A 56385-nucleotide genomic window follows, 5' to 3' on the forward strand; every position below is an offset into this window, starting at 1 on the left:
CGGGCAGGGGCAGGCGACGGAAGTCCGCCTCTGTCATCACAGGCAGCAGGTCGATGCCGCAGCCGCCCGTGTCGATGTCGTCCCACGGCTCCCACGCCGAGGTTGGTGTGGCGCGTGTCCGCATCCACATCGGCATCACGAGCGTGTCGCCGTCCTCGCACTGCACGGACGTCCGAGCGAGATTCGCGCCGTCGGGGCACGTGCCGTCGGCGTTCCCCATGACCCACATCCCGGGCGCGTCGCGGCAGTACGGGGCGCGCTGGTACTCGGCGAGACGGAGCTCGGGGGGCGTGGGTGCGTTCTTCTTGGCGAGCTCCTCGCTGCGCGCGACGGTCATCTCGGCGTGGCTTCCCTGCATGACGCCCTTGAACCGGTCGTCCAGCGCCGTCGCACCGGTGCCGGCCGAGGCAGTGAGCGCCCCAGCCATGCACACGCACGCGAGGGCGCGGCCCGCACTCTGCCGCCGCATCAACTCTCCGGCGACTCGACGATGCCGGCCGAGTCGATGATCCAGCGCTCGGCCCACGTCATCGCGAAGTTGAGGTCGTAGGTTCCGCCGTCGTTGCTCCCGACGACCGCGCCGTTCGCATCGATATCGCTCGAGGGAGCGATCCGCACCGTCAGGTCGGCCGCGTACCAGTTGTTCGCTCCGAGGTCCTTTCCTGTCGCGGACAGCACCTCGATCGCGCCGAGGCTTCTTATCCCTGCGCCGTGCAGCCGCTCGACCTCGCTCCGCGTGTTGGCGCAGAAGTCACAGGTCTCGGCCGACATCGAGTTCCACTCCGCGAGATCGCCGGATGCCAGCACGTACGGGTACAGCGACATGAAGTAGGTCGCCGCTGCTGCGGCGCCCTCTGAACCCGGCGCAGCCATGGCCTCGGGGCGCTCGGGTGGGGTCGCGGGCTCCTGAAGTGGCGCAACCGTCGTCGTCGGCGTTGCGCTCGGGCGCGGTGACGTCGTGGCCGGGGGAGTGGTTGTCGGGGCCGCCTCTCCACTCCCCGTGCACGCTGCCAGGGCGAGGCTCAGAGCGACGGCCGTCGCCGGTGCCGTGAGCATGCGTCGTCCCGATCCACGTATGGGCATGTCGGGAAAGTACCGGTTGTCGGGGCCGTTCGGGCGGGGTCGATCCGGCTTGTGGACAACGCCGCGGCGGAACCCGACCCGGACGGGTCAGCGCGTCGCCCTTGGCGCGAACCGCCCGAGCGCTTCGGTGGGAGGCGGCGCGGGTCCGGATGCGGGACGCGTGGCCGTGGGAGGTCCCTCGCTCGGCGACGCTGTCGCACCGAGCGCACTCGCGGCGGCAACGTATCTTTCCTTTTCCGAATGGCAGCGCTCGTTGACATTGGTCGATGGAAGCGTACGTTGTCATCCATGGCTGGTATCCGTGATGCACGACAGCTCGGCGCGCACCTGCGCGCTGCCCGGCAGAAGGCCGGTCTGACCCAGCAGCAGCTGGCGGCCGAGGCCGGCATCTCCCGCCCCACGCTTCGCCAGCTCGAGGCGGGGCACCCGACCGGTGAGCTCGGCAAGGCTCTGGCGGTCGTCGGAGCCCTGGGCCTGGAGCTGCACCTGGGTCCGGCGTCCGCCGCGACGTTCGACCTGGACGCTCTGGACAGCCAGACGGCTCCGCTGTGAGCGACCGGCACCTGGACGTCGTGCTCTACGAGCGCGTCATCGGTCAGGTCACCCAGTCGCACTCGGGTCGGCACACGTTCACGTACGACCCGCAGTACGTCAGCGACGTCAACGCCACGGCGTTGTCGTTGTCGATGCCCGTGGCCGACGCCACGTACCCCGGCCGCCGCATCGACCCGTACCTGCAAGGGCTGCTGCCGGACGGTGACGAGGTGCGTGAACGCTGGGCGCAGCGGTTCGGCGTCAGCGCGCAGAACCCGTTCGCGCTGCTCGAGCACATGGGTCTGGACTGCGCGGGCGCCGTCCAGCTCGTGCCAGGCGGCGCCCCGGGCGGGCCGCACGCGCTGGAGGGATCTCTCGAGCGCGTCACCGACGCGGACATCGGCGCACGCCTGCGTGCGCTGCGCGCCGATGACACGGCGTGGACGGTCGCCGGCGAGCGCTGGTCGCTGGCGGGAGCGCAGGGCAAGTTCGCACTGACCCGTGACGTGAACGGCGCCTGGCACGAGCCGCTGGGCGCAGCCGCCTCGACGCACATCATCAAGCCCGGCGTCGTGGGCTACCGCGACCAGGCGTTGAACGAGCACGTGTGCATGCGAGCTCTCGCGCTGTGCGGACTGCGCGTGGCCAGCACCGAGTACGTCGAGTTCGACGGGCAGCCTGCCCTGGTCGTGGCACGGTACGACCGGCGCCGGCGGGCGGACGGGACCGTGATGCGTGTGCACCAGGAAGACATGTGCCAGGCGCTGTCGGTGTACCCGCGGCGCAAGTACGAAGCGTCGAAGGGTCCGACGGCGGCCGACATCGCGAACCTGCTGCGGCGCAGCGCGAGTGATCCCGGGCATGACGTCCACGAGTTCGTCCGTGCGGTGATCGCGAACTACCTCATCGGGGCACCGGACGCGCACGCGAAGAACTACTCGGTGCTGCTCGCCGGCCCGCAGGTGCGTCTGGCGCCGCTGTACGACGTCGCCTCAGCGTTGCCGTACGACCCGCGCCAGGCGGACAGCGAGCTGCGGGACTCCGCGATGTCGATCGGTGGGCGGCGCACGTTCGGGACCGTCGAGGGCCGGCACTGGGACAGGTTCGCGGCCCTGTGCCGGGTCTCGCCGGACGCTGTGCGCACCGAGGTCGCCGCGCTTGCCGGCGCGCTGCCCGGCGCGCTCGAAGCTGCGTTCGACCCGTTCGCGCGCAGCGCCCTGCGCGACCGGCTCCTGACCCGGGTGCGGGACCTGTCAGAGGTGACGCTGCGCACCCTGTGAAGTCGCCGTCACCCCGTGAGCAGCGCGCGCACGTCGTCCGCCGTGATCGCGCGGGCGAACGCCTGCTCGTCGTCGCCCAGGACGGCGTCGAACACCGCACGCTTGCGTGCGGCCAGCGCCATGACCTTCTCCTCGATGGTGCCGCGGGCGACGAGCCGGTTGACCATCACCTTGCGGTCCTGCCCGATGCGGTGGGTGCGGTCGATGGCCTGCTGCTCGACCGCCGGGTTCCACCACGGGTCCAGCAGGTACACGTAGTCGGCCTCGGTGAGGTTCAGGCCGAACCCGCCGGCGCGCAGGCTGACGAGGAACAGCGGGGCAGAGCCCGTCCGGAACCGCTCGACGACCTCGGCGCGTCGCCGGGTCCGCCCGTCGAGGTACTCGAAGGCCAGGCCCTCGGTGCGGCACCGGTCGGCCACCAGCCGCAGGTAGCCGGTGAACTGCGAGAACACCAGGGCGCGGTGCCCCTCGTCGGCGACGGGGTGCAGCTGGTCGAGCAGGGCGTCGAGCTTGCTGGACGGCACGGCCGCGTACCGGTCGGGGTCGACGAGCGAGGCGTCCAGGGCCAGGCGGCGCAGCGTGGTCAGGGAGCGGAAGATCGCGAGGCGGTTCGCGTCGAAGTCGTCGAGCAGGCCCAGCAGGCGGGAGCGCTCGCGGTGCAGGTGCGTGTCGTACGTGCGGCGGTGCGCAGGTGCCAGGTCGACCAGGTGGATCTGCTCCTGCCGGTCGGGCAGCTCGGGAGCGACCTGCTCCTTGGTGCGCCGCAGCAGCACCGGACGCATCCGACGGCGCAGGTGCGTCAGGGCGCGGGCACCCTCCGCGCGGGTCGCGTCGTCCGCCGTCGGACGGGACGCGGCCTCCACGGGCCGGGCGACGTCCTCGCGGAACTTCGACGCCGACGCGAACAGCCCGGGCGCGACGATCGCGAGCAGCGCCCACAGCTCCATGACGTCGTTCTCCAGCGGGGTGCCCGTGATCGCGAGCTTGAACGGCACCCGCAGGGCCCGCGCGTGCGCGTTCGCCTTGGTCGCGTGGTTCTTGACGAACTGCGCCTCGTCGAGCACCAGCCCTGCCCAGTCCAGCGCGCGCACGTCGTCGTGCTCGATGCGGAACAGGGCGTACGACGTGACGACGACGTCCGCCCCGGCGACCGCGTCGGCCAGGGGGACGCCGGAGCGGCGCGCGGTCTCGCCGAGCGTCACGACCCGCAGCGTCGGGGTGAAGCGCGCCGCCTCCGCGGCCCAGTTGCCCACGACCGACGCGGGCGCGACGACGAGGAACGGCGGTGCGTCGGGCTGCTGCTCGCGCGCGTGCGCGACCAGCGCGAGGGTCTGCAGCGTCTTGCCCAGGCCCATGTCGTCGGCCAGCACCCCGCCGAGCCCGTGCTCCCAGCACATGGTCAACCAGGCGAAGCCCTCCCGCTGATAGGGGCGCAGGTCGGCCTGCACGGCCGCTGGCACGGGGCGGTCGGTCGCCGGGCCGGGCCCGTCGCGCAGCAGCCGGACGAAACCTTCGGCCCGGTGCTGCCACGTCGAGGACTGCTCGACCTCGTCGGCCACGTCCGTCAGGTCCGCCCACAGGCTGGTGCGGTACGGGTTGAGGCGCAGGCGGCCGGGACGGTCGTCGAGGCGCGCGGCCTCCTCGATGAGGCGCCGCAGCTCGTCCAGCGCGGGGTGGTTCAGGCGCAGCCACGCGCCGTCCGCGAGGAGCAGGCGGTCGTCCCCGACGGCCAGCGCGCGGAACAGGTCGGCGAACGGCACGTCGCGTCCCTCGACGGTGACGGTGACGGACAGGTCGAACCAGTCGGGGTCGTCGGTGTCGCGGACGGCGACGGTGACGTGCGGCGCGTCCCGGAGGGCGACGTACTCCGGCACGTCGCCGGTCTCGGTGCGGACGCCGTCGATCGTGGTCAGCAGGGGGAGCAGTGTCTCGGCGACGTCGAGCGCCGCGAGGCCCGCGAACTCGTGCTGCGCGACGACGCGGAACGCGCCCAGACGCGGCAGGGTGCGCACCGCCTCCTCCACCCGGCGCACGGTCGCCGCCTCGGTCTCGACGTCCCGGACGGCCCGGTCCTGCGCGGTGACGGCCAGCGGGCGGCGGGCGCGCGTCCCGCCCAACGCGTACTCCCACTCCCACCGCAGCCGCACAGCCGTCGGCGCGGTGAAGTCGCAGGTCACGACGAGCACGGGCCGCTCGGGCTCCGGCAGGGTGACGCTGCCGTCGCTGCTGGTCACCGTGACCGCGCGCCGCAGCCGCGGGTACTCGTCGGCCATCAGCGCGGGCACGTCGGAGGCGGGGACGACGACCGTCGGCAGGTCCAGCAGCGCGAGCGACTGCTCGGTCAGGGGCTCGGACACCGGGGCCAGGGTCAGGACGCGAGGGTCACCGTCGTGCCAGGTGAACAGGCCCGACGTACCGACGGCGCCGCGCACCGGCGTCGTGACGACCTCACCCCCGAGCTCCAGGCGCGGTCCGACGCGTACCGCGTCCCCGTCCGCGACGACGTCCAGGTGCAGGGCGGCGTGCTCGCGCAGGCGCACGACGTCGGACCTGCCCGGGCCGACCAGCTCGATGCCCCGCGCCGCCGCCGACGCCAGGTGCGGCCACAGGTACCGGGTGCACTCACCGAGGTCCAGCCACGCGCCGGACATGTACCGGCTCTCGAGGTGCATCGCGGACAGCTCACGGAACCAGGTGCGCGCCGCCGGGTCGATCGGTGTCCGCGACCAGCCGTAGGAGTACTGCAGGGCCGTCCAGGCGATGTCGGACGAGGCCGTCCACGTGCCCTTCGTCGTGCGGCGCACCGGGCGGGCCGACAGTGACAGGGAGCTGGGCGACCACGGGTCGGCCGGGTGCTTCGGCAGGCCGTTGACGCGGAGCTGCAGGCCGAGGGCGGGGGCGTCCTGGGCGGCGGGCGCAGGCGCTACGGGAGCCGTCAGCATGCCGAGGGCGTGGCGCCACGGGGCCGGGGCCGCGCGGCGCGTCGTGGAGTCCGGACGCGCACCGGCACCGGTGTGCAGGAGCGTCGCCGCGACGTGCTTGCACGCGACCCGCATGGGGCACGAGCAGTGGTCGTCGACGACGTCGAGCCGCGCGTCGAGCGTCACGACGCACCGGTAGGCGCGCGTCCCGCTGCCGCGGACCAGGGAGCTCAGGACCCGGGCGTCCGCCGACCAGTCGAGCGTGACGACCCGGCCTTCGCGCTGGTAGCCGACCCCGCGCTCGAACGTCGGGCCGTCGACCGCGGCGCGGACCGCGCGCAGAGGGACGGTGGGGATGCCGTCGGAGGCGATGGGCACGCGGTGCATGGTGTCATGAGGCCGTGGGAGCCGACCACGACGCGAACGTCACGGTGCGCGGGTCGGGACGGGCGCCGGTGTCTCTTCGGGCGGTCGAGCGGGACCTGGAACCGGTCCTGGGGAAGGGGTGGTGGCGATGACCTACACCGTGCGGGTGACGCGTGAGGGTGCGGACTGGTTGGGCGAGGTCGACGGTCTGGCCGGTGCGCACAGCTATGCCCGGAACCTGCGCACGCTGGACGAGCGGATGCGTGAGGTCATCGCCCTGGTCGAGGACCTTCCGGAGGGCGCCGAGGCTGGTCTTGCGCTGACCTGGGACTACGCGCAGGTCGCGCCGGAGGCCGTCGAGGCAGCGCGCCTTGTCGAGGAGCGGGTCCGTGTGGAGCGGGAGCGGGAGCAGATTGCCGCCCACACCCGCGAGCTGGTGGCGCAGTTCCTGACCAAGGGCTGGTTCTCGCGGGACATCGCCGCCGTGCTCGGGCTGTCCCCGGGCCGGATCTCCCAGCTCGCCCACCAGCTGGCTACCGACGCCGCTTGACCGCCCGGTCCAGGTCGGTCGCCACCTGGCGAACAGATGTCCCGGTCTCGCGGAGAGCGCGACGACGCAGAGGTCTGCCCTGAGCGACGCCGCGAGAGCTCGCAGTGCAGCTCTCACTGTGCCTGCCTGATCTCGACACCGTCGACGACCCACTCACCGGCGGCGATGCTCAGAGCGATGGTGACCTCGTGGCGTCCGCCGGGCGTCTCGTCGATGACGGCGCCTTGGGAGTCGTACTCCACGGACGCGGACTCCAGGCCGATGATCGTCGCTGAGTACCACCTCCCAGCATCGAGCTCGATGCCCTCGGCGGACTCGATCGTGAACGCGCCCCCCTCGATCCTGCGCCCCTCGCTGTGAACCTCGGCCGCTCCGTCGCGGGTGCTGCTGCAGAAGGTGCACGTAGGACCGGAGAGACTGTTCCACTCGGTGAGGTCGCCTGTCGCGTACACGTACGGGTACAGCGAGATAAGGTAGCTCGCCGCCGCGGCTGCTCCGTCGGCGCTCGGCGTCGCCATCGCCTCGGGGCGCGCCGGTGGCACGGTGACGTCCACGGTCGGCGAAGGAGTGGGCGTCGGCGTGGGTGTCGCCGTCTTGGTGGCCGTCGCGGTCGGGGTGGGCTCACTCGGTGCTGCGTCAGCCGTGCACCCGGAAGCCATCAACCCGGCGACGATCGCGACGACGACGACCTGTCCACGTGTCCGCATGCCCGGAACGTACTGATCCGAAGCGGTTCGGCGGCGGGCTCGTCTCGCATCTGGGGACAACTCCGGGGGTCCTCGGGTTCCGCGAACAGTTGCGGTGCACGTGCCCATGTGGATGAGGCCAGCGGTCCGACTCCCCGGGTCGGTACGGTGTGCCCGGTTCGTCCGGCTGTCGCAGGGGGTGCGCGTGGATCTCGGGGTGCTGGAGCGCTCACCGGAAGCGGGTGACGCGGAGGCTGTCGACGGTCTCGTCGCGGGGTACGTGGCGCGAGCGGAGCGGTTCGGGGAGCATGCGGTGAGCGTCCGGTCGGCGGGGGCGGCGCTGGGCGAGGCGATGATCGGTGACTGGGCGGGCGCGCTCGTCGAACGCACGTCGCGGTTGGCCGTGGGGCTGGACGACGCGGCGGGCGGGTGCCGTCAGGTGGTGGATGTCCTGGCGGGTTACGGCACGGCCCTGCGAGCGTTGCGTCGCAAGGTGCTGGAGTGCCGCGAGGTCGTTGCCGCTGCGCGGGCCCAGGCCATGGCGGCGCAGGAGCGGTACGCGGTGGCGGCGCTCGCCGCCGGTGGTGTTCCGGCGTGGTCGTGGACGGATGTGCCGTCGTTCCCCGCGGTCCCCGCGGCTGCCGACGAGTTGAGGGTGTGGAGCGAGGCGGTGGACGCGGTTGCTGTCGGTGTGCAGGCCTTCGAGCGGTGCTGCCGCGAGCGGGAGGACCTCGACCGCACGACGGCCGAGCGGTTGGCGGGGGTGGACGTGATGACGGCGTACGCGCCAGGGACCGGTGTGGACGCGGTCGTCGACGTCCCACTCGTTCAGGCGCTGGCCGCGAACGCGAGCGGATCGCTCGATGATGCCCAGCGGCGCCTGTTGGTCGGGTGGTTCGTCGACCTCACCGACCGGCTCGTCGAGGGTCCCTCGGACCCGGCCTCACGGGAGCTTCTCGCGGGGTTCCTTGAGGCGTGGGGTGAGGATCCCGCGATGACCGGTGGGTTGTTCGCCGCGGTCGGCGGTCACGGGACCCTTCAGTTGCTGGCGGCGCTCAGCCGCACCGTCACACCGGGGCGCGCCGTCGACAACCGTGCGACCGCGGACCTCGCGGCCCAGGTGCGTCGCGGTGTCGCCTCGGCCTCCACGGCGTGGTCCGTCGCCGAGGCCTCCGAGTTCGCCGCAGGGATGGTAGAGGAGATGGGCGTCGGCGACGGGTCGGTCAGCCTGGTCGGCTACCTGTTCGCCGACCGGGAGAACGCACGGATGAGCAAGGCGCTGACGGTGGCCACTGCCGACCTGCTCGACCGGATCGAGCAGGAGAGCGGGGTACTCCTTGACGTCGGCCCGCTGGGTTACCCGCTGGCCGAGATCGGTTCGCGCGGGGCGGGTGATGGCGTCCGGGACGCGGCCGGGCCGGTCTTCGCGACCCTCGGGACCTATCCGCAGGCCGCGCGGGACTGGTTCACGGGGAGTGCGGAGGAGTGGCCGAGCGGCCGAGCGGCCGTCGAACTCGGCCGCATCATCTACTGGTTCGAGGTGAGGGACTGGTCCACTCTGCGTTCCGACGGCTTTGCTGGGATCGGGGCAGCCTGGGCAGGAGTGAACCGCCCCGGCTTCCATGGAGGCTCTGGTGTGCCCAGCGGCGAGCTCGAGAGCGACCCATGGGTGCAAGCCGTACGTGCCGGCGAGATGGCGTATGCGACGGCCACCAACGTGGCCGACTTCTCCGACCCGTCGATGACGAGTACCTGGAGCCGGAACGCCATCGCGTGGTACGCGAACCTCGCCCGCGGTCGGCTGGCGCACGGCACGGCGCGGGTCGTGCTGGGTCCGATGACCTTCACCCCCCTTGCGGTCGACATCGAGGACGACGGATCACGTACGAGAGTCCTGGGGTGCGCCGACGGCCTGGCGACCGACCCTGACGAGAGCTCGGACCTCGAGCGCTCGCAGTGGCCGCAGGCGTACTCCTACCTGCTCGAGCTCTTCGACCCCGCGCCGAGCCTGGCGGACCTGCTGAAGCTGGACAGCGACGACGTCATCTTCGCCGGGCCGGCCGCCACGAGCTGACGCGGAGCCGGTCCGCGCTCGAGCGCCTACTGGCCGAGCACCCCGAAGACGTGGGGAGCCAACGTCTCACCTGTCAGCGTCGTCGACTCGTCGTGCTCGCTGTCGGGCAGCTCGAAGAGCTCTCCGGCTCGGAGGATCTTCAGGTGGATGCCGTCGACTGCAGCAACGCCGGAGTCGACCGTGGCGTTCGTGACGCGCAGGTACCGGTGCGCGGTGGGCAGGTCCCCGAACTCGCCCACGGCCACCCACTGCTGAGCGCGCTCGAGCACCCGGTAGAGACCTTCCGGACCGTTGCCGGCCGTCGCCCGCACGAGCCCGGAGACGTAGTCGTTGCGCAGCACCGTGGGGACGATGATGCGGTGCATGTCGTGCGGCACGAGCTCGGCGTTCATCGCCACGCGGGCCGAGCGTCCGTTCCCGTCGAGGAACGGGTGGACCTCGCTGACGAGGAACATCATGAAGACCGCGCGCTTGAACGGGTCGGTGAGCGCGGCGGCCACCTCCCACCCGGCGCGCAGGGGTCCCTGGAACCCGGTCGGGATGGACGAAGACGGTCGCGCCGGCGGAGACCTCCTCGGTCTTCCAGCGGCCCGGCCCCGTGTGCGGGTGCGGGGCCATCATCGTGGCGTGGCGTCCGCGGAGCATCTCCATGAAGTCGTCCGGGTCCCTGGCGACCTGCGACATCTCCTCGACGTCGGAGACGTTCTCCCAGGTCGCCGAGACGTCATGGGCGTCGTCGGGCTTGCCGACGTCTGCCTTCTCGAAGACGACGCGCTCGACCTCGCTGACCGTGAGCGTCGAGCCCTCGATGTCGTTCGAGAAGTAGGCCTCGTAGAACGGCACATACGTGGCGCGAGGCGCGTCGGTGACGTAGCGCTGCACCAGATGGAGACGTGAGAGAGCCTCGACCACCTGCCGGAACAGAGCGACCCGAGCGTGGTCGTAGTGCTCACCGCGCTGCGCGGCCGCCCAGGCGTGGGAGTCCGTCGCCGGCGCCGGCCCGATCCCGCGAGCGACGTCGACGATCGCGCGGATGGACGAGGCCGCCTGATGGTTCGCGTGCCTCTCGATGTACCTGGCAGACGCGAGGGCTGAGGTCGATCGGGGAGGGCGGTACGGTCACCCCACCCCCGCGAACCCTTCCCACCGCTCCGCCAGCAGCTCCCGATCAGGCCGGTCCTTCACCCGCCCGGGCAGCGTCAGTGGCCTCCCCGACATCTCCTGCAGCCCGTGCTTGAGCATCGGCCCGTCGACCTCCTCCATCAGGTCCCGGTCGATGTGCACGACGTAGTCGGGGGAGATCCCGAGCATGTTCTGGTCGAACGCCGCGTGGTGGATCTTGCACAGCGCGAGCCCGTTGGGTGTCGTCGGGACGCCGCGGGCGGAGGAGTCGGGGGCGATGTGGGCGGCGTCGAGCAGGGACCCGTGCCGCAGGGTGCACACGGCGCACCGCGTCTCGTAGGCCAGCAGCACCCGCGTGCGGAAGGCCGGCTGGTGCAGCCGCTGCTTCGCCAGCCGCAGGGCGTACGCACGCTGCGGCTCGTTGAGCGACCGCACGTCGCCCATGTACCGGAACGACTCGTCGAGCGCGATGAGGAACGCGTTCTCCTCCGGGACGTCGTCGACGACGTACACCGGCGCGATCGGCGTGTAGTAGTTCGGCGTCTCCTTGCGGAACAGGATCAGCGGCATGCCCGTCTCGATGGCGACGCGCATCTTGCGGTTGTCACCGCCGAACGGGTCACCTGCGCGGTACGCGTAGTGCAGCAGCCCGTCGTCGGGGTCCTCGATGTCGTCGTACGGGCCGTGCGCCGACTGGACGATCGCGAGGGTCGAGGAGAAGCCCGCCGGGTTGCGGATGCCGCGCGAGAAGTCGATCAGCGGGAGGTCGCGGTCGCCGGTGCGGTAGCCGAGCAGCTCCTGGCGGTGGAGGAACCCGCCGTTGCGCTCGGCGCGCTCGTGCACCCACGCGATGATCCGCAGGCGGAGGGCTGACTCGACGGCGGTGTCCACGGAGCCGAGCTCACCAGAGGATCGACGTGAGGTGGGAACACCACGCCGGCCCAAGTCGATGCGCTCAGTGGCTCGGCACGCGACGCACGACCTCGGGGACCCACGCCGTGCGTCCTGGGGCCGGCGCGGGTGGCGTCACAGGTCCTCGTCGCCCCCCGCCCCGGTGATGCGGTTCGGGTCGAGTCCCAGGCGCTTGTCCTCGCGGACGAGGTCGGCGGCCTCGCGCGACCACAGGATCATGATCACGATGTCGGCGAGCCGCTGGAAGCCGACCCATCCTCCGTTGTCGAGCTCCCAGAACTTCCGCGGGTTCGAGCCGCGCTCCACGTGGACCGGTGCGCCGAGCGTTGTCTCCACGAGGGCGCAGAGGTCGGTGTAGGCCTTCTTGAGCGCGGCGGGTGCCGACTCCTCGGCGTCCGAGACGTTGACGGTGATCTTGTCGAGGAGGTCCCCGGTCGCCTCGTTCGACAGCACGAGCGCGTGTGCGCTGTCGTCGTTCGTGCCGAGGTTGGTGAGGAAGTCGAGCGAGTTCTCGGTCTCGAGCTCCACCGACCATCCGCGCGCGGCGGCGAGGTCGAGCGCTGTCTGTCGCCCGGTCGGCCACCTGACGGCGCCGAAGGCGCGCAGGAGGTCGCTGATCTGGTCAGAAGATGCTGTTCGCACCGTGAGTTCTCCTCTTGAGCAGGGTCAGGTGATGGCCTTGAGGATGAGCGCGGGATCGATCGTGAGCTCGAAGATCCGCACCGTACCCTTCGCCGTCGCGTGGACGAGCTGGTAGCGCGGGCGGACCGTGCCGTCCACGAGTGCTTGGACGATGTCGGGATTGTCGCGTAGCCACTGCTGGAGGGCCTTGTCCACGCGGACGACGTCGGCCAGGTACGCGGGCGATCCTTGTGGGGCCCTGGTGCCGTCGGGCAGGAGGCGGCCGGACGTGCTCAGACGGCTGCCTCCGCCCTTGGCCTCGATGAAGAGCAGCTGGTCCCGCTCGCGCGTGAGTCCGACGATGTCGATCGTGTCCCGCCCGGCGCCGACGCCGTCGACGACGATGTCGGCGTTCTGCGACCGGAGTGCATCCCTGCCCGCGGCCTCGCCCATGTCCGCAGAGGCACGGTTCAGCGCGGTCGAGCTGGCGTGCTCGTTGCGCGCAGCTGCTTCCAGCTCGGCGACGTGCCGTCGCAGCGCGGTCGACCGCCCGGGACTGAGCGACGTGTCCGTCCGGATGGCGTTCCGGAGGCGACGCACCGTGCCGTCGATCTCCCGGTTGACGAGATCCGACCTCGAGACGGAGAAGCCGGCGTCCGTCAGGACCTCCAGCTTCTGGGCGACCGCCGCTCGGTTCGCTGTGTGTGCCGCAGCCGCCGCCTGCCGCTGCGTCAGCGCCTGCGTGTGCTCGTTCGCCTGGAAGCTCACCTGGTCCGTGATGTTCTTCTTCGACACCAGGTGGGACGCGCCCGCCTGCACCGGGTTCTGGACGGGCGCGTTCTGCACGGCGCCGCGCTTGTTGGTCAGCCACAGCACGGGGTCCTCGGCGACGTCGTCCACCGCCCCGCGCACGGCGGCGGCACCCCGCGACCGGAGGAAGTTGCCGGGCGCGAACGTCGTGGCGATCGCGAGGCCGTCCATCGCCATCTGGAACGGCGTCGCGGTGCGGAAGTAGTCGCGGGTCGCCTGGCGCGGGTCACGCATCCACGTGGCGATGCCGTGGCTCTTGTCGAGGCCCCACGTGAGCACCCCCGAGACGCCGAGCGCCACCCCGAGCGAGCCTCCGGACAGCGCGACGAGTGCGACGATGCCTGCACCCACGAGCAGCTGCGTGGCGAGCGACTGGTTGTGCCACCAGCGTCCGATGGCGTCCATGACGCCGGCGAGCCAGTTTGGGTCGTCGTACAGGGTGTCGAGCCCGGAGGCGGTGACGGGGGCGAGGACGAGAGCGCCGAGCAGCAGGACGACCAGCGCCCCCGCCACCACCGTGCGGCGCGCCGTGACATCGACGGGTCCCGCGAGGCGCTCGTAGCCGAGTTCGCGCGCGGCGCGCTGAGCGCTCACCGCCATCAGACCGCGCTGGGCCGCGACGCGCCGGGACTCGCCCGGCTCGGCCACGAACGCCGTCACGGCCGTCGTCCAGTCGCGCACCACCACCCACACGGTGCCCAGGACCGCCAGCGCGACGGCGGCGGGCACGTGGCGCAGCGCGGCGGGCCACGTCGCGGTGGCGATGTTGCAGCGGACGATCGCCTGGTCGACCCAGACCGGGCGCGGGACCTCGACGAGCGCCGCGCTCGGCACTCGGGCGAGACGCGCACCGTCGACGAGCAGCACGACGACCGCGAGCAGCACGAAGAACGCGGGCCGGTGGTGACCGTGGCCGAACGCCGACCACGTGACGCGGATCCACCACGGCACGTTGGTCGTCGCGGGGTCCAGCCAGTACGGCGTGGAGGCGCCCGTCCCGGCGCCACCGCCGTTGGACGTGCCGTTGTACGCGGCATGGTCGGCGATCGCGACGACCAGCGCCATCACGGGCACGACGACTGCGCCGACGCGCACGAGGAGCGCGGTGCGGTCGACCCGGCCGCGGACGTGCCGCGCGAGGACGAGCGCGACGCCGACGAGCCCGGTGACGATGGCGGTGACGACGCCGTGCCCGCCGAACCCGGCGCCGGTCTGGTCCCAGTCCGTGGGGACCGGCCAGGTGCTGAACCGGATCCAGTCCTCGGGCAGCCGCCCGCCGTGGATCAGCCGCTCCAGCAGGCCGATCAGCCCGCCGCCGCCCGACAGGAGCAGGCGGCGCAGCGTCTCCTCCGCCAGCAGGAACGCGGTGCCCGAGGCGAGCCCGAGCAGCAGCCAGTCGGTCGCGGCGAACCGGGATGCGCGCCGCGGCGCGAGCAGCGCGACGAGCGCGACGGGCACGAGCTTGAGGGTCTCCTCGGTGACCGATGCGATCCCCACCATCGGCCCGGTGCTGCCCACGCGCGCGTCGAGCACCGTGGCCGCGAGCCACGTCGAGAGGATGCCGATGCCGATCGACCACGGGATGCACGCGGTGAAGAACCGCAGGTAGGCGCTCCACGTGAGGGTCTTGGTCCGCGCGAGGAAGAACCACGCGATGACGACCCACGCGCAACCGAGCCACGCCCGCACCGACAGGCGCACGTCGGGCACGAGGACGAGCATGCCGAGCACGCAGGTCAGGCCCACCCAGAGCCCGATCGCGCGGACCTTGGCCCAGCGGGCGGCGAGGACGGGACGAGCGGCCCACCACTCGGCGCGACGCTGCGCCCAGACCTGCCACCACTCGCGCGGCGGCGCGTCGGGGGTCGGGCGGACGTCGGGGGAGCTGGTGGTCACCGCAGCACTCCTCGAACCAGGCGAGATCGGGCGTCACGCACCCTAGTGGGCCGCTTTCGGAGGGGTCCGCCGTCCACGGGCCGTGACGTCGGCCGTCGCTGCGAGCTCAGCGCGCCGGTGGTACCGAAGTTCCGGAGCCCTGCCGGGCCTCCCGCAGCGTCCCGACGAGCGCATCCACCTGCGCGCCTGTCGCCGGGAGCATGCCGCCGTCCGGGCGCCGTGCGGGCACGACGACGAACCGCGCCGACTCGCGTGTCACGAGCTCGACGGCGGGGTTGCCGGTGGACGCCGCTTGGCCGACCGTCCGCGTGATGGTCCAGACCTGCTCCCAGGGCAGGGTGAGGACGACGGTCTGCCCCCGCCAGAGCTGCAGCTCGGTTGCCGACCACGCCAGCGTCATGCGTGTCCCGCCGCGGACCTTGCCGGGCGTGGCACCGAGCGTGCGCAGGGAGTCGCCGAGTGTCGCGTCGGCCCAGACGGCCCGCGTCGTCCACCCCGGCCGTGCGGCGACGGCCGCGCGGCGTGTCCCGTCGTCCCGTCGCGTCCACCACCAGACCCCGAGCACGATGGCGCCGATGACAGCGAGCGCGCCGAGCCACGACGGCCACCACGGCTCGTCCGACGTGACGGTCTTGCGCCACGCGACGACCGCGAACGCCGCGACCCCCACGATCCGCAGTGCCAGGCTCGTCGACTGCCGGTTCACGTGTCCTCCTCGGTGGTGGCGCGCGTTGCGCCGGGGTGGCTGGGGTCGAGCACGCGGACGGACGCGACGACGGTGTCGAACAGCTCGACGAGCTGGTCGCGCAGGTCGACCAGCGGGCTGGAGAAGACGAGGTACACGAGCTGCACGCCGGGAGCCGGCTCGACCCAGTAGTCCGCGACGAGGGCCGGGAGGGTGTGGTCGCCCGTCAGCTCGGTCGAAGCAGACCCAGGCCGGACACGGCGGAGCACGGTGCCCGCCGGGCCCTCGCCGATGTCGAGGGTGTGCCCGGGCTCGTCGGTCGCGAGCACGTCGGTCATCGCCGCCCGCCCGCGCGCGTCGAGGCTTCCGGGGACCCGGTAGACGGTGAGCGACGCAGGCACAGCGGGCGCACCACCCGCGCCGACGGCGAGCGCCATGAGGACGCCGCCCGCGCGAGCGGCGCGCTCGGTGCTCGTCAGCAGCTCGTGTCGGATGGCAGTGCGCAGCCGGGTGAGCTCGGGCGAGCCGCTGAGCTGTTGGTCGACCAGCGACTCGACCGCGGCCAATCGGTCGTCGTCCTCGAGGTCGATGACCGCCCAGTCGTCGGGCAGGAGGGCGGCGACCGTGCCGGGCGTGGGCCTGGTCACGCGGGCTCCAGGGTGACCGTGACCGAGTTCGCGATGTCCGTCGACATGTCGGCGAGCTCGTCGAAGTGGGCCACGGCCGACGACTCGACGTGCACGAGCACCAGGTCATGGGTGCCGGGCGGCAGGATGAACCACGACCACTCGCGGCAGATCCGACGACGGAACCGGCGCGCCGTGTCGACGATCTGCAGGACCGCCTCACCGGCGGTGAGCGAGCCGGGTAATGCCACGACGTCGACCAGCCGGACCCCCGCAGGCAGCGGGATCTCGGTTCGCGCACGCTCGAGAACCGCCTCGACGCGGGATCCCTGAACCGGGGCCGAGGCGAAGACCCGGAGAACGGCCGAGGCGATGGGAACTCCAGCCGACCCGGGCGGGACCCACACCCCTGCGCACGACGTCCCCGGGAGCTCGTCATCGATCAGCCGCTCGAACTTGCGGACCGTCGCGTCGAGGCGAGCGCGTGCGGCCTTGTCAGCAAGCGGTAGCGCGCTTGGTGCAATGTCCTGGGTGCTGCCGTGCACCCAACCATGCCACTGGTCCGGGAGGGACCAGCCGATCTTCGCGACCTCTCTCATCCTCGGCCTCTCGTCGTCGTGTCGGGGACCGGTCACAGGTCGAGCCTCGCGGCGGCCTCCGGGACCGGGGCGGTCGCGAGTTCAGCCGTCGTGCGCGCAGCCGAGGTGAGAACGAGGGTGGCGTCACCGACGTACTGGACGGTCGCGACGCCTTCCAGGATCGCTCCCTTTGTTGTCGGTCCGAGCAGGGTGAGGAATGCTCGCGGTCGGAACGGGAACGCCTCCCACAGCTGCGTCCGCAGCAGGTTGTTCTGTCGCACGAGGCCTCCGTGGCCGCTAAGTGCCAGAACACGGTCCCAACCGTTGACGGACTGGACGTCCTGCGCAGCAGCGACCAGCCGGTCCATGCGTCCGCCGCCGCGTGCGAACGCCTGCACATCTCCGGCGGCGCGCGCGGCGAACGTCTCGATGCCAGGTGTCAGCCGAGTCCACAAGCGACCAAGCGCTCCTCGCGGCACCTGCCTGACAGCGTGGGCGGAGGCAGAACGGGCGGAGACCTCGAACGACTTGACCATGCTCCCGAGGAGACGGCTCGCACCGAAGGACACGAGGCCTAGCACGCCCATGGCCACGTTGAACCAGTCCTGCCCGTCTCCTCGCTTCACGGCGAGCGCGATGTCCGCCGCCAGCGCCGCTGCTCCGGCGATCAGCGAGGTCGCGATGAGGATCTGGCCGAGGACCGGGACCCATCCCAGGAACAGCGAGAGCAGCCCGGCGCCGGTCGCGATCCGCCCGCCCCATGTCGACACGACCTGTGCGACGTCCGCGCCCCAGTCCTCCCACCAGCCGTCGTCCAGCCCGTCGTCGGTCCCGGTGTCGAACCCGTGGATCGCGACTCTGGCGGCGTTGTCGCGGCGATCGATCGCCTCGTCGAGGCGCAGGCGTGCCTGGGCCAGCGCGTCCTCGCAGTCGGCGCGCTCCTGTCGTGCCGCCGTCAACGCGCGTCGTTGGGTCGTGGTGTCCTCGTCGCCGTCCTCGGCATGGTGGAGCAGGGTCGTCCAGCGCCGCACGGCGTCGTCGGCGACGTCGAGGGTGCGTTGCGCGGTCTGCGCGGTTCGCAGCGCGTCGAGCGACTCGCTCTGGGCGAGGTCGAGCTGGACCGCGTAGCCGACGAGCGCGTCGCCCGCGGCGTCGTACCGCTGCCGCGCGCTGAGGATCCGGTCGGCGACGGCGTGCGTGCGGTCGCGGATCGCGTCCACGGCCTGCGACACCGCGTCCTGCGCCTCGACGAGCGTGCGCAGGACGCGCTCGGCATCGCCGATGGCCGCCGCGACCTGCCGGTAGTGCTCCCCGCCGGCGCGGACGGCGGCGGGGTCGCCGGGGACGGGGTCGCTCGACGCGAGCGGGTACCAGGAGTAGGGCCTGGTCACACGTCGTCCCGCAGCGCTGCGGCGAACTGGGTGTCGAGCCGCTCGAAGCTCTCGCCGATCCCGGTGCACGCGTCGGCCAGGCGTGCGACTTCCTCGAGCATCTCGGCGCGCCGCCCGTCCCACCCGTGGGCGAAGTCGCGGACCCTCTCCGCAAGCGCGGGGTGCCCGACGGCGTCGGCGATCACCGTGCTCGTGAGGTTCGCGTCGTGCAGCTCCGCCGCGACCGTCCGCAGGTCCGTCCCGACGGTGATCAGCTCGTCGGTGCTCAGTCGAAGGCGCCCCATGACGCGCAACATATCGGCACGATCCGGACGTCTGCCTGCGTCGTCCACAGGGTCTCGGGCGTCCGACGATCACCTCTCGCTCCCACCGACGGAGGGCAGGGGTCTGTCCGTGCGACGACCGTGCCGTCCTCGGCCCTCTGCCATCCCGGCGCCTGACGACACCGAGGCGTGTCGGTGCCCGGCGCTAGCGTCGCGCACCATCGGAGGAGGGTGGAGCACGTGGTCGAGAGCGGTGCCGCAGAAGCGGTCGAGGGACCACCGGTGCCGGGAGGTGCCGCCGCGGTCGCGACGGTGGTCCTGCCGGGTGACGGAGCTGCGCTGGTGGACGTGACGGGCCCGGCCGACGCGGTCACGGGTGTCCCGGCGACCCCGTGCACGCCCTTTCACCTGTGCTCCATGGCCAAGACGATGGCCGCGGTCGTGGTGCTGCGGCTCGCCGCGCGTGGCGTGCTCGGCCTCCACGACGACGTGCGGACGCTCGTGCCCGTCGAGGTCCGGGGCCGGACCGGGCCGACGCTCTGGCAGCTGCTCGCGCACCGCGGAGGCGTCGTCGACCCGCCCGGGTCCTTCGAGCCGACCGCCGGGCCCGTTGCCGCCACGCGCGACGTCGTCGACGGGCTCACCGACGCGCACCCCGCGCGCGTGCGCGTCACGCACGAGCCCGGCTCGGCGTTCTCGTACTCCGACGCGGGGTACTGCCTCGTCGAGCGCGCGGTCGAGGTCGCGACGGGCGAGGCGTTCGCCGACGTGGCGCACCGCGAGGTCGTGGTGCCGCTCGGACTTGCGGCGACGGGCTACTGGGGCGGGGAGCCGGCCGTCGACGGGCCCCGGCACACCGTCGTCGACCTCCTCGCGCGCGACGCCGCGAGCGGCCACCACGCCGACGGCACACGCGTCGCCGGCGGGCGTGCGCACTACGCCGGCCTGGCGGCCTCGAGCCTGTGGTCGTCGCCCGCCGACGTCGCAGTCCTGCTGGCCGACCTCGGGCGTGCGCTCGCGGGCGACGACGGCGTGCTCCTCGACGCTGCGCAAGGCGCCGTCCTGCGGCACGACCCCGACGACGTCGGAGCAGGCCCGGGCACCTTCCTGCTGGGCACCGACGAGCGCCCGTGCGTCATGACGCAGGGCTGGGGACTCGGGTTCCAGGGGCAGGTGCGCTGGTACCCGCGTGAGCAGGGCGCGGTTGCGGTGCTCGTCAACTGCGAGCCGGGGGTCCCGCAGGTCGAGTCGCTGGTGGGGATGCGTCCGTCGCAGATCGCGGTCGCGCACGGCTGGGCCTGACACCTCCCGGCCGCGGTGCGCTGGACAGACAGCGACGGAGGTGACCGTGAGCAGGCACGTCACGGCCGACCCAGCCCTCGCCTCCCCGCCCGCGCGGCGAACTCTGTTCCCTGGGGCTCCGGAGTCATGCACACGCATCGAACTCATCCATCCCTGCGACCCGAAAGATGGATAAGGAACGAGTGCATGCCTGGCTCTCCCGGAGAGAGGCCTCTCGGACGAGGCGTTGCGACTCGCACAGCGGCATGTGCACCGAGCGCCCCACGCCGCCGGACTGCTGACGTACCCGAGCAGACCTGCCGCGTCGAAGCAGCCGCCCGGCGCGTCGCTGAGCCCATCGTGCGAGCGACGTCCCGAGGCGGGTTGCCACGCTTCGTTTCGTGACGCGTGAACGCTGCAAACCCCTGGTTGCGGTGCTTTCATTCGGAGGGCCACATCGTTGCAACCTAGGAGCGTCCATGCCCGCCCGCAGCGGCGGCCCTGGCCGGATGAGTCGCGAGGCCGTGTGCCGCTCGCTCGACGACGCGATCGCCGAGGTCCGCGACCGCCTCGGTGGCCTGCCGTCGCCTGCCGAGGCGCGTGCTATCTGGGACGAGCTGTGGGTGCACGATGCGCACAACTCCACAGCGATCGAAGGCAACACGCTGGTGCTGCGCGAGGTGGAGCAGCTGCTGCATGAGGGCCGCGCCGTGGGTGACCGGCAGCTCGCGGAGTACATGGAGGTCAGGGGCTACGCGGACGCCGCGCGGTGGGTCTACGGCCAGGCCGTCGCACCGGACCGGCTGGGTGCCGGTGAGCTGCTGACGATCACCGAGGTGCGTCATGTGCACCGGATGGCGATGACACCCGTCTGGGACGTTGCACCGCACCCCGATGCAGGGCCGCAGGAGGGGCCGGGCAGCTTCCGACGCCACGACATTCACGCGTTCCCCGGCGGGATGAAGCCGCCGTCGCACGCCTTGGTGGAACCGCGGCTGCGCGACTGGCTCGACAGCGTCGAGGCGGTACGAGCGTCTGCCAGGCACCCGATGGAAGCGATAGCGGCTGCTCATGTCGGCTTCGAGCAGGTCCACCCGTTCATCGACGGCAACGGGCGCACCGGCCGGCTGCTGATGAACCTGATCCTGTGCCGTCTCGGGTGCGCCCCGGCGATCATCCAGAAGCGCGAGCGCGACCGGTACCTACGAGCACTGCGGCAGGCGGACGCCGGCAACCACGGCCCGCTCGCCGAGCAGATCGCGCGCGCCGTGCTCGACAACATCCTGCGGTTCGTCGTGCCCGCGCTCGCCGGTCCCGCGCGTCTCTTGCCACTCACGTCCCTCGCGACGCCGGAGGTCAGTCACCTGGCGCTGCGGACCGCCGCACAGCGGGGGCGGCTCACGGCGCAGCGGACCGAGAGCGGGCAGTGGCGCAGCAGCCGCGTGTGGGTGGACGAGTACATCGCGTCCCGCTACCGCATCGGATGACCACCGGGCGTGTGCACGTCTCCCGTGCACCTACCGCAGCCGCGCCAGGTGGTCCCACACCGCCGGTGGCGCGCCCGTGGCCGGGCGCTGGACGTCCATCCGATTACCTCGTGCGCGGAGCGGCTCCCAGGGCTGCCGTCCCAGATTCGTGCCCGGGCCGACCACCTACGCTTGCCGGGTGGAGACGAGGGCACTGAGCAAGGACGGCAGCGTCCACGTCACCGATGAGCGGATCAACACCGTCTCCCACCTGGCCGCCACCTGCTTCGCGCTGGTCGGGTCGGCCCTGCTGATCGCGCAGGCCGGCGCCCAGGGGGACCCGTGGAAGATCGTGGGCTTCAGCGTCTACGGCTTCTCGGTGCTCATGCTCTTCGCGTCGAGCACCCTGCACCACGGCCTGGACCGCAGCCCGCGGGTCAACGAGGTGCTGCGCACGCTCGACTACGACTCGGTTTTCCTGCTGATCGCCGGGTCCGTGACGCCGCTGGTGCTCGTGCTGTTCCGGAACACCTACGGGTGGACGGTGCTGGGGGCGGTGTGGCTCGTCGCGGCCGCGGGCATCGTCCTGCGCTCGCTGCGCCGTGACCTGCCCAAGTACGTCACCAACACCCTGTACATCGTGCTGGGGTGGATGCCGGTGCTGCTCGTGGGCGCCGGGGTCTCCCTGCCGTGGGGCGCCTACGCGCTGATGGCCGCCGGTGGGCTGGTGTACAGCGCCGGCTTTGTGGTCTTCGTCGTCGAGCGGCCCAACCCGGTGCCCGGGGTCTTCGGGTTCCACGAGATCTGGCACCTGATGGTCGTGGTCGCCGCGACCCTGCACTACCTGCTCATGTACGCGTACGTCCTGCCGGCCTGACCGCGGACGAGGTCACCGCCGCTGTCCACAGGCGGGACGAGACCGGGCCGTGGCCTGTCCGGTTCGGGCTAGGTTGTCCGCCATGCAGACGAAGGGGTGGAGCCGGCGGCGCGTGGCCGCGGTGATGGCGGTCGTGTCGCTGGTGGTGGTCGCGGGGTGCGGTACCGGCGGTCCGGCGGACGGGCCGACGACGGGGCCGACGACCGTCGAGTCGTCGCCGACCCCGACTCCGGCACCCACGAGTGATCTGACCCGTCTGCCCGAACCGCCTGCGGCGATGTCGGAGCCCACCACCGACGGAGCGATCGCTGCGGCGACCTACGTGCTTGACCTGTACGGCTACACCTTCGCCACGGGGGACACCGGGCCCTGGCGTCAGATGACGCGCGAGTCCTGCGAGCTCTGCGTCGGCCTGGCGCGCGACGTCGAGCAGATGGTGGAGGTCGATGACAGCAGCACGGGTGCTCTCATCACCGTCGACACCGCCGAGGCGCGGGAGATCTCCGACGATCGGTGGTTCGGCGTCGACATGGAGATCACCCAGAGCTCGTCCACCAGGTTCGATGCTGACGGAGAGGTCGTCGGCTCCGACCCGGGGGGTCGCTACAAGGCGGCGTTCGCACTGAGCTGGGACGAGGGTTGGCACGTCGACGATCTCGGCTTCGAGGCCCTCGAGAGCGACGCCGGGAACGAGGGCTGACTGTGGGCCTTCGAGCGGTGTCTGCCGTGGGCGCCCTGATCGTCCTGTCCATGAGCGTGCAGCCGACGCCGGTTGCGCAGGAGAAGCCGTCGGGTGGGATCCCGGGGCTCACGGGGGTCGCCAACAGCCGGGACCGGACGATCGACCTCCGGACCGGGTGGAGCCGCAGCGGCGCGACACGCGCGCCCGTCCCGCAGTCCGACTCGTCTCCGGGTTCACAGCCCCAGCCGGAGCTTCGGCACTCGTTCATCTGCTTCGGCGTGGGGGGTGGTGAGCTGCCCGCTCCGCCTGGCGGGTGGTGCGAGTCGGGTGTGCCGCAGGCCGGGACCTTCGACTGCGAGATGGAGCTCGTGCCGCCGACGTGGCGGCGGCTGGTGTACCCCGACGGCACAGCCACCGCATGGGAACGTCTCGACGAGGGCTCGTGCGGTCCCGTTCTCCCCGTCCTGACGGTCGAGGACTTCCGTTCCCTGCCGATCCCGGCGCCCGTGCTGCAGCTGCAGCCGGACCGCGGGTGGGTGCTGATCAACATCGAGACGATCGTGATGACCGACCCGACGCCGGTGCAGTTGCGCACGACGTTGGGCGGGTTCGGGGTCGACGTCGAGGCGATCCCGCGGTCGTTCACGTACGACTTCGGTGATGGGCACAGCCTGGTGACGCGGTCGCCGGGGCGGGCGCACCCGGACCACGACACGTTCCACGAGTACGAGGTGCCGGGGACGTACGCGATCACGTTGACGACGCAGTGGGCGGGTCGCTACCGGGTCGACGGTGACCCGACGTGGCGTGAGGTCACCGGCACGGCGGCGACCTCGACGACGTCGGCGCCGTTCACCGCGGAGGAGCGCACGTCACGGCTCGTCGGCGGCCTGTGCACCGAGCGCCCCACGCCGCCGGACTGCTAACTCGTCGCCCAGCACTGCCGACCTGACGCGGCCGGCATCTACGCCGGCGCCCGGTGCACCGATGGTCAGTCGGTTGATGACGTCGCCCCACGAGGTTGCGACGTTGCGTTTCATCGACCACAAACGCTGCAGGCTCCGCGCTGCGGTGCGCTCCTGCGGCGAGCGACCTCGTCGCAACCGACGAGTTCTCGTTCCCGCGTGCGGCGGTGGCTCCAGGAGCCCCGGCCGGCGTCCTCGACGCTCAGCCGCCGATGCTGCTCGTGTACGCACGCAGCATGTGCATCGCGATCTGGTAGATCGCAAAGATCCCCACCATCGAGAGCACGAACTCGATCACGGCAGCGCGACGCTTCGACATTCCTCTGCGGCGCGTCGTCCGCCCCGCGCGTTGTTTGCTGCGCGCCGTGACGTCTGTCCGGGCTGTCGACGCCGTCGGACGTCGACGCGAGCGACCGTTCGGTGTCGGCACCATCGGCTTGCGCAGCTCGTCCTCCAGATACCGCGCGATGTCCGCGACGTCGAAGACCGACAACCGAGGCGGCATGCCCAACAGGTACCCCGCCAGCTGCCACCGGCCGAGGACGTCGACGCCCTGCACGGGCGTCGGTGGCTGGTCCTGCGCGGCCAGGCACAGCACCGCCCGCACGGCGGTGCGGTGCTGCGGTGCGAGGAGCGCGGTGACGGCCGCTGCCGCCTGCGACACCCCGTCGGCAGACGACTCGCGACGGTACCCGTTCTGCCGCAAGGACCCGTCAGCCACTGCGACGCGACCCGACCAGTTCTTCGCGTCGACGACGACGATGCCACCCGGGCCGACGGCGATGTGGTCGATGTTCGCCCGCTGTCGGCCCGGCCACCGCAGGTCGTGGAGCGCGATCCAGCCGTACCGCTCGAGGTGCGCGAGATTGGCCGCGACGAGACGTTCACCCTCCGCGCCGACGGACCAGCTGCGTTGCGCGGCCTGCGCCCGTCGGAGGAGGTCCGCGTCGATCGCCTCGCCGCGGGCCGACTCCTCGCGCAACCGTGCGACCCTGCGCGCGCGACGGCTTGCCTCCTGCTCGGCGCCGCGGCCTGCCTCGCTCATCGTGACCCCATGGAAGGGAGTTCGGCATCAGAGCGGCATCCCTCAAGCGCACGTCCGCCTCGTGTCCCGTCCACCCCAGCCCCCAGCAACTCCCTACCGCAGCAACCCCCGCCGATACCCCTCACCCACGGCCGCGGCCCGGTCCCGCACGTCGAGCTTGTCGTACACGTGCTGCAGGTGGGTCTTGATGCTGGCCTCGCTGATGAACAGCTGCCGGGCGACCTCCCGGTTGGACGCGCCGTCGGCGACGAGCTGCAGCACCTCGAGCTCGCGCGCGGTCAGCGCGAGCCCGGTGGGCCGGCGCACCCGACCCATGAGCTGCCCGGCGGCCGACGGGGCGAGCACGGACTCCCCGCGGTGGGCGGCGCGCACGGCGCGGATGAGGTCCTCCGGTGGGGTGTCCTTGAGCAGGTAGCCGGTGGCGCCGGCCTGCACGGCGGGCAGCACGTCGGACTCGCTGTCGAACGTCGTGAGCACCAGCACGCGCACGTCGGGCGCCGCCCGCGCCAGCTCGACGATGGCCCGGACCCCGTCCATGCGCGGCATCCGCAGGTCCATGAGCACCACGTCGACGCCCAGCCGCACCGCCTCGCTGACGCCCTCGCGGCCGTCGCCGGCCTCCCCGGCGACCTCGATGTCCGGCACGTCCGCGAACGCCCCGCGCAGCCCGTTGCGGACGATCGGGTGGTCGTCGACGATGAGGACGCGGATCACGGGGCGGCCACCGGGGCCGCAGGCACCCGCGCGCTGACGGCCGTGCCCTCGCCGGGTGCGCTCTCGATCTGCAGGGCCCCGCCTACGCTGCGGACCCGCTGCGTCATGCCCCGCAGGCCGAACCCCTGGCCCTGGTACCCGTCGGCGTCCATGTCGATACCCTGCCCGTCGTCACGCACGTCCAGCAGCACCTCGTCGCTCAGGTAGGACAGCGCGAGGCCGACGCGTGCGGCGTGCGCGTGCCGGGCGACGTTGTGCAGCGCCTCCTGCGCGACGCGGAACAGCGCCACCTCGACGGCCGGGTTCAGGGGCACGGGGTCGCCGCTGACGTCGAACCGCACGGGCACCCCGCGGTCGTCCGCCCACCGCTGCACCAGCTCGCCCAGGGCCTCCGGCAGGTGCGCCGCCTCCAGCTGGTGCGGGCGCAGCGCCTGCACCGAGCGCCGGGCCTCCGTCAGGCTCTCCCGCGCGAGGTCCAGCGCCCGGTCGACGTGCTCGCGCGCCTGGTCGGGGGAGTGCCAGACCCGTTGCGCGGCCTGGACCTGCGTGATGATGCCGGTGAGGCCCTGCGCGAGGGTGTCGTGGATCTCCCCGGCCATCCGCTGCCGCTCGTCGACGACGCCCGCCTCCCGCGCCTGGGTGAGCAGCTGGGCGTGCAGGCCGGCGTTCTCCTCCAGCGTCGCCTCCAGCCGGGCGATCATCTCCGTGCGCCGCCGCTGCTGCTCGATGGACCGCTCCACCAGGGCCACCCCGAGCCCGACGCTGGCCGTCTGCACCGCGATCACCCCCACGTACGTCCCCAGCGACGGCAGCGTGAGCAGCGGCAGGCCGGCGGTCATGGTGTGCAGGACGACGGAGGTCCCCAGGACGCCGACGACGCCCACCTGCCAGGGCCGCAGCTCGAACGCGTGCAGGAACCCGGTGATCGTGAACAGCAGGAACACCTGGTCGCGGGACATCAGCGCGACGCACAGGGCCAGCAGCCCGACGAAGTACCCGACCAGCGGCGCGCTCCGCCGGCGGCGCTCCTGCGGCACCCGCGTGTACGTGGCGTACACCCAGGCCGCGGCCAGCCCGGCCAGGGCGAGGGTGACCGCACGGTCGGACCCTGCCTGGCCGGGCCGGGCGACGGCGATGACCGTCGCGACGGGCAGCGTGACCCACGGGAACACGGCGAGCAGCGCGAAGAAGTACCGCTCCGGGTCCCGCCCCGCGTCCTCGCTCATCGTGGTGGCCACCTCCCGGCTCACTCCCAGCGGAACAGCTTGGCCGCCGCTCCACCGACGGCGACGGCGAGCACGGCCATTATCGCGACCTGCAGCATCACCGGGAGGCCACCGGCGGCCGCGGGAGCCCCCGACCACGTGTCCAGCAGAGTCGGCACCCCGGGCGGCACGTACGCGCTGAGGCGCACCAGGGCGTCGGGCAGCAGGAACTGCGGCAGGAACACCCCGCCGGCGAACATCGCCACGACGTACGCGAGGGTGGCCAGGCCCGTGGCGAGCCGCAGGGTCGCGGCGACGGCGGCGATGAGCGTGCCGACGGCGAGCAGGGCACCGAACCCGACGACGAACACCGCCGCGAACAGCAGCGGTTGCTGCGGCAGCGGCACGCCGAGCACGGCCCAGGCCGAGAGGACCACGAGCAGGCCGGCGACGACCGCGGCGCCCAGCGCCACGAGGAGCTGGGAGGCGAGCATCGCGCCCGGGTGCACGGGGGTCGTAGACATCCGGCGCAGGACGCCGCGCTCCCGGTAGGTGGCCATCGCCACGGGGATCTGCTGCAGGGCGATGATGCCGAGCCCCAGCGCCAGCGCAGCGGGCGCCCACGCCTCGACGAACGACACGCCGCCGAACTCGTCGGCCGGCTCCCGCAGCGCGGGGATCGCGCCGAGCCCGAGCAGGAGGGCGGTGGGGAACAGGACCCCGAAGATCACGGAGACCGGGTCGCGCAGGAACAGGCGCGTCTCGGCGACGGTCAGGCGGTGCAGGGCGGTCATCAGGCGGACCTCCGTCCGGTGAGGGTGACGAACGCGTCGTCGAGGCTCGTCTGCTCGACCCGCAGGTCGTGCGCGACGACGTGGTGCCGGGCGAGCGCCGACGTGACCGCCTGCAGCAGGTCGCCCGTGCCGGTCACGACGACGCGCGGGCCGTGGTGCTGCACGTCGGCGACCTCCGGCAGGTCGGTGAGGAGCGCGTCGGCCACGGGGGCCGACGGGCGGAAGTGCACGCGCTGCTGCGTGCCGACCTGCGCGACGAGCCCGGCGGGGGTGTCGAGCGCGACGACCCGGCCGGAGTCGACGAGCGCGATGCGGTCGCACAGCCGCTCCGCCTCGTCCATGAAGTGCGTGACCAGCACGATCGTCACGCCGGAGTCGCGCACGTGCTCGACGAGGTCCCAGGTGTCCCGCCGGGCCTGCGGGTCCAGGCCGGTGGTCAGCTCGTCGAGCACGGCGACGGCCGGGCTGCCGACCAGCGCCAGCGCGATCGCGAGCCGCTGCTTCTGCCCGCCGGAGAGCTTGCGGTACTGGGTGTGGCGCTTGTCGGCCAGCCCCAGCATCTCCAGCAGCTGCTCCCCGTCGGCGGGCCGCCGGTAGAACGAGCGGTACAGCTCCATGGCCTCGGCGACGGTCTGCCGGTCCGGCAGCCGGCTCTCCTGCAGCTGCACCCCGACGCGCTGCCGCAGCTCGCCGCGGTCACGCCGGGGGTCCAGGCCCAGCACGCGCAGCTCGCCGCGGTCGGGGGTGCGCAGCCCGGTGAGGCACTCGACGGTGGTCGTCTTGCCTGCCCCGTTGGGGCCGAGGATCCCGAAGATCTCCCCGGCCCCGACCGTGAAGGAGACGTCGTCGACGGCGGTCGTCGTCCCGTACGTCTTGTGGAGGTGCGTGACCTCGATGATGTCCATGCCTCGAGCCTGGGCGGTGCGGCGCGCTCGCGGACCACCCGGTCGGGTCGGGGGTCGGTGGATCCCGGCATCGACCGATCGGTGGATGCCGCGGGCGCCGTCGGGCCGTGGGCGAGGGGCCCGGGCTCAGACGGGCAGGCGCTCCGCGGCGACCGCCGCCGCCCGCGCGTCGCCGGGCGTCCCCAGCACGGTCCGGATCTGCAGCTTGCCGAGCATCCGCACCATGCCGTCGCCCATGTGGCCGACGAGGACGACGTCGACGCCGTGCTCGCGCAGGAACCGCGCGATCCGCGCGTGGTGCGCACCGGGCGTGCCCGCGTCGTGCAGCGCGTCCCACCCGACCTCGTGCTCCTGCCAGTCGAGGACCTCACCGTCCTCGACGCGGGCGACCGCGACGCGGTGCGCCCGCCCCCAGCTCTCGCCGACCTGCCCGTCGGCGCCGAGCGAGATGCACGCGATCATGAGGTTCCTCCGTGGGTGGGGGGCCGGGCCGTGGCCACCATCCTGCGGGCCGCCGCGCGCCGCGGCGTGGGACCTCCCGCCCTGCCCTCAGGCCCCCGCCCTCACGCCCGTGCCCTCACGCTCCCGGCGCCGCGCCCACCCGTGCGGCCAGTGCGTCGAGGACCAGCTCCAGGCCGTGCTCGAACTCGTCGCCGTAGGCGTAGTCCTGCCCGACGACGACGTGCGTGACCATCTCAACCAGGTGCGGGTACTGCTCGGCGGGCAGGGCCAGCTCGGCGGCGTAGTCCTCGACGCGCTCGCCGGCCTCGAACGGCAGGCGCTGCTCGGTGAGGACGAACCCGTAGACGTACGCGTCGAGCACGGAGAACGCGTGGGCGGCGAGCCGCACGTCGAACCCGCCGCGGCGCAGGCAGCCGAGCACCGCGTCGTGGTGCGTGAGCACGGCCGGCCCGGGGGTGCGCCGCGACTCGACGAGGGCCAGGCCCCACGGGTGCGCGGACAGGGTCCGCCGGGCGGAGCGGGCGCGCTCGCGCATCTCCTCGCGCCAGTCGGCGCCGGGGGTGGCCAGGCGGATGCGGGCGAACACCCAGTCGGCGAGCTCGTCGAGCAGCTGCTCCTTGCCGGCGAGGTGGTGGTAGAGCGACATCGCCTCGACGCCGAGCTGCTTGCCGACGCTGCGCATGCTCACCCCGGCCAGTCCGTGGGCGTCGGCGACGGCCGCGGCGGCGTCGACGATGCGCTCGCGGGTCAGCGGGGTGCGGGTGGTCATGGGGCCTCCTTGCGCTCTTACGCCCGTAAGGCTACCGTCGCCGCTCAGGGACTTACGGGCGTAAGGGAGATGTTGGTGCGCGCAGTCGTGGTGGACAGGTACGGCCCGCCGGAGGTGGCCCGGGTGCGTGACGTCCCGGACCCCGCCCCGCGCGCGGGCGAGGTGCTCGTGCGCGTCGCGGCCGCGGCCGTGACCAGCGGCGACGCCCGCATGCGCGCCGGCCGGTTCCCGCGCGGGTTCGCGGTGCCGGCGCGCGTCGCCCTGGGCCTGCGCGGGCCGCGCCGGCGCGTGCTCGGGGCCGTCTTCTCCGGCGACGTGGTCGCGCTGGGTGCGGGCGTCACCGGCGTGGCCGTCGGCGACCGGGTGGCGACGATGACGGGCGGGAGCCTCGGCGGGCACGCCGAGCTCGCCGTCGTGCGGGCCGACAGGATCACCCCGCTGCCCGCGGGCTTGCCGCACGACGCCGCCGCCGCCGTGCTGTTCGGCGGCGCCACCGCGCTGGACTACCTGCGCACCAAGGCGCACCTGGCCGCCGGCGCGACCGTCCTGGTCAACGGCGCCTCGGGAGCCGTCGGGTCCAGCGCCGTGCAGGTCGCCCGGCACCTGGGTGCCGAGGTGACCGGCGTGACCAGCGCCGCCAACGCCGACCTGGTGACCCGCCTGGGCGCCACGCGGGTCGTCGACCACCGCACCACGACGCTCGCCGACGTGCAGGCCCGCGGCGAGAGGTTCGACGTCGTCCTCGACACGGTCGGCAACGTCAGCCCGGCCGCCGGGCGCCGGCTGCTCACCCGGGACGGTGTGGTGCTGCTGGCCGTCGCGGGCCTCGGCGAGCTGCTCGCCGCCCGCGGCCCGGTCAAGGCCGGCCCGGCGTCCGAGAGCCCCGCGCTCCTCGCGGAGGTCCTGCGGCTGACGGCCGACGGCGTCCTCGACCCCCTCGTCGAGTCCACCCACCCCCTGGACGGCATCGCCGACGCGTACCGGCGCGTCGACTCCGGCCGCAAGGTCGGCAACGTCCTCGTGCGCCCGCAGGGCGCGCCCTGACGTCCCGGGCGCGCCCTGCTCCCCTCCTGGTGGGGCCGTGCGTCAGCAGGTCGCGCGGAACTCCTCGATCGCCGAGCTCGGCGGCGGCGGCGGGCAGAGGAACTGGCTGTACCGCAGGTCGTCGTCCACGTACCGCTTGAGCCACGCGACCGTGTACCGGCCGATGGTCGAGTTGGTGGTGTTGGGGGCGAAGTGGCTGGCGTTGTTGAGCTCGAGGTACGCCTTGGGCAGCGCCGCCGGCAGGCTCTCGTAGAACGGCTCGGCGTGCGTGCGGACCGACGCGACGGAGTCGTTCTCCGCGCCGACGATGAACGTGGGCACCTGCAGGCTGGACCACCGCTTGGTGAGGTTCCACGGCGTCAGTGGCACCGCGGCCTGCAGCGCCGGCCGGCTCGAGGCGGCCTCGAGGGCGCCACCGCCGCCCATCGAGTGGCCGACGACGGCCTGGCGGCTCGCGTCGACGCGGTCCCGCACGCCGCTGGACGAGGTGACGTGGTCCAGCGCGGCGAGCAGCTGGCGGCCCCGGCTCGCGGGCTGGTCGGAGCGGGTGAGGGTGTCGATGTTGATGACGACGAACCCGTGCGACGCGATCCGGGACGCCAGCCACGCCATGCTCGAGCGCCCCGCGGTGTACCCGGGCGCGACCGCGACCACGCCGAACGTGCCCTCCGACGTCGTCGTCGGGTAGTAGATGTCCCCACCGCCGAAGCCCGAGGCGCGCCAGGAGTACACGCGCTCCTCGGCGACGGCGAACGGCCCGCGCGCGGCGTCGAGCGTGGACGTCGACGGGTCCGGGCCGCGCTCGAAGCCTGCGGCGAGCGCGGGGGCGGCGGCGGGGGCGAGCGTGGCGGCCCAGGTGAGCAGGGCGGTCGCCAGCACGAGCGCGCGCCTGCGGCGGGTCGGTGCGGTGAGCTGTGCGGTGAGCGGTGGAGCGGCGGGGGTCGGGGTCGTCCGGGACATGCGTCATCACCTCCGGTCGGGCGCGACTGGGCGGCGTCGCGCGTCACCAGGTGCTGGCACGCAGTCACACGCGTCTGATACACCTGGTTCACCGGAATCATCACCACGGCGCCACCACGGGGGGAAGGTGCGGTGAGGATCGTGAGACGGCCGTCGCAGGTCATGCAGCACGGGCGGTCGCCGTGACCACCGTCCGGGTCCTCAGCCACGCGAGCGCCGTGCACGGCGGCGCCCGGCACTTCCTGCACCACGGCGCCCTCGACATGGACGCCCTCGCGCGCGAGCTCGCCGTCAGCCGCGCGACGCTGTACCGCACGGTCGGCAGCCGGGACGCGCTGCTCGGGGACGTGCTGACGGACCTCGGCCGCCGCGTCGTCGACCTCGCGCTGGCCGAGCGGTACCCGCCCGGCGTCGACGGCGTCATCGAGGTCTCGCGCCGCTTCACCGCGCTCCTGCAGGACGCCGCACCGCTGCGGCGGTTCGCCCGGGACGAGCCCGAGGTCGCGCACCGCGTGCTGCTGGCGCCCACCGGGCAGGTGCACGCCCGCGCGGTCGACGTGCAGCGCGACCTGTTCCGGCGCATCGGCGGCCCCGAGATCGGCGGGGGCGCGACGGCCCGGCGCCACGACCCGGCGCTGCCGCGGCTGCCGACGTCCCTCGAGGTGCCCGTGCCGCGGGTCGTCGTCGCCGGCGGCGACCCGCTCGCCGAGCGGGCCTTCCTCTACATCCGCGTCCTGGAGTCGGTGCTCTACGGCCCGATGCTCACCGGCCGGCGCGCGGACTTCGCCCTCGCCGAACCGGCGCTGCGGGCCCTGCTGCGGTGACAGCCCGCCCGCGGGACGTCGACGCGGCGCCTCACCCCGGGTTGAGCTGGGCGAACAGCGCCTCCAGGTCGGCCCGCACGGCGGCGACCCGCTCCTCCTCCGCGGCGACCTCCGCCGCACCGGTCTGCAGCGCGGCCCCGCGGGCGGCCAGCTCGGCCTCGTCGCGGGCCAGCAGCGCCCGCGCGTCGGCGAGCAGCTCCGCGGCCGGGGCCTCGGGCAGCGCCGTGCCGTCACGCCACGTCCAGGACAGCAGCGAGCGCGCCCGCTCCGCCGCGGGCAGGCCCGCGAGCCGCGCCTCCTCCTGCTCGATGGTGCCCCGGTACTGCGCGAGGTTGGCGGTGTCGGCCTCGAGCTGCGCCACGCCGAGCGCCTGGTCGTACTGCCGCTGGCTCAGCGCCTGCTGCGCGCTGGTGACCTCGGCCGTCATCGCGTCGATCTGCCCCTGGAACGCCGTGTGCACGCCGACCAGGGCCTCGCGGTCCGCGACGTACCGGCCGTACAGCTCCTCGAGCGCCGGGTCCAGGCCGCCCGGCGCCCACACCTGCGTGCCGACGTACGCGAACATCTCGGTCGGCCGGTTCTGCGGCCGGTCGGCCACCGACCCGGCGAGCTGGGCGTGCAGGTCGTCGGCGGGGTCGATCCCCGCGACGACGGCCGCCAGCGTCGTCGCCGCCGCGGCCCGCTCGTCGCTCGTGAGCTCGGTCCAGGCGGCGTGCAGCAGCTCGTGCGCGGCGGTCTCGACGACGAACCCGCGCAGCCGCGGGTCGGCCGGGGTGTAGACGACGATGCGGCCCCCCGTCTCCAGGCCGCCGGCGGAGGTGTGGTAGCACCCGACGGCGCCGCCGGAGCCGGCCGTGCCGGAGTCCCCGCGCCCGCAGCGCCCGGCGAACTCCTCCGCGCCCAGCAGCTCCGGCTGCGCCATGTACAGCAGGTCACGGCCCCGGTCGGTGAGGAACATCTCGTCGGCCAGCGCGACGACCTCGGGCGTCGGCTCGGGGACGCGCCCGGCGACGATGCCGTCGAGGAACGGCGCGTCCGCCTCCCGCAGCAGCCCCGGCAGCACGGTGGTCGCACCCCACCAGGCCATCAGCGCGACCGCGACGACCACGGCCAGGCGCGTCGTCAGGCTGCGCCGGCGCGGTGCCGGCGGCTCCACGGACGCGTACCCGTGCCACGGGGTCGACGGCTCCGACCCGGGCTGGCGGCCCGCAGCCTCCTCGACGACCCACCGCGGCACCCGTCCCGTGGGGGAGCGCGGCAGGTCGTCGGAGGTCATGGTCATAGGTTCACAGATCGGCTGCCGGCACGCCCGGGTTGAGGGGCGCTCACCCGCCGGCCCGCACCAGCCCCGTCTCGTACGCGACCACCACGGCCTGCACCCGGTCCCGCACCCCGAGCTTGGCGAGGATGCGCCCGACGTGCGTCTTGACGGTCGCCTCGGACAGGAACAGCCGCCCGGCGACCTCGGCGTTGGACAGCCCCTCGGCGACCTCGCGCAGCACCTCGACCTCGCGGGGCGTGAGCCCGGCGAGGCGGGGGTGCGGGGCGTCGGGGTCCGCGACGGTGCTGCCGGCGGGCAGGTGCCCGGCGAACAGCTCGAGCATGCGTCGCGTGATGCGCGCCGAGACGACCGCCTCGCCCGACGCGACGGTCCGCACGGCCGCGGCGAGCTCGGCCGGGGCGGCGTCCTTGAGCAGGAACCCGCTGGCGCCGGCGCGCAGCGCCGCGAACGCGTACTCGTCGAGGTCGAAGGTCGTGAGCACGAGCACGCGCACCTCGGGGTGCGCCGCGACGATCCGCTCGGTCGCCGCGATGCCGTTGACGCCGGGCATGCGCACGTCCATGAGCACGACGTCGGGACGCAGCGCCGCGACCTGCTCGATCGCGGACGCCCCGTCCTGCGCCTCACCGACGACCTCGAGGTCGTCGGTGCTGTCGATGAGCAGCCGGAAGCCCATGCGGATGAGTGCCTGGTCGTCGACCAGCAGGACGCGGATCATGCCTCTCCCTCGGTCGGGGGTGATGGGGGTGCCGTGCCCGCGTGCGCGTCGTCCGCCTGCGGCAGCACCGCGCGCACGCGCCAGCCGGGACCGTGCGGCCCGGCGTCGAGGGTCCCGCCGAACGCGGCGACGCGACCCGTCATGCCGACGATCCCGCGTCCCGACCCGGCGGCGGTCGGCGCCGCGCCCGCTCGTGCGCCCGCGCCCTGGTCGGTGACGACGACCTCGACCGCGCCGGGCACCCGCCGCACCTCGACGTCGACGCACGCCGTGCCGGGCGCGTGCCGCAGGGTGTTGGTGAGCGACTCCTGCACGACCCGGTAGACCGCGAGCTGCACGGTGGCGTCGAGCCCGTCGAGGCCCGCGACGGCGAGCCCGGCGGTCCGCACGGGCAGGCCCGCGGTGCGGAACCGGTCGACGAGGTGGGCGAGGTCCTCGACGCCCGGCTGCGGGGCCATGGGCACGTCGGCGGTCGACCCGTCGTCGCCCGTCGCACGGTCCGGCGCCCCGACGACGCCCGCCCCGACGACGCCCGGCCCGGGGGCTCCGTCGTCCGGCGCGTGCAGCACCCCGAGGATCCGCCGCACGTCCTCGAGCGCACCGCGCCCGGTGTCGACGAGCTCGTCGAGCGCGCGCCGGGCCTGGTCGGGCGACCGGTCGAGCGCCGCGGCCGCGCCGCCGCCCAGCGCGATCATCACGGTGATGGAGTGCGCGATGACGTCGTGCATCTCCCGCGCGACGCGGGCGCGCTCGTCGGCCTGCGTGGCGCGCGCCCGCTGCTCGTCCTCCGCCGCACGGGCGGCGGCGGCCTCCGCGAGCGCCGCGTTCCGCAGCCGTGCGGTGCGCACGAGCGTGCCGAACGCGACGCCGAGCAGGGCGAGCACCACGACGGGCAGCGCGGTCACGATCCACCACGGGGGCACGAGCTCACCGAGCCGCCCGGGCAGGAGGAAGCGGGGGACGGCGCCCGGGTCGTCGGGCGCGGCCCCCGCGGCGAGCGAGCCGACGAGCGTCACGAGCGGCGTGATCCGCGCGAGGACGAGCACGGGCACGACGACGGCGGTGGCGACGACCCACGCCCGGCGGGGCGGACGGGCGGCGGCCACCGCGAACAGGGCGGCACCGATGGCCAGCTCGTACCCGTTGGTCGCGCCGGCGAGGACCAGTGACGACGCGGCCAGCACCGTGACGGCGGCGGCGACGAGCTCCGGGCGGCGGTGCCGGGCGAGCAGCACACCCGCGCCCAGCAGCGTCAGGAGCACGGACGCGACGGCCATCGAGTCGGCCGGCCCCTGGCCGACGTGCCGGCTGACCAGGTACATCGACTCGGCACCGACGGCGAACGTGAGGCCCCACAGCAGGAAGACCAGGATCAGAGTGACGTGGGCCAGGGTCCGCAGCCACGTGCGGGCGGGTGCGTCCGTGAGCACCCGCAGGCGTCCGCGGGCGCCGGCGAGGAGGCGCGACGGCCCGTCGCCGGACCGGGCCGGCGTCGCCCCGTGCGGACCGGGGCCGGTGACCCCGCCCGGCCGGGGTGTCGTGTCCGTCACCGACGCATCCTCCCAGGTCACGTCTCAGACGTCCCGGCGGCGCAGCAGCACGGACGCGACGACGAGGAGCACGGCCACCCACGCGAGCAGCACACCGAACCCGCCCCACGGACCCAGGGTGGTGACGCCGGACCCGGTGACGACCGAGCCCAGGGAGTCGGACGTGACGAGCCGCGCGCCGGCGGCGGTGGGCAGGTAGGCGGCGAGCTCCTGCAGCGGCTCGAACGGGATGTACGCGAACGCGGGCTCGACGACGAACACGAGGCCCAGCACGGACGCGATCCCGGCGGCGGAGCTGCGGACGATCGCGCCGAGGGCGAAGGCGAGCGCCGTCATCGCCGCGAGGTACAGCGGGACCCCGAGCATGAGGCGCACGTGCTGCGGGTCCGTGAGGTCGACGCTCATGCCGATGGTCCCGAACCACGGCGCGGCTGCGGCCCAGCCGGTGAGGACCCCGACGAGCCCGACGGCGAACGCGAGGCCGGTGACGACCGTGAGCTTGGCCCGCAGCGCCGGCAGCCGCGTGGGGGCGGCCGCGAGCGTCGAGCGGATCTGCCCGGTGCGGTACTCCGCGGTGACGGCGACGACGCCGAGCCCGCACACGACGAGCAGCGCGAGGGTGACCCCGGAGGTCACGTACGCGGGGCCGACGAAGAAGTTCGGGGGCGCGTCGGCGGCGATCGCCGCGATGCTCGAGCTGCGCATCGCGGCGAGCAGCGGGAAGAAGGCGAGCGCCAGGGCGAGGGCCCACCACGTCGAGCGCAGCGAGCGGATCTTGACCCACTCGGCGGCGACCAGCCGGGAGTACGTGACGGGCTGCACGGCCGTGCGCGCACGGGGGCGCGACGCGGCGGTGGCCGGGCTGGTGGGGGTGGCGGCGGTGGTCATCGGGGGGCTCCTGCGGTGTGACGGGCGGGCGGGGACGCGTCGGCGGGGGTGGAGCGGTACTCGACCTCACCGCCGGTGAGCTGCAGGTAGGCGTCCTCGAGGGACGCCTGCACGGGGGCCAGCTCGTGCAGCACGATCCCGGCCCCGGCGGCGAGCGCGGCGATGGCGGGGGTCGTGCTGCCGGTGACGTCGAGCAGGTCGGCGCTCGTGGAGCGCACGTCGACGGCCGGGTCACGGCTCAGGAGTGCGGCGAGCCGCGGGGCGTCAGGGGTGCGCACGCGCACGGCCGACGTCCCGGCGCGCGCGACGACCTCGGCGACGGGTGCGTCGGCGACGATCCGGCCGCGCCCCACGACGATGAGGTGGTCCGCCGTGAGGGCCATCTCCGACATCAGGTGGGACGACAGGAACACGGTGCGGCCCTCGGCCGCGAGGCCGCGCAGCAGGGTGCGCACCCACAGGACGCCTTCGGGGTCCAGGCCGTTGACGGGCTCGTCGAGGATGAGCGTCTGCGGGTCACCCAGCAGGGCCGCGGCGATGCCGAGCCGCTGCCCCATGCCGAGCGAGAAGTGCCCGGCGCGGCGGCGGGCCACGGACGTCAGGCCCGCGAGCTCGATGACCTCGTCGACGCGTCGGCGGTCGATGCCGTGCGTGAGGGCGAGCGCCAGCAGGTGGTCGCGGGCCGGGCGTCCGCCGTGCACGCCCTTGGCGTCGAGCAGCACACCGACCTCGCCGAGCGGGGCGCGGTGCTGCGCGTACGGCTTGCCGTTGACCGTGACGCGGCCCGCGCTGGGGCGGTCGAGCCCGACGACCATGCGCATCGTCGTCGACTTGCCGGCGCCGTTGGGGCCCAGGAAGCCGGTGACCTTGCCGGGCTGGACGGTGAAGGTCATGCCGTCGACCACGGTCGCGCTGCCGTACCTCTTGGTCAGACCATCGGCCTCGATCATGCGTCCTCCTCGTTCGGGGTGTGCCTCGAACGTACGGAGAGCCCCGGGCCACCGGGACGCCCGTGAGGACCATCCGTGCCGGGCGGTGGGGTACGCCGCAGGGATGACCCGCGTCGGACGTCCCGGCGAGACAGGGACGGTGCGGCGTGTGACGATCGAGGTCACCGACGACAGGGAGGTCATCGATGTCCGTCCCCGACGACACCGTCACGCCGACGCCCCACGAGGTCCCCGACCCGGTCGAGGCCACGGCCCCGACGGCCGATCCGGCGCTCGACGACGCCCCCGACGACGCGCTGCCCGACGGCACGGAACCCGGCGACCCGGGCACGGTGCAGATCCCCGGCAACCGGGCCGGCAGCGGCTTCGCCTGACGACGAGGAGACCACCCATGTCCGTCCCCGACGACACCGTCACGCCCACGCCCGACGAGGTCCCCGACCCCGTCGAGGCCACGGCCCCGCAGGCCGACCCCGCCCCCGGCGAGAACGAGGCCGGGCAGGAGGTGCAGGAGCCGGTCGTGAAGACCTTCATCGCCCGGCGCGACGGCATCGCCTGACCGACGCCGACCCGACGCCCGACCCGACGCCCGACCCCGGGCGGGACCTGCGCCCCTGGCCCGTGACCCGGCCGGCACGCCACGATCGACCCGTCCACCCCGGCGGGTGGGTGACGGGCGGGGGCGACGGGCGGAGGGTCGGCGATGGGCCGGTTCGAGCGGTGGCAGGCGGCCCGGCTGCGCGGGCACTACGCGGGCGGGCATGGTGACGCCTTCGCCCGCCGCGCCGCCCGGTTCTACGCCGCGCTGCACGGGACGTGGCTGACGCCGCGGCGGTGGGTGACCCTCGAGGTCCCGGGGCGGCGCACGGGCCGCCTCACGCGCTTCCCGCTCGGCATGGCCGACGTCGACGGGCACTGGTACCTGGTGTCCATGCTGGGGGAGTGCGCCTGGGTGTGGAACGTGCGCGCCGCGGACGGTCACGCCGTGCTGCGGCACGGGCGGGCGCGGCCCGTGCGGCTCGTGGAGGTGCCCGTGGCCGAGCGCGCGCCGGTGATCCGGCGCATCGTGCAGGTGGCGCCGGGCACCCGCCCGCACGTGCGCGTCGACCGGCGCGAGCCTGTGGCGGCGTTCGAGGCCGTCGCCGCCGACCACCCGGTGTTCCGGGTGGAGCCGGCCGACGCGTCGTAGCGGCACGACGCGCCGACCGACGTCCGTCAGCCGCGCAGCTCGCGGCGCCGGCTCACGCCCACCAGGGTCACGACGCCCGCCGCGGCGAGCAGCGCCCCCAGCGCCAGCAGGCGCAGCGGGTCGGCGCCCGTGCTCGACAGCGACCCGCGGGTCCCGCCCGCGCCCGTGGCGCTGCCGGTGGCGGTCGAGCCGCCGGACGTGCCGGGACCGGCCGTCCCGGTCGCGCCACCCGTGCCCGGGACGCCGCCACCGGTGCCACCGCCACCCGTTCCGCCGCCGGTGCCCGGGCCCGTGCCCGGACCGGTGCCCGGACCCGTCCCGGGGTCCGTCCCCGGGTCCGGCACGGCCGCGACGTCGAGCACGGTGCCGACGCTCGCCGAGCCGCCCGGCGAGGTCACGGTGAGCCGCACCAGCGCGCCCTCGTCCGCGGCCGTCGGGGTGAGCGTCAGCGTGTGGACCGTCCGCACGGCCGGGCCGGCCGCACGCGCCGCCGGCGGCGTCTGCGTGCCCGGCACCCAGCCGACGGGCACGGGCGACCACGTCACCCCGCCGTCGCGCGAGACGTCCCAGGTGGCGGTCGCGTCGGCGGCGAGCACCGTCCACGCGATCGTCGCCGGCACGCCCGCGGTGACGGTGGTCAGCGGCCCGGCGCCGTCGAGGACCTCGGGCACCGCGGCGACGACCAGCTCGGCCGGCGCGCTCGTCACGGACACCGGGCCGGCGACCAGCGTCGCGGTGGCGACGGCTCGCACCAGCAGGCCGTCGTCGGCGAGCGTGGGCGTCAGCCGCAGCTCGGTCCCCGTGCCGACGACCGTCCACGTGCTGCCGTCCGTCGAGGCCTCCCACGTGACGTCCGGCAGCGGCCGGCCGGTGACGTCCACGGAGAACGTCACCTCCTCGTCCGGTGCCGTCGCGACGTCCTGCGGGTCCGTCACGGTCGGGGCGACGAGGACCTGCAGCGTGGCGGCCTCGGAGGTCGCGGTGCCGCGGGTGCTGGTCGCGACCGCGCGGTACCGCGCGCCGTGCGCGTCCTCGGTGCCGGGTACCACGAGCGTCGTGCCCGTCGCCCCGGGGACGTCGACCCAGTCGCCGTCGACCTGCGTCTGCCAGGTGACGTCCGGCGTGGGACGCCCCGTGACCTGCACCTCGAACGTCGCCGACGTTCCGAGGTCGACGGTCGCGTCGACGGGCTGCGCGGTGACCGCCGGCACGGCGTCGACCGTGATCCGCGCCGCCGCGGAGGCGACGACGCCCAGCGGGTTCGCAGCGACCGCACGCACCCGCAGGTCGTGGTCGTCGGCGGTCAGCGTGCGCGTGTACGTCCACGCGGTCGCGCCGTCGACGGGGGTCCACGTCAGGCCGTCGGTCGAGGTCTGCCAGGTCGGCGCCGCCGCGGGGTTGGCCGCCGCGGCCGCGGTGAACGTCACCACCTCGCCGGCCAGGCCGGTGACGTCCTGCGGCTCCGCGGTGAACGTGGGGGCGTACCGGACCGTCAGCGTGGCGGCCGCGCTCGTGCGCGTGCCGAGCGCGTTCGTCACGACCGCGCGCACCTGCGTGCCGTCGTCGGCCGCCGTGACGTCCGTGAGCTGCAGCTGCGTGCCCGTCGCGCCGGCGTCGACCCAGTCCGTCGCACCCGCGGCGCGGCGCTGCCAGGTGACCGTCGGGGCGGGGGAGCCCGTGACGGCGACGGTGAACGTCGCGTCGTCGCCCGCGTCGAGCGTGACGTCGGCCGGGTCGGTGACCGTGGGCGCGAACCGTACCGTCACCAGCACGGGCGTCGAGGCCGCGGAGCCGGACCAGCCGGTGACGAACGCCCGCACCCGCAGGCCGTGGTCGGACTCGGCCAGCGTGCGCTCGTACGTCCAGCCGGTCGCGCCCGGCACGCCCGTCCACGACAGGCCGTCGGTGGACGCCTGCCACTGCACGGTCGGGGCGGGGTACCCGGCCGCGGCGGCGGTGAACGTCGCGACGTCACCGGGCTCACCGGTCACGGGCTGCGGCTGCAGCGTGAACGTGGGGCCGTGCGAGACGCGCAGCGTCGCCACGCCGCTCGTCGCCGAGCCGTGCGGGTTGGTCAGGACGGCGCGCACCTGCGTGCCGTCCTGGGCGACCTCGAGGTCCTCGAGCGTGAGCGTCGTCGCGGTCCCGGCGACGGTGGTCCACGTCGCCGCGCCCGGAGCGAGCTGCTCCCAGCGGACCGTCGGGGCGGGCGTGCCCGTGCCGGCCACCGTGAACGTGGCCGTGCCGCCGACCCCGACCGTCGTGCTCGCGGGCGACGTGGTGACCACCGGCGGCACCTGCAGGGTCACCCGCGCGACCCCCGTGGGGACCTCACCCGTGGTGCCGCTCGCGACGGCCCGCACGGACAGCTCGTGGTCGTCGGCGCCCAGCGTGCGCGTGTACGTCCACGACGTCGCACCGGGCACGTCGGTCCACGCGCTGCCGTCGGTCGACGTCTGCCAGCGGACCGTCGGCGCCGGGTGGCCGGCCGCGCTCGCGGTGAACGTCACCTCGTCGCCGATGCCGCCGGCGACGTCCTGCGGGTCGACCAGGTCGACGGGGCCGTGCGTGACCGACAGTGTGGCCGGGGCGGACGTGGCGGACCCCGCGGTGCTCGTGAAGACCGCCCGGACCTGGCTGGCGTGGTCGGTGCGCGTGCGGTCGGCCAGGGTCAGGGTGGTGCTCGTCGCGCCGCTGAGGTCGGCCCACGTGCCCGACGCGTCGGCGCGCTGCTGCCACTGGACGCCCGGCGCCGGGGCGCCGCTCGCGGTGGCCGTGAACGTGGCGGTCCCGCCATCGGCGACCTCGGTGTCGACCGGGTCGAGCGTGACCGCCGGGGGCACGGCGACGTCCAGCGCCGCGTCGGTGCCGACGCCGTCGACGGTCGAGGTGATGGTCGTCGCGCCGGTCGCCGTGAAGGTCGCGGTGGCCGTGCCGGCCGTCCCCAGGGCGGTGTCGCTCGTGGTGAACGTGGCGCCGGCCCACGTGACGGGCGCGCCCGCCATCGCGCCGAGCAGGGCGGCGCTCGGCGTCGAGCCGTCGGACAGCTGCACGCCGACGGTGGCGGTGACGCCCTGCCCCGCGGTCGTGGCGGTCGGGTCGACGGTGGTGGAGACCGTCGCGTGCGGGGCGGTGGCCGCGCCACCTGCGGAGTCGCACGCCCCGGCGAGGTCGTTGCACCCCCACCACGTGCGCACGGCGGTCGCGGCGCCGCTGAGGCCGACGCGCGTCGGCACGCCCGCGACGACCACGACGTTGTCGACGATCCGCGCGTCGCTGACCGAGCCGTCCGCCAGGTGCACGGCCGCGACGGCGGACGTCGCACCGGTCGCCCGGTTGCCCGCGACGGACACCCCGGTGAGCGTGGCCGTGCCCGCCGCGACGCGGACCGCCGAGCCGAGCACGGGACCGCCGCCGACGAGCACCGTGCTGGACTCCAGGCGCGTGCCGGTCACCGTGGTCGTCGGGTCGCCCCACGCCACGTCCAGCGCGCCGCCGCCGACGGTCGCCCCGGTGGTCGTGGCGTCGACCGTGTTGTCCGTGAGGACCGAGTCGAGGACCGTGACGGACTCCGTGCCGCCGACGCCGGTGAAGCCGATGGCCCCGCCCGCGGCGCCGACCGCCACGTTGCCGGTGAACGTGCAGCGCTCGACCAGCAGCGTCCCGCCCGTCATCGACACCGCGCCGCCCACGTCGGCCGACGTGCCCGTCGCGCCGGGAGCGTTGCGGCTGCCCGTGACGGCGCAGTCCCGCAGCGTCAGGGAGTCGGGGGCGCCCGGGTCGCCGGTGCCGGCGACGATCGCACCGCCGCCGCCGGTCCCCGCCTGGCCGACCCCGTTGCGCAGCGTCACGCCCTCGACGGTGAGGTCCACGCCGCCGACGAACGACGGGTCGACGTCGAGCACGCGCGACGCCCCGGCGGCGTCGACGACCGTCGTCGCCGCCCCCGCACCGCGCAGCGTCACGTCCAGCGCGTCTCCCGGGTCGACGGTCAGCGCCCCGGCCGTGAGCGTGTAGGTGCCGGCGGGCAGCTCGACGACGGCCTCGGCCTCGTCGCCCGCCCGGCACAGCGCCTCGCGCAGCGAGACGAGCGGGAGGCCGTCGTCGCAGGCGGGCCCGACGGGCGCGTCGGCGGTCGTCGTGACCCCGATGACCGTCGCCGCCGCGTACGCCGGAGCGGCGACGACGCCCGCCGCGACCACCACGAACACGCCCAAACCGGCAGCAACCGGGCGGCGGATAGCCCTCTGACCTGGGAACATGTAGCGAACACTAGAGAGATTCACCCGGGAGGAAGGGCCCGTCGGCAGGGTGAAACTCCTAGGCTCGCGCCGACCGGACGGGACGCCCCCGCGCGGCGACACAGCCCAGGAGGTGGGACGCGGTGACCACGACCCCGACGACCACGGCGACCGGGGTGACCCGGCGCACGGTCCTCGCGGCGGGGGCCGGCGTCGCCGGTGCCGTCACGCTCGGCGCCGCCGCCGGTGTGCAGGTCCTCTTCCCGGACCTGCCGCTCGACGGCGAGGTCCTGTCCCGCATGGTCGGCCAGACGTTCGTCGACACCCAGACCGGTGCCCGGCTGGTCCTGGCGACCGTCGACGGGTTCGCCGGCGCCGCGGCCACCGCCGAGCAGTTCGCCCTCGTCCTCGTCGCCGACGGCGAGCCGTTGCCCGCCGCGACGCGCACGCTGCGGCACCCGGACGGCGACCTGCGCGTCTACCTCGGACCCGTGAGCCCCGACGGCCTCACCCTTGAGGCCGTCGTCAACCGCGCGGGAGGTGCCCGGTGACCGGGTTCATCGGCGAGGTCAGGATGTTCGGCGCGACGTTCGTGCCCCGCGGGTGGGTGCCGTGCGACGGCCGCCTGCTGTCGATCTCCGAGCACCAGGCCGCGTTCACGGTCATCGGCACGACGTACGGCGGCGACGGCCAGAGCACCTTCGCCGTCCCCGACCTGAGGGGGCGCACCCCGCTGGGCGCCGGCACAGGGCCCGGACGCACACCGCGCACGCTCGGCGAGGTCGGCGGATCCGAGACCGTGACGCTCACGACGCAGCAGATGCCAGGGCACCAGCACCCCGTGCTGGCGTCCGGCGCGCAGGCCACCGCGACCTCGCCCGACGGCGCCACGTGGGGCGTCGCGCCGGACTCCGCGCCCTACGCCGCCCCGCCGGGCGCGGTCACGATGGCGCCGCAGGCGCTCGGCGCGGCTGGCGGCAACCTGCCGCACGAGAACCGCTCACCCGTGCTGGGCGTCGTGTTCGGGCTCTGCGTCGAGGGGTACTACCCCACGGGCGACGACGACGACACCACGATGGGCGAGATCCGGCTCTGGGCCGGCCCGACGCCCCCGGGACGGTGGCTCGTCTGCGACGGCTCGCAGCTGTCGATCTCCACGAACCAGGCGCTGTTCAGCATCCTCGGCACGCAGTTCGGTGGCAACGGCGTCCAGACGTTCGCCCTGCCGGACCTGCGCGGGCGCGTGCCGGTGCACGCCGGGGCATCCGCGACCAGCGGCGCGACGGGTGGGGCCGAGCAGGTCACCGTCCTGACCAGCCAGCTGCCGCAGCACACCCACACGGCGCAGGCCACCACCGCGGCCGCCACCTCGGGGTCGCCCGCGGGGACGACGTGGGCCGTGGCCGAGCGCCCCCGGTACGCCCCGAGCCCGCAGGTGGCTGCCACCCCCAGCGGTGTCAGCGGCGCCACGCAGCCGCACCCCAACATGCCGCCGTACACCGTGCTGTCGTTCGTCATCGCGACGCAGGGCGTCTACCCGAGCCGCAACTGAAGGAGACGACGTGTACGACCCGTACCTCGGCGAGCTGCGCCTCTTCGCCGGCAGCTTCGCGCCCCGGGGCTGGGCGTTCTGCGAGGGGCAGATCATGCCGATCCAGCAGAACACCGCGCTGTTCTCCCTGCTGGGCACCAACTTCGGCGGCGACGGGCGTGTGACGTTCGCGCTGCCGGACCTGCGCAACGCCAGCCCCGTCGGCACGGGGTCCGGCCCCGGCCTGACCTCGTTCTTCCCCGGTGACCGCACCGGCGTGGCCACGGTCACCCTGACCAGCAGCCAGATGCCGGCGCACACCCACCCGGTGCCGGCCGTGGACGCACCGGGGACCAGTGCCAACCCGTCCGGTGCCGTCTGGGCGCAGTCGCGCCGCGGCCGCGCCGTCGAGCGGCTGTACGGCCCGGCCGCGTCGCTCGTCGCGATGTCCCCGACCACCGTCGGCCCGGCCGGCGCCGGCCAGCCCCACGAGAACATGCCCCCGTACCTGCGGGTCAACGTCTGCATCGCGCTGCAGGGCATCTTCCCGCCGCGCGACTGACGCGGCGCCACGACGTCCGCCCTGGCGTCCCGGCCCGGTGTGGGCCACGATGCCCAGCGGTGCCGACGACGACGCCGCGCGGCCGACCGGCCGCGTCCCGCACGCGCCCGGACCTCCCGGGCGGACCGCAGGAGGTCTCGTGACCGGACCCGACGTCCCCACCGACCCCGCCGCGCCCGCGGCCGGTGACCCGGCCGAGCGGCTCGACCGGCTCCCCGTCACCCGGCGGCACGTGCGCCTGCTCGTCGGGTCCGGGGTGGGGTGGACGTTCGACGCGATGGACGTCGGGTTGATCTCGTTCGTCATCGCCCAGCTCGCCGTGGTGTGGGGCACCGACGCGACCGTGCTCGGCTGGGTCGCGTCCGCCGGGTTCGTCGGCATGGCCGTCGGCGCGGCCGTCGGGGGGCTGCTCGCCGACCGCGTCGGTCGCCGCCAGGTGTTCGCCCTCACCCTGCTGGTCTACGGGCTGGCGACGGGTGCGTCCGCGCTCGCGGGCGGCGTCGCCGTCCTCATGGTGCTGCGGTTCGTCGTCGGCCTGGGCCTGGGTGCGGAGCTGCCCGTCGCCTCGACGCTCGTCAGCGAGTTCGCGCCGCCGCGGATCCGCGGCCGTGCCGTCGTCGTGCTGGAGTCGTTCTGGGCGGTGGGCTGGATCCTCGCCGCGCTCATCGGCTACCTCGTGGTGCCGTCCGGCGACGACGGCTGGCGGTGGGCCCTGGCGCTCGGCGCGCTGCCCGCCCTCTACTCCGTGGTGGTGCGGCGCGGCCTGCCCGAGTCCGTGCGGTTCCTGCAGGCACGCGGCCGGCACGCCGAGGCCGAGCGCGTCGTCGCCGACCTGGAGTCGTCCCGCGCCGTCGGCCACGGCGGGCTGACGGGGGCGCAGGTGCGTGACGCGGCGGTCGCGGCCGACCCCGCCACGACCGACCCCGCCCCGGCCGACGTGCCCGGGACCCCCGCGGACGCCACCGCCGCGGCCGTGGCGGCGCCCCGCCTGGGTGCGCTGTGGGCGCCCGCGCTGCGCCGCCGGACCACCGCCCTGTGGGTCGTGTGGTTCGCCGTGAACTTCTCCTACTACGGCGCGTTCATCTGGCTGCCGTCCCTGCTCGCCGCGGACGGGCACACGCTCGTGCGGTCGTTCGAGTACACGTTGATCATCACGCTGGGGCAGCTGCCCGGGTACGCGGCCGCCGCCGTGCTCGTCGAGACGTGGGGCCGGCGCCGCACGCTCGCGGCGTTCCTCGCCGGGTCCGCCGTGGCCGCGGGGGCGTTCGCGGCCGCGTCGGGCGACGCCCAGATCATCGGCGCCGGGCTGCTGCTGTCGTTCTTCAACCTGGGCGCCTGGGGAGCCCTGTACGCGGTCACCCCCGAGCTGTACCCCACCCGGATGCGCACCACCGGCGCGGGCTGGGCGGCGGGCGTCGGGCGCACGGCCTCCGTCCTGGCGCCCCTGGCCGTGCCGCAGCTGCGCGAGCTGGGCGGCACCGGCCTGCTGTTCACGGTGTTCGCCGCGGTCTTCGTCGTCGCCGCGCTCGGCGCCCTGGCCCTGCCGGAGCGTGCGGGCGAGACGCTGACCTGAGCCGAGCGTCAGGCCTTCTTCTGCTGGTCCAGGTAGTCCTTAGCAGCGCCGACGACCTTGTCGATCGTCGCGTCCGTGCCGGCGTCGGTCCGTGCCTTGACCGCGTCGGCCGCCTTGTCGAGCGCGTCCTTGGCCTGCTCCTCGCGGCCGCCCAGCGCGCCCTTCGCCTTGCTCACCAGGTCGTCGAGACCCATGCCGGCTCCTCCGTCTCCGTGCGGCGCCGCGGTGCCGGCGCACGCGACCATCCTGCCGCGCGCCGGGCCGCGCGTCCTGGGCGATCCGCAGCGGCGGCACGCTCACGTCGTCCGGCCGACGTGCCGATGTGCAGGGACGTGACGACTGCAGGCGACCCCGCACCGGGGTGGTACGACGACGGCGTGACCCCCGACGTGCAGCGGTGGTTCGACGGCACCGACTGGACCGAGCACACCCGCCCGCTGCCCGAGGCCGCGCTGCGCCCCGCCGCGCCCCTGAACGCCGTGGTGGGGGCCGCCGTGGGGGCCGGGGCGGGCACCGGCATCGGCGACCGCGCCGCGACGGGCTCCGCCGCCGGTGGGTCCTGGCAGCCGGCGCAGAGCGCCTGGGTGCCCGGCGAGCCGATCCCCGGGCTGGCACCCCCGCCCGAGCCCCCGCCCGTGTCCCCGTGGGCCGCGGCCCCGGCGAGTGCGCCGTGGGCCGGTGGGACCGGTGCGTCCGCGTTCGGCACCACGTCCCCGTTCGGTGCCGCGCTGGGCGGCCCGGGAGGCTGGGCCCCGGGCGCAGGCTCGCTGCTCGGTGAGCCGGCGCACTGGGGGTGGCGCGTGCTGGCGACCCTCCTCGACCAGATCCTGACCACGATCCCGTACCTCGCGGGCATCCTCTACCTGCAGATCACCTCGGTGCCCGGGCTCGACGCGTACGGGCGGTTCACGACGGTGCCCACGGCGCAGGGCGTGGTCGTGGCCGGTGTCGGCGCGCTCGTCACGCTCGTCCTGTGGTTCGTCAGCCGGGTGGTCCAGCAGGGCCGCACCGGGCAGTCCTGGGGCAAGCGCATCGTGGGCCTGCGGACCGTGCACGAGACCACGGACCAGCCCCTGGGCATGTGGTGGGCGTTCGTGCGGGACATCGCGCACGTCGTCAACGCGTTCCTGTTCTACCTCGGCTACCTGTGGCCGCTGTGGGACCAGCGCCGCCAGGCGTTCTCCGACAAGCTCACGCACGCGGTCGTGCTGCGCGACCCGCACTGACGCCACGGGTCGCAGCGGGGTCAGTCCCCGCGCTCGACGTCGCCGACCGTGTCCAGCGGCTCGTCCCCGGCGGCGCTGACCTGGTCGACGTCGGTGCCGTCGACCTCGGTGCCGTCGACCTCGACGCTGACGATCTCGCTGCTCACGATCTCGGTGCTCGGGATCTCGGTGCTCGGGACCCCGGGCAGCGACGGGTCGCCCTCGACGTCGTCGCGCAGCTCCTCGCTGCGGGCCTCGACCTCGGCGCGCTGCTGGGCGATGGCCTCCCGGATGCGCTCGGCCTGGGTCGCGAGCTCGGTGCGGACGTGCTCGACGCTCGCGTCGACCGTGGCGCGCGCCTCGGCGTCGATCTGCTCGAACTCCTGCGCCAGCGCCCGCTCCTCGGCGCGCAGCGCCGTGCGGACCCGCTCGAACTCCTCGTCCACGCCCATGGTTCCTCCGCCTCCGTCGTCCGTCGGTCGCGTCGCTCCGTGTGCTCGCGCCGCTCCGCCCCCGACGCTACGTGCCCGCGGGCGCCTCCACGACCGAGCGGGTCGTCAGTCCCACGAACGCGCCGAGCCGCTCGAGCGACTCGGGCCTCTGGGGCAGGGTGCGGGTGAGGTGCGTCGAGCGCACGACGAACCCGGCCCACTGCCCCCGGGACACCGCGACGTTCAGCCGGTTGCGGTCGAGCAGGAAGTCCAGGCCGCGCGGCACCTGCGCGGGCGAGGACGCGGCGGTCGTCACGATCACGACCGGTGCCTCCTGCCCCTGGAACCGGTCGACCGTGCCGACGCGGGTGGCGGTGAACCCGGCCGCGTCGAGCGCGCGGCGTACGGTCCAGACCTGGGCGTTGTACGCGGCGACGACCAGCACGTCCGCCGGGGTCAGCGGCCGCTCGGGTGGCGTGGCGCCCGCGTCGCGCCACGTGCGGCCCACGAGGTCCGCGACGCAGCGCACCACCACGTCGGCCTCCTCGGTGGACGCGACGGCGTTGCCCGCGTGGTCGACGAGCACGCCGTGCACCCCCGCGGGCACCCCGTCCAGCGAGCGCGCCGCCGCCGCCGGCGCGGCGGCGAGCCGACCGGCGTACGCGAGGGTCGAGACCGCGGCGCACAGGTCGGGGTGCAGGCGGTACGTCACGGGCAGGAAGTACCCGAGCTCGTCCGGCAGGGTGTCGTGCCCGTCCGTCAGCCACCCCAGCGCGCTGCGGTCCACGGGCTCGGGGTGGGTGCCCTGGCTGACCTGGGGGAGCTGCTGCGGGTCGCCCAGGAGCAGCAGGTTGCGTGCCGAGCCCGCCACGGCGAACGTGCTCGCGAGCGCGAACTGCCCGGCCTCGTCGACGACCAGCAGGTCCAGCGGCTCGGCCGGCAGCCGCCGCGCGTTGACCAGGTCCCACGCGGTGCCGCCGAGCACCGCGCCCGCGCCGGGCGCACCGCCGGGGTGCGCGGCCCAGAACGCGCCGAAGCCCGCGTCGGGCACCCACGTCCACGGGGCAGCCGGGTCGGCCGTGCGGCCGTCCGACGACCCGGGCGCCTTCTTCGCGATCGCGTCGGGGGCCACACCCGCACCGGCGACGCCCCGCAGCATGTTCTCGACCACGGCGTGCGACTGCGCGACGACGCCGACGCGCCACCCGCGGGCGACCAGGGCGGCGACGACCCGTGCCCCGGTGTAGGTCTTGCCGGTCCCGGGCGGTCCCTGCACGGCCAGGTACGAGTCGTCGAGGTCCAGCACCGCACGGGTGAGCACGCCGACGAGGTCACCGTCGGCCGGTGGCAGGGGCGCGCCGGAGCGGGTGCGCGGCGGGGTGCGCCGGGCCAGGTCGAGGACCGCGGCCCGCGGCAGCGGCAGGTCGCCCTCCGCCGTCGTCCCGGACGTCGTCCCGGACGTCGTCCCGGACGTCGGTCCGGTGGTCGCTCCCGTGGTCGCGGTGTCCCGCACCCGCCGGGCGAGCCCGCGGATCGCCTCGCGCAGCGGTGCGGTCCCGACGGGGCCGGCGGGGGCCAGCGCCATCGGCACCTCCGTGAACGGCGCGGACCCGCGGGGACGGGTCTCCTCGACGAGCAGCACGTCGCGCGGCCGTGTCCCGCTGGCCTCGGCCGTGACCTCGAGGACCGTCATGCGCTCGCACCAGCCGCGCGGCGCGTCGACGGACGTCTTCACGCACTCCGGCAGCGGGGGGTCGTACAGCCCGACGGCCTGTGCGCCGGCCCGCAGGTCGCTGCCGGGCTCGAGCCGGCCGGTCATGCGCAGCACCCGCCGCTCGACCTGCTTGCCGGGGGGCAGGTGCCAGTCGGTCACGACCTCGACCGCCCCCGGGCGGTCCGCGAGCAGCACGTTGCGCCGCTCGGTCCAGTCCGACGGGTGAGCGCCGAGGCGGTCGAAGTGGCCCCACCAGTACGGCTTGTCCTCGCGCTGGTGGTACCGCAGCGCGGCGCCGACCAGCGCGACGGCCTGCCGCGCCGGGGTCCGCACGACCCCCTCGCCGGGGCCGGGGCCCGCCAGCGCGAGCAGCTCGTCCTCCAGCGGGTCGGGTGCCGCGAGCTCGGCGGCGCGCGCCGCCGCCTCCGGGTCGAGCACGACCGCGCGGGACGGCGCGACGCCGACCTCGGCGAGGCGTGCCAGCAGCCAGTCGCGCAGCCCCAGCGTCGAGTCGCAGTCGTAGTGGTTGTAGACCTCGATGGCCTTGATGCGATCGATCCAGTCGTCGAGGCGCCCGGCGTCGCGGGCGGCCACGGCCTGCGCGTACTCGACGATCGAGTCGGCGGCGTTGGTCACGCCGTCGCCCCGGCCGGTGGGCATGTACAGCGGCTCGAGCTTCTTCAGCGAGTACGACCGCTGCCCCGTGCGGACGCCCGCCTTGACCGCGGCGTACAGGTCGACGAGCAGGCCCTCGCGCAGCAGCGCGTCGACCTGCGCCTCGCCCTCGCCGTGGCGCCCGGCGAGCCGGCGCAGCGTCGACTTCTCGTAGGCCGCGTAGTGGTAGACGTGCATGCCGGGGAACCGGGCGCGCCGCTCGGCGAGGTAGGCGAGGAAGTCGCGCAGCGCGACGCGCTCGGCCGCGCGGTCGTGCGCCCAGAACGCGACGAACGGTGCCTCGGCGCCGGGCTCCGGCGGCTGCTCCACGACGCCGAACAGGTACTCCAGGCCCCACGCGTCGGGCTCGCCCGCCAGCGCCGGGTCGTACCAGAGCGGGTCGCCCTCGAAGTCGAAGAAGATGTCGCCGGGGTCCGCCGGCGGCAGCAGCCCGGCGACCCGCTCGGGGTGCGTGAGGGACCACGGCACCTCGACCGGACGGGCCGGGTCGGGGTTGCGGGCCTCCTGCTCGACCTGCAGCCGCGCCTGCAGGCGCGCCTTGCCCAGGACCTCCGGGCTCAGCCCCTCGACCTCGAGGCCGTCGGGGGCGGCCGCGAGCGCGTCGATCGTCGTGACCCCGGCCGCGACCAGCGCGTCGCGCTGCCGCTCGTACACGCCGGCGACGAGCGTGACGTCGCGCCGCGCCTCGAGCTCGGCGGTGCAGGACGTGCACCGGCCGCACGCGGCCCAGCGCTCGTCGCCCCACGCGACGGGCCGGCCCTGCGCGCGGTGCGTGTCGAGCATCTCCTGCAGCCGGGTGCGCCGCTCCCGGTACACGGGGACCAGGTCGGCGACGGCGTGCCGCGTGACCGCACCGTCGCCCAGCACGAGCTCGACCTGCCGGGCGACCGGCTGCCCGGCACGGGCCAGCTGGTCGGCGTACGCGGCCACCTGCAGCAGCGCCGTCGGCTGCGCGTTGCGCGCGAGCTTGGCGTCGCGCACGGACCACGCGCCGTCGTCGTCCCGGACGACGAAGTCGGCACGCCCGACGAACCGGCCGTCGAAGAACGCGGCCTGGTGCACGACGTCCGCCGACGCGAGCAGGTCCAGCGTCGCCGCGTGCGCGGCCTGCAGGTGCGCGCGCGAGCCCGGGTCGCGCGTCGCCGGCACCTGCGCCAGCCCCCCGGGCACCCCCGGGCGCCACACGCCGTGGCGCGCGACCAGGCCGCGCAGCACGCGCTGCTCGTGCTCGTCGCCCAGGTGCGCGACGCGGGCCAGCACGACGTCGGCGTCCGGCTCCACCGCCGGCCCGCGGCCGAGGCGGGCGTCGAGCGCCCGCAGGACGGCGTGCTCGCACTGCGCCGCGGCCGTCAGGTCGCTCGCCGAGTACGTCAGGGTGCCGTCGTCGAGCAGGATCACACCGGCAGGCTACGGCGCCCCACCGACACCCCGGTGCCCCGCGCCCGCCGCGGCGCGCGACCCGCTCGGGATGCCGTGCGGCCGTCGCGCCCGCACGATGGACAGATGGCCGACCAGACGACACCCCAGGACCCGACGACCCAGCAGCCCGACCCCGACAGCCACGGCGGTGAGCAGATCGCCCACCCGGGGCTGACCGACGACATGCGCGAGGAGCCGGACCACGGCGAGGAGTCGTACCAGGGCTCCGGGCGCCTCGAGGGCCGCCGCGCGCTGATCACCGGGGGCGACTCCGGCATCGGCCGCGCGGTGGCCATCGCGTTCGCCCGGGAGGGCGCGGACGTGGCGATCTCCTACCTCCCCGAGGAGGAGGAGGACGCGCGCGAGACGCTCGCCTGGGTGGAGAAGGCGGGCCGCCGCGGCCTCGCGCTGCCCGGGGACATCCGTGACGAGGAGCTCGCGCGGTCCCTCGCGGGGCGCGTCGTCGACGAGCTCGGCGGCCTCGACGTCCTCGTCAACAACGCCGCCTACCAGATGGGTCAGCCGGGCGGGCTGGCCGACATCACCACCGAGCAGCTCGACCGCGTCCTCAAGACCAACGTGTACGCGATGTTCTGGATCACCCAGGGCGCCCTGCCGCACCTGAGCAGCGGCGCGTCGATCATCAACACCTCCTCGATCCAGGCGTTCGAGCCCAGCCCCGGGCTGCTCGACTACGCGTCCACCAAGGCCGCGATCCTCAACTTCTCGATGGGCCTCGCGCAGCAGCTCGCGGAGGACGGCATCCGCGTCAACGCCGTGTGCCCGGGCCCGATCTGGACGCCGCTGATCCCGGCGACCCTGGACGTCGAGAAGGTCGACGACTTCGGTGCCGAGACCCCCATGGGCCGCGCCGGCCAGCCGGCCGAGCTCGCACCGGCGTACGTGTTCCTCGCGTCGCAGGAGTCGTCGTACATCACCGGCGACCGCATCCTGGTGACCGGCGGCAAGTCCTGATGCGCGTCGTCGTCGTGGGCGGGCACGGCAAGGTCGCGCTCCGGCTCGTGCCGCTGCTGGTCGCCCGCGGCGACGACGTGGTGCCGCTGGTGCGGCGCCCGGAGCACGCCGACGAGCTCGCGGCCCTCGGTGCGCAGCCCGCGCTCCTCGACATCGAGGAGTCCGACGCCGACGACTTCGCCGCCGTCCTCACCGGCGCGGACGCCGTCGTGTTCGCCGCCGGTGCGGGCGCCGACGGCAACGCGGGCCGCAAGCGCAGCGTCGACCTCGAGGGGTCGCTCAAGGCGCAGGAGGGGGCGCGCCGGGCCGGGGTCCGCCGGTTCGTGCAGGTCTCCGCGATCGGGGTCGACGCCCCCATCACCGACGACATGCCGGCCGTGTGGGCCGCGTACGTCGTCGCCAAGCGCGACGCGGACGAGGCGCTGCGCGGCACCGACCTGGACTGGACGATCCTGCGGCCCGGCGGCCTGACCGACGACGCGGGCACGGGCCGCGTGACCCTTGGTGAGCACGTCGAGCGCGGGGACGTCCCGCGCGCCGACGTGGCTGCGGTGATCGCCGCCGTGCTGCACGACGACGCGACCGTCGGCCGCCAGTGGGAGCTGGTCGCCGGGGACACCCCCGTCGCCGAGGCGCTCGCCCGCGCCCGGGGCTGACGGGCCGCGGCACCCGCCCGCTCTCCTCCGTCCGCAGGAGGTGCACCGGGGCATCTCGTCGCTCCGCAGGACGCGCGCGCACACCGGCCCCTGCCAGGGTGCGGGCATGGCCACGCCGACGTCGCAGCCCGCCCCCGTGCCCCTCACGCCGCCCGCCGACCATCCGCCCGCTGCCCACCCGCGGGTCGGCGCCGCGCTCGCGGCCGTCGGGGCGGCGGTCGCGGTCGGCGCGCTCGGCACCCTGCTGGTCCTGGCACCGCAGGGGCTGCGCAGCTCCGCCGACCCCGGGGCTCCGACCGTGCCGTACTGGCAGGTGCTGCTGCCGACGGTGGTCGCGCTGGTGCTGGTGCGGGCGCTGCCGCCGCGGGTGCCGACCCTGGCCCCGCGCGTGCAGGAGGGGCGGCGCGTGCGGGTGGCCGTCGCGGCGCTGGTGGCGTGCGCGGCCGCGTTCCCCGTCGTCGTCGCCGCGTCCGGGGTCGCGGCGTCCGCGGAGTACCACCTCGTCAAGCTCGTGGTCGTCGTCGCGCTGCCCGCGCTCGCGGTGCTGGCGACGCGCGGGTCGCTGGCCACGACGTGGCCGCGGGCCGCGTGGCGCTGGTGGGCGCCCGCCGTCGTCGTGGTGGTGTGGACCGCGCTCAGCCAGGCCGCGCCGTGGCTGCGGCACGCCGACTACTCCGGGTACCCGACGGACCTGCTGGTGGCCGCCGCCCTCGCCACGGCGCTGACCGCCGGCGTCGGGGAGGAGCTGCTGTACCGCGTGTGGCTGCAGACGCGGCTCGAGGCGCTGCTGGGGCGGTGGGGCGGCATCGCGGTGGCGGGCCTGCTGTTCGCGCTCCTGCACGTCGGTGCCCGGCACGGGCAGGGCCCGCTCGTCGAGGTGGCGGGGGCGGTCGTCGTGCAGGGCCTGACCCTCGGTGTCGTCGCGGGGTACCTGTGGTCCCGGTACCGCAACGTCGCGCTGACCGTCGCGCTGCACGTGCTGGCCAACGGCTACGTCGTGGCCGTCGCGCTGGTCGGCTGACCCCAGCCCGCCGCGCGCTCCCCGACGAGCACGTGGTGCGGGTGCACGCGCCCGGCGTCCAGGCGCGTGGCCGTCACCGCGAGGCCCTCCTCGCGCAACCACCCGGCCATGACGTCCGGCGGGACGAACGTGAACGTCGTCGACCCCTCCGTGATCCGCAGGACCCGCACCGACAACGTCTCCTGCCAGCGGTTCCAGCGCACCTTCCAGGCGGGGGAGGCCCCCATCTCCTTGACGACGAGCCGCCCGCCCGGCGCCACCTGTGCGGCGGCGGCAGTCAGCAGGCGGCGCTGCGCCTCGGCGGGCAGCAGGTACAGCACGTCGACGACGACCACGGCGTCCCACGGCCCGGCGGGCACGGCGCCGTCGGGTGCGACGGTCAGGTCGAGGTGGGGCACGCGCGCGGCCGCCCCGGCGCCCGCGGCGATCTTGTCGGCGTCGATGTCCACGCCGACGACCCGCCGGCCCGGCCCGGCCACGGCGGCGTACGCGCTGAACAGCCCGTGACCGCACCCGATCTCCAGCACGGCGCCGGTCGCCGGCAGCAGGGGCTCCAGGCGGCGGAACGGCGCGCTCCACCAGCGCACGTGCACGTGCGCGCGCTCGCGCCACGGCGCGTCGCGGTACAGCGCGAGGGCCGCGCGGCCCGCCGCGTCCGGTCGACGTCCCGTCATGCCCGTCCCTCCGTGCCGCCGGTGCCCGCCGCGACCAGCCCGGCGAAGCCTGTCAGCCGGTACCCGCACGCGTCGACCTGCGCGCGCGTGCGCGGCGACGTCAGCGCGGCCAGCTCGTCCACCCAGCGGTACCCCCACGCGAACCGGTCGGTGGCCGGGTCGTCCGGCACCCCCGGGTGGGCGTTGACCTCGAGGGTGCGCGCCCCGCGCGCGGCGGCGGCCCGCAGCGTCGCGAGCAGCCGGTCCTCGTCCATCGCCCCGGCCTCGTCGAGGCCGGCGTAGTCGTCGGTCGTCGTCAGACCGGCACGCGCCAGCCGCCGGCGCAGGCCCACCCCGAGCGCACCGACGCCCGCCCCGGCCACGCCCAGCGCCCGGCTGCGCGGCAGCCGGACCGCCGGGACGCCCGCCGCGAGCGCCAGCTCGGTGACGACCCGCCCCACGACGGGCCACAGGTGCGTGTGCTGGTGGGTGTCGAGGTGCGTGACGGGCACCCCCACGCCGCGCACCCGCTCGAGCTGCGCCCCGAGCTCGCGGCGCACGTCGTCGGGGTCGATGCGCCCCGCGAGGCCGCGCGCGACGACCGTGCGGTAGCTCAGCGGGAACCGGCCGTCGCGGTCCACGAGCGTCGGCACCTCGCGCGCGGTCAGCAGCGGCGGGTCCTCGCCGACGAGCGCGAGGTGCGCGCCCAGCTCGAGCGTCGGGTGCTCGCGCAGCACGCGCGCCGCGTCGTCGAAGGCCGT

54 protein-coding genes and 1 pseudogene (1 of these 55 only partly in view) are annotated in these 56385 nt (G+C 74.6%); 23 read left to right on the plus strand and 32 right to left on the minus strand.

Annotated elements, in window-relative coordinates; genetic code table 11:
• Positions 1–427 (minus strand): annotated as a pseudogene (locus tag Cph01nite_RS12090) (hypothetical protein); the annotation flags it as partial.
• Positions 428–468: 41 nt separating this feature from the next.
• Positions 469–1083: a DUF6318 family protein gene (locus tag Cph01nite_RS12095; protein ID WP_308439444.1), complete on the minus strand. Its 615-nt coding sequence runs from the start codon at positions 1081–1083 to the stop codon at positions 469–471.
• Positions 1084–1371: 288 nt separating this feature from the next.
• Here Cph01nite_RS12095 and Cph01nite_RS12100 point away from each other — a divergent pair, with 288 nt between their 5' ends.
• A complete protein-coding gene (locus Cph01nite_RS12100; RefSeq protein WP_203674514.1) occupies positions 1372–1635 on the plus strand; it encodes a helix-turn-helix domain-containing protein in 264 nt (87 codons plus the stop codon).
• Positions 1632–2897 carry a type II toxin-antitoxin system HipA family toxin gene (locus tag Cph01nite_RS12105; protein ID WP_203674516.1) on the plus strand — a complete coding sequence of 422 codons (1266 nt, stop codon included), beginning with the start codon at positions 1632–1634 and terminating at the stop codon, positions 2895–2897. The genes Cph01nite_RS12100 and Cph01nite_RS12105 overlap by 4 nt, the downstream gene beginning before the upstream one ends.
• 8 nt (positions 2898–2905) lie before the next feature.
• Here Cph01nite_RS12105 and Cph01nite_RS12110 read toward each other — a convergent pair whose 3' ends face one another.
• Positions 2906–6196, minus strand: coding sequence for a DEAD/DEAH box helicase (locus tag Cph01nite_RS12110; protein ID WP_203674518.1), 3291 nt, complete (start codon positions 6194–6196; stop codon positions 2906–2908).
• 136 nt (positions 6197–6332) lie between these two features.
• Between Cph01nite_RS12110 and Cph01nite_RS12115 the strand changes: the two genes are divergently transcribed.
• The gene (locus Cph01nite_RS12115) at positions 6333–6734 is read left to right on the plus strand and encodes a hypothetical protein (protein ID WP_203674520.1); all 402 of its coding nucleotides are present in this window, start codon (positions 6333–6335) and stop codon (positions 6732–6734) included.
• 113 nt (positions 6735–6847) lie between these two features.
• Here the strand turns inward: Cph01nite_RS12115 and Cph01nite_RS12120 are convergent, their stop codons facing one another.
• Positions 6848–7288: a DUF6318 family protein gene (locus tag Cph01nite_RS12120; RefSeq protein WP_203674679.1), complete on the minus strand. Its 441-nt coding sequence runs from the start codon at positions 7286–7288 to the stop codon at positions 6848–6850.
• 337 nt (positions 7289–7625) lie between these two features.
• Here Cph01nite_RS12120 and Cph01nite_RS12125 point away from each other — a divergent pair, with 337 nt between their 5' ends.
• On the plus strand, positions 7626–9494 hold the full coding sequence (locus tag Cph01nite_RS12125; RefSeq protein WP_203674522.1) for a hypothetical protein: 1869 nt from the start codon (positions 7626–7628) through the stop codon (positions 9492–9494).
• A gap of 26 nt (positions 9495–9520) precedes the next feature.
• Here the strand turns inward: Cph01nite_RS12125 and Cph01nite_RS12130 are convergent, their stop codons facing one another.
• The gene (locus Cph01nite_RS12130; RefSeq protein WP_203674524.1) at positions 9521–9994 is read right to left on the minus strand and encodes a Fic family protein; all 474 of its coding nucleotides are present in this window, start codon (positions 9992–9994) and stop codon (positions 9521–9523) included.
• 149 nt (positions 9995–10143) lie between these two features.
• Between Cph01nite_RS12130 and Cph01nite_RS12135 the strand changes: the two genes are divergently transcribed.
• The gene (locus tag Cph01nite_RS12135) at positions 10144–10320 is read left to right on the plus strand and encodes a hypothetical protein (RefSeq protein ID WP_203674526.1); all 177 of its coding nucleotides are present in this window, start codon (positions 10144–10146) and stop codon (positions 10318–10320) included.
• Between the two features lie 293 nt (positions 10321–10613).
• On the opposite strand, the gene Cph01nite_RS12140 is transcribed toward Cph01nite_RS12135, so the two are convergent.
• The 8 genes from Cph01nite_RS12140 to Cph01nite_RS12175 form a co-directional block, all read right to left on the minus strand.
• Positions 10614–11507 (minus strand): HNH endonuclease, encoded by an 894-nt coding sequence (locus Cph01nite_RS12140; RefSeq protein WP_203674528.1) that lies wholly within the window; start codon positions 11505–11507, stop codon positions 10614–10616.
• Between the two features lie 135 nt (positions 11508–11642).
• On the minus strand, positions 11643–12170 hold the full coding sequence (locus tag Cph01nite_RS12145) for a DUF6301 family protein (RefSeq protein ID WP_203674530.1): 528 nt from the start codon (positions 12168–12170) through the stop codon (positions 11643–11645).
• A 24-nt stretch (positions 12171–12194) separates the two neighbouring features.
• Entirely contained in the window at positions 12195–14855 is a 2661-nt protein-coding gene (locus Cph01nite_RS12150; protein ID WP_203674532.1) for a hypothetical protein, read from the minus strand.
• Positions 14856–14961: 106 nt separating this feature from the next.
• Complete coding sequence (locus tag Cph01nite_RS12155; RefSeq protein WP_203674534.1) at positions 14962–15561, minus strand: hypothetical protein; 600 nt, start codon at positions 15559–15561, stop codon at positions 14962–14964.
• On the minus strand, positions 15558–16187 hold the full coding sequence (locus Cph01nite_RS12160; RefSeq protein WP_203674536.1) for a hypothetical protein: 630 nt from the start codon (positions 16185–16187) through the stop codon (positions 15558–15560). The genes Cph01nite_RS12155 and Cph01nite_RS12160 overlap by 4 nt, the downstream gene beginning before the upstream one ends.
• Entirely contained in the window at positions 16184–16417 is a 234-nt protein-coding gene (locus Cph01nite_RS12165; protein WP_203674538.1) for a hypothetical protein, read from the minus strand. The genes Cph01nite_RS12160 and Cph01nite_RS12165 overlap by 4 nt, the downstream gene beginning before the upstream one ends.
• 380 nt (positions 16418–16797) lie before the next feature.
• On the minus strand, positions 16798–18204 hold the full coding sequence (locus Cph01nite_RS12170) for a putative T7SS-secreted protein (RefSeq protein WP_373307578.1): 1407 nt from the start codon (positions 18202–18204) through the stop codon (positions 16798–16800).
• On the minus strand, positions 18132–18419 hold the full coding sequence (locus Cph01nite_RS12175) for a hypothetical protein (protein WP_203674542.1): 288 nt from the start codon (positions 18417–18419) through the stop codon (positions 18132–18134). Before Cph01nite_RS12175 ends, Cph01nite_RS12170 begins: the two co-directional genes overlap by 73 nt.
• 291 nt (positions 18420–18710) lie before the next feature.
• Between Cph01nite_RS12175 and Cph01nite_RS12180 the strand changes: the two genes are divergently transcribed.
• The 5 genes from Cph01nite_RS12180 (at position 18711) to Cph01nite_RS12200 (ending at position 23630) form a co-directional block, all read left to right on the plus strand.
• Positions 18711–19700: a serine hydrolase domain-containing protein gene (locus tag Cph01nite_RS12180; RefSeq protein ID WP_373307579.1), complete on the plus strand. Its 990-nt coding sequence runs from the start codon at positions 18711–18713 to the stop codon at positions 19698–19700.
• 458 nt (positions 19701–20158) lie between these two features.
• Positions 20159–21166, plus strand: a complete 1008-nt coding sequence (locus Cph01nite_RS12185) for a Fic family protein (RefSeq protein WP_203674546.1) — start codon at positions 20159–20161, stop codon at positions 21164–21166.
• 178 nt (positions 21167–21344) lie between these two features.
• Complete coding sequence (gene trhA / locus Cph01nite_RS12190; RefSeq protein ID WP_203674548.1) at positions 21345–22022, plus strand: PAQR family membrane homeostasis protein TrhA; 678 nt, start codon at positions 21345–21347, stop codon at positions 22020–22022.
• 82 nt (positions 22023–22104) lie between these two features.
• On the plus strand, positions 22105–22722 hold the full coding sequence (locus Cph01nite_RS12195; protein ID WP_203674550.1) for a DUF6318 family protein: 618 nt from the start codon (positions 22105–22107) through the stop codon (positions 22720–22722).
• A gap of 26 nt (positions 22723–22748) precedes the next feature.
• The gene (locus Cph01nite_RS12200) at positions 22749–23630 is read left to right on the plus strand and encodes a PKD domain-containing protein (protein ID WP_239069229.1); all 882 of its coding nucleotides are present in this window, start codon (positions 22749–22751) and stop codon (positions 23628–23630) included.
• A gap of 241 nt (positions 23631–23871) precedes the next feature.
• Here Cph01nite_RS12200 and Cph01nite_RS12205 read toward each other — a convergent pair whose 3' ends face one another.
• The 7 genes from Cph01nite_RS12205 to Cph01nite_RS12235 form a co-directional block, all read right to left on the minus strand.
• The gene (locus tag Cph01nite_RS12205; RefSeq protein ID WP_203674552.1) at positions 23872–24714 is read right to left on the minus strand and encodes a nuclease-related domain-containing protein; all 843 of its coding nucleotides are present in this window, start codon (positions 24712–24714) and stop codon (positions 23872–23874) included.
• Between the two features lie 93 nt (positions 24715–24807).
• Positions 24808–25428 (minus strand): response regulator, encoded by a 621-nt coding sequence (locus Cph01nite_RS12210; RefSeq protein ID WP_203674554.1) that lies wholly within the window; start codon positions 25426–25428, stop codon positions 24808–24810.
• Positions 25425–26654, minus strand: coding sequence for a sensor histidine kinase (locus tag Cph01nite_RS12215; protein WP_203674556.1), 1230 nt, complete (start codon positions 26652–26654; stop codon positions 25425–25427). The genes Cph01nite_RS12210 and Cph01nite_RS12215 overlap by 4 nt, the downstream gene beginning before the upstream one ends.
• 20 nt (positions 26655–26674) lie before the next feature.
• Positions 26675–27427: an ABC transporter permease gene (locus tag Cph01nite_RS12220; protein ID WP_203674558.1), complete on the minus strand. Its 753-nt coding sequence runs from the start codon at positions 27425–27427 to the stop codon at positions 26675–26677.
• Positions 27427–28332: an ABC transporter ATP-binding protein gene (locus Cph01nite_RS12225; RefSeq protein WP_203674560.1), complete on the minus strand. Its 906-nt coding sequence runs from the start codon at positions 28330–28332 to the stop codon at positions 27427–27429. The genes Cph01nite_RS12220 and Cph01nite_RS12225 overlap by 1 nt, the downstream gene beginning before the upstream one ends.
• A 126-nt stretch (positions 28333–28458) precedes the next feature.
• Positions 28459–28794 carry a NifB/NifX family molybdenum-iron cluster-binding protein gene (locus Cph01nite_RS12230; protein WP_203674562.1) on the minus strand — a complete coding sequence of 112 codons (336 nt, stop codon included), beginning with the start codon at positions 28792–28794 and terminating at the stop codon, positions 28459–28461.
• A 115-nt stretch (positions 28795–28909) separates the two neighbouring features.
• Positions 28910–29563: a TetR/AcrR family transcriptional regulator C-terminal domain-containing protein gene (locus Cph01nite_RS12235; protein ID WP_203674564.1), complete on the minus strand. Its 654-nt coding sequence runs from the start codon at positions 29561–29563 to the stop codon at positions 28910–28912.
• Between the two features lie 75 nt (positions 29564–29638).
• On the opposite strand from Cph01nite_RS12235, the gene Cph01nite_RS12240 reads away from it, so the two are divergent.
• Entirely contained in the window at positions 29639–30607 is a 969-nt protein-coding gene (locus tag Cph01nite_RS12240; protein ID WP_203674566.1) for an NAD(P)-dependent alcohol dehydrogenase, read from the plus strand.
• A 42-nt stretch (positions 30608–30649) separates the two neighbouring features.
• On the opposite strand, the gene Cph01nite_RS12245 is transcribed toward Cph01nite_RS12240, so the two are convergent.
• Positions 30650–31567 carry an alpha/beta hydrolase family protein gene (locus tag Cph01nite_RS12245; RefSeq protein ID WP_203674568.1) on the minus strand — a complete coding sequence of 306 codons (918 nt, stop codon included), beginning with the start codon at positions 31565–31567 and terminating at the stop codon, positions 30650–30652.
• 182 nt (positions 31568–31749) lie between these two features.
• Here Cph01nite_RS12245 and Cph01nite_RS12250 point away from each other — a divergent pair, with 182 nt between their 5' ends.
• Entirely contained in the window at positions 31750–32391 is a 642-nt protein-coding gene (locus tag Cph01nite_RS12250) for a QsdR family transcriptional regulator (RefSeq protein ID WP_203674570.1), read from the plus strand.
• Between the two features lie 31 nt (positions 32392–32422).
• On the opposite strand, the gene Cph01nite_RS12255 is transcribed toward Cph01nite_RS12250, so the two are convergent.
• The 5 genes from Cph01nite_RS12255 to Cph01nite_RS12275 are packed head-to-tail and all read right to left on the minus strand — an operon-like array spanning position 32423 to position 37779.
• Positions 32423–33667: a hypothetical protein gene (locus Cph01nite_RS12255; RefSeq protein WP_203674572.1), complete on the minus strand. Its 1245-nt coding sequence runs from the start codon at positions 33665–33667 to the stop codon at positions 32423–32425.
• A gap of 49 nt (positions 33668–33716) precedes the next feature.
• Complete coding sequence (locus Cph01nite_RS12260; RefSeq protein WP_203674574.1) at positions 33717–34391, minus strand: response regulator; 675 nt, start codon at positions 34389–34391, stop codon at positions 33717–33719.
• Entirely contained in the window at positions 34388–35941 is a 1554-nt protein-coding gene (locus Cph01nite_RS12265; protein WP_203674576.1) for a sensor histidine kinase, read from the minus strand. The genes Cph01nite_RS12260 and Cph01nite_RS12265 overlap by 4 nt, the downstream gene beginning before the upstream one ends.
• A 24-nt stretch (positions 35942–35965) precedes the next feature.
• The gene (locus Cph01nite_RS12270) at positions 35966–36829 is read right to left on the minus strand and encodes an ABC transporter permease (RefSeq protein ID WP_203674578.1); all 864 of its coding nucleotides are present in this window, start codon (positions 36827–36829) and stop codon (positions 35966–35968) included.
• Positions 36826–37779 (minus strand): ABC transporter ATP-binding protein, encoded by a 954-nt coding sequence (locus Cph01nite_RS12275; RefSeq protein ID WP_203674580.1) that lies wholly within the window; start codon positions 37777–37779, stop codon positions 36826–36828. Before Cph01nite_RS12275 ends, Cph01nite_RS12270 begins: the two co-directional genes overlap by 4 nt.
• A 185-nt stretch (positions 37780–37964) precedes the next feature.
• Here Cph01nite_RS12275 and Cph01nite_RS12280 point away from each other — a divergent pair, with 185 nt between their 5' ends.
• The 3 genes from Cph01nite_RS12280 to Cph01nite_RS12290 all read left to right on the plus strand — a co-directional run bounded on the left by Cph01nite_RS12280 (position 37965) and on the right by Cph01nite_RS12290 (position 38968).
• Positions 37965–38153 (plus strand): hypothetical protein, encoded by a 189-nt coding sequence (locus Cph01nite_RS12280; RefSeq protein WP_203674582.1) that lies wholly within the window; start codon positions 37965–37967, stop codon positions 38151–38153.
• A 17-nt stretch (positions 38154–38170) separates the two neighbouring features.
• Positions 38171–38338 (plus strand): hypothetical protein, encoded by a 168-nt coding sequence (locus Cph01nite_RS12285; protein WP_203674584.1) that lies wholly within the window; start codon positions 38171–38173, stop codon positions 38336–38338.
• Positions 38339–38482: 144 nt separating this feature from the next.
• Positions 38483–38968, plus strand: a complete 486-nt coding sequence (locus Cph01nite_RS12290; protein WP_203674586.1) for a nitroreductase/quinone reductase family protein — start codon at positions 38483–38485, stop codon at positions 38966–38968.
• A gap of 26 nt (positions 38969–38994) precedes the next feature.
• On the opposite strand, the gene Cph01nite_RS19100 is transcribed toward Cph01nite_RS12290, so the two are convergent.
• Positions 38995–43179 carry an immunoglobulin domain-containing protein gene (locus tag Cph01nite_RS19100; protein WP_239069230.1) on the minus strand — a complete coding sequence of 1395 codons (4185 nt, stop codon included), beginning with the start codon at positions 43177–43179 and terminating at the stop codon, positions 38995–38997.
• Positions 43180–43352: 173 nt separating this feature from the next.
• Between Cph01nite_RS19100 and Cph01nite_RS12300 the strand changes: the two genes are divergently transcribed.
• The 4 genes from Cph01nite_RS12300 to Cph01nite_RS12315 all read left to right on the plus strand — a co-directional run bounded on the left by Cph01nite_RS12300 (position 43353) and on the right by Cph01nite_RS12315 (position 46875).
• Positions 43353–43760 (plus strand): hypothetical protein, encoded by a 408-nt coding sequence (locus tag Cph01nite_RS12300; RefSeq protein WP_203674588.1) that lies wholly within the window; start codon positions 43353–43355, stop codon positions 43758–43760.
• Positions 43757–44761 carry a phage tail protein gene (locus tag Cph01nite_RS12305; protein ID WP_203674590.1) on the plus strand — a complete coding sequence of 335 codons (1005 nt, stop codon included), beginning with the start codon at positions 43757–43759 and terminating at the stop codon, positions 44759–44761. The genes Cph01nite_RS12300 and Cph01nite_RS12305 overlap by 4 nt, the downstream gene beginning before the upstream one ends.
• 10 nt (positions 44762–44771) lie before the next feature.
• Complete coding sequence (locus tag Cph01nite_RS12310; protein ID WP_203674592.1) at positions 44772–45302, plus strand: phage tail protein; 531 nt, start codon at positions 44772–44774, stop codon at positions 45300–45302.
• 139 nt (positions 45303–45441) lie between these two features.
• A complete protein-coding gene (locus tag Cph01nite_RS12315) occupies positions 45442–46875 on the plus strand; it encodes an MFS transporter (RefSeq protein WP_239069231.1) in 1434 nt (477 codons plus the stop codon).
• A gap of 8 nt (positions 46876–46883) precedes the next feature.
• Here Cph01nite_RS12315 and Cph01nite_RS12320 read toward each other — a convergent pair whose 3' ends face one another.
• Positions 46884–47069: an antitoxin gene (locus tag Cph01nite_RS12320; RefSeq protein ID WP_203674594.1), complete on the minus strand. Its 186-nt coding sequence runs from the start codon at positions 47067–47069 to the stop codon at positions 46884–46886.
• 138 nt (positions 47070–47207) lie between these two features.
• On the opposite strand from Cph01nite_RS12320, the gene Cph01nite_RS12325 reads away from it, so the two are divergent.
• Positions 47208–48101: an RDD family protein gene (locus Cph01nite_RS12325; RefSeq protein WP_203674595.1), complete on the plus strand. Its 894-nt coding sequence runs from the start codon at positions 47208–47210 to the stop codon at positions 48099–48101.
• Positions 48102–48121: 20 nt separating this feature from the next.
• On the opposite strand, the gene Cph01nite_RS12330 is transcribed toward Cph01nite_RS12325, so the two are convergent.
• A complete protein-coding gene (locus Cph01nite_RS12330; RefSeq protein ID WP_203674596.1) occupies positions 48122–48532 on the minus strand; it encodes a hypothetical protein in 411 nt (136 codons plus the stop codon).
• Between the two features lie 67 nt (positions 48533–48599).
• Positions 48600–52298: a TM0106 family RecB-like putative nuclease gene (locus Cph01nite_RS12335; protein WP_203674597.1), complete on the minus strand. Its 3699-nt coding sequence runs from the start codon at positions 52296–52298 to the stop codon at positions 48600–48602.
• 105 nt (positions 52299–52403) lie between these two features.
• Between Cph01nite_RS12335 and Cph01nite_RS12340 the strand changes: the two genes are divergently transcribed.
• The 3 genes from Cph01nite_RS12340 to Cph01nite_RS12350 all read left to right on the plus strand — a co-directional run bounded on the left by Cph01nite_RS12340 (position 52404) and on the right by Cph01nite_RS12350 (position 54971).
• Positions 52404–53294: an SDR family oxidoreductase gene (locus tag Cph01nite_RS12340; RefSeq protein WP_203674598.1), complete on the plus strand. Its 891-nt coding sequence runs from the start codon at positions 52404–52406 to the stop codon at positions 53292–53294.
• Positions 53294–53950 (plus strand): NAD(P)H-binding protein, encoded by a 657-nt coding sequence (locus Cph01nite_RS12345; RefSeq protein WP_203674599.1) that lies wholly within the window; start codon positions 53294–53296, stop codon positions 53948–53950. The genes Cph01nite_RS12340 and Cph01nite_RS12345 overlap by 1 nt, the downstream gene beginning before the upstream one ends.
• A gap of 106 nt (positions 53951–54056) precedes the next feature.
• Positions 54057–54971: a CPBP family intramembrane glutamic endopeptidase gene (locus Cph01nite_RS12350; RefSeq protein WP_203674601.1), complete on the plus strand. Its 915-nt coding sequence runs from the start codon at positions 54057–54059 to the stop codon at positions 54969–54971.
• Here Cph01nite_RS12350 and Cph01nite_RS12355 read toward each other — a convergent pair.
• Together Cph01nite_RS12355 and Cph01nite_RS12360 are read right to left on the minus strand one after the other, a co-directional pair.
• The gene (locus Cph01nite_RS12355) at positions 54941–55645 is read right to left on the minus strand and encodes a methyltransferase domain-containing protein (protein WP_203674603.1); all 705 of its coding nucleotides are present in this window, start codon (positions 55643–55645) and stop codon (positions 54941–54943) included. The two genes, Cph01nite_RS12350 and Cph01nite_RS12355, sit on opposite strands and share 31 nt — an antisense overlap.
• Positions 55642–56385, minus strand: partial view of a ChbG/HpnK family deacetylase gene (locus Cph01nite_RS12360; RefSeq protein WP_203674605.1) — the 3' portion only. The gene runs 120 nt beyond the window's last position; 744 of the gene's 864 nt are visible here — the last part of the coding sequence; the start codon falls outside the window, past its right edge; the stop codon is at positions 55642–55644. Before Cph01nite_RS12360 ends, Cph01nite_RS12355 begins: the two co-directional genes overlap by 4 nt.

It is taken from the genome of Cellulomonas phragmiteti, assembly GCF_016862775.1.
Taxonomy (GTDB): domain Bacteria; phylum Actinomycetota; class Actinomycetes; order Actinomycetales; family Cellulomonadaceae; genus Cellulomonas; species Cellulomonas phragmiteti.

Excerpts from the sequence above, each read along its gene's own strand:
- Cph01nite_RS12245 (WP_203674568.1), bottom strand. The coding sequence starts at position 31,567 with ATGTCCCGGACGACCCCGACCCCCGCCGCTCCACCGCTCACCGCACAG.
- Cph01nite_RS12275 (WP_203674580.1), bottom strand. The coding sequence starts at position 37,779 with ATGATCGAGGCCGATGGTCTGACCAAGAGGTACGGCAGCGCGACCGTG.
- Cph01nite_RS12230 (WP_203674562.1), bottom strand. The coding sequence starts at position 28,794 with ATGATCGCGTGCATCTCGCTCGGCGCCGACGGGCAGGTCGGCGAGAGC.
- Cph01nite_RS12095 (WP_308439444.1), bottom strand. The coding sequence starts at position 1,083 with ATGCCCATACGTGGATCGGGACGACGCATGCTCACGGCACCGGCGACG.
- Cph01nite_RS12235 (WP_203674564.1), bottom strand. The coding sequence starts at position 29,563 with ATGACCACCCGCACCCCGCTGACCCGCGAGCGCATCGTCGACGCCGCC.
- Cph01nite_RS12350 (WP_203674601.1), top strand. The coding sequence starts at position 54,057 with ATGGCCACGCCGACGTCGCAGCCCGCCCCCGTGCCCCTCACGCCGCCC.
- Cph01nite_RS12345 (WP_203674599.1), top strand. The coding sequence starts at position 53,294 with ATGCGCGTCGTCGTCGTGGGCGGGCACGGCAAGGTCGCGCTCCGGCTC.
- Cph01nite_RS12115 (WP_203674520.1), top strand. The coding sequence starts at position 6,333 with ATGACCTACACCGTGCGGGTGACGCGTGAGGGTGCGGACTGGTTGGGC.
- Cph01nite_RS12100 (WP_203674514.1), top strand. The coding sequence starts at position 1,372 with ATGGCTGGTATCCGTGATGCACGACAGCTCGGCGCGCACCTGCGCGCT.
- Cph01nite_RS12280 (WP_203674582.1), top strand. The coding sequence starts at position 37,965 with ATGTCCGTCCCCGACGACACCGTCACGCCGACGCCCCACGAGGTCCCC.
- Cph01nite_RS12195 (WP_203674550.1), top strand. The coding sequence starts at position 22,105 with ATGCAGACGAAGGGGTGGAGCCGGCGGCGCGTGGCCGCGGTGATGGCG.
- Cph01nite_RS12225 (WP_203674560.1), bottom strand. The coding sequence starts at position 28,332 with ATGGACATCATCGAGGTCACGCACCTCCACAAGACGTACGGGACGACG.
- Cph01nite_RS12220 (WP_203674558.1), bottom strand. The coding sequence starts at position 27,427 with ATGACCGCCCTGCACCGCCTGACCGTCGCCGAGACGCGCCTGTTCCTG.
- Cph01nite_RS12255 (WP_203674572.1), bottom strand. The coding sequence starts at position 33,667 with ATGACCTCCGACGACCTGCCGCGCTCCCCCACGGGACGGGTGCCGCGG.
- Cph01nite_RS12340 (WP_203674598.1), top strand. The coding sequence starts at position 52,404 with ATGGCCGACCAGACGACACCCCAGGACCCGACGACCCAGCAGCCCGAC.
- Cph01nite_RS12285 (WP_203674584.1), top strand. The coding sequence starts at position 38,171 with ATGTCCGTCCCCGACGACACCGTCACGCCCACGCCCGACGAGGTCCCC.
- Cph01nite_RS12175 (WP_203674542.1), bottom strand. The coding sequence starts at position 18,419 with ATGGGGCGCCTTCGACTGAGCACCGACGAGCTGATCACCGTCGGGACG.
- Cph01nite_RS12290 (WP_203674586.1), top strand. The coding sequence starts at position 38,483 with ATGGGCCGGTTCGAGCGGTGGCAGGCGGCCCGGCTGCGCGGGCACTAC.
- Cph01nite_RS12320 (WP_203674594.1), bottom strand. The coding sequence starts at position 47,069 with ATGGGTCTCGACGACCTGGTGAGCAAGGCGAAGGGCGCGCTGGGCGGC.
- Cph01nite_RS12205 (WP_203674552.1), bottom strand. The coding sequence starts at position 24,714 with ATGAGCGAGGCAGGCCGCGGCGCCGAGCAGGAGGCAAGCCGTCGCGCG.
- Cph01nite_RS12260 (WP_203674574.1), bottom strand. The coding sequence starts at position 34,391 with ATGATCCGCGTCCTGCTGGTCGACGACCAGGCACTCATCCGCATGGGC.
- Cph01nite_RS12215 (WP_203674556.1), bottom strand. The coding sequence starts at position 26,654 with ATGAGCGAGGACGCGGGGCGGGACCCGGAGCGGTACTTCTTCGCGCTG.
- Cph01nite_RS12135 (WP_203674526.1), top strand. The coding sequence starts at position 10,144 with ATGAAGTCGTCCGGGTCCCTGGCGACCTGCGACATCTCCTCGACGTCG.
- Cph01nite_RS12270 (WP_203674578.1), bottom strand. The coding sequence starts at position 36,829 with ATGACCACCGCCGCCACCCCCACCAGCCCGGCCACCGCCGCGTCGCGC.
- Cph01nite_RS12185 (WP_203674546.1), top strand. The coding sequence starts at position 20,159 with ATGCCCGCCCGCAGCGGCGGCCCTGGCCGGATGAGTCGCGAGGCCGTG.
- Cph01nite_RS12355 (WP_203674603.1), bottom strand. The coding sequence starts at position 55,645 with ATGACGGGACGTCGACCGGACGCGGCGGGCCGCGCGGCCCTCGCGCTG.
- Cph01nite_RS12330 (WP_203674596.1), bottom strand. The coding sequence starts at position 48,532 with ATGGGCGTGGACGAGGAGTTCGAGCGGGTCCGCACGGCGCTGCGCGCC.